The organism is Vibrio sp. 10N.261.52.C11, from assembly GCF_041471405.1.
Lineage (GTDB): Bacteria > Pseudomonadota > Gammaproteobacteria > Enterobacterales > Vibrionaceae > Vibrio > Vibrio crassostreae_C.
This window is the reverse complement of sequence record NZ_JBFROI010000027.1, coordinates 1-50,729: the sequence shown is the minus strand read 5'-3', so window position 1 is coordinate 50,729 and position 50,729 is coordinate 1. Positions and strand designations below refer to the sequence as shown.

Here is a 50,729-nt window from a genome sequence, read left to right as displayed (position 1 = left end):
GATTTATATAATAATAAAATTATTTTGACTGATTTGTTGTTTTTGGTGTTGATGAATCTATGGATTAAAAAAAACGATTGCGGGTAATTCTTCACATAGTTATTCACAGAAAAGGTGAATAAATGTGGTCTATGTCTCACTATTGTGTGGGTAACTAGAATTTGAGCAAAACTTATCCATATTCCTAGTTATTATTCATAAATATAGCGCTTATCACGTCACTAAGTTTGCTCCGATTGGGGATATGTGGAAAAATCAGAGTAATTAAAAATTTAGATAGAGGTTGGCCAGTGATAGATGGCGATGGTTACCGATTAAATGTTGGTATTGTAATCTGTAACAACCATGGTCAGGTCTTCTGGGCTAAACGATACGGGCAACATTCATGGCAATTCCCTCAAGGGGGAATAGATGAAGGTGAGACTCCGGAACAGGCAATGTACCGCGAGTTGTATGAAGAGGTTGGCCTTACTAAAAAGGATGTAAAGATCGTCGCGACAAGTCGTCATTGGTTACGCTACAAGCTACCCAAACGACTGGTTCGGTGGGATTCTAAACCTGTCTGTATTGGACAAAAACAGAAGTGGTTCCTTTTGCGCTTAGATTGCGATGAATCGCATATCAATATGCAGCGTGGAAGTACACCTGAGTTTGATGGTTGGCGTTGGGTGAGTTACTGGTACCCAGTTCGACAAGTTGTTTCTTTCAAGCGAGATGTTTACCGTCGAGCGATGAAAGAGTTCGCATCTTTAGCAATGCCGTTTAAAGAGCGAAAAATAAAAGGAAAGCGCAAATTGCGTAGAGGTTAAGCATGCTCAGTCAACTAAGGGAAATAGTTGAACACGTATCAAGAGTTGAAGATGTGTCGACGGCTCTTGATATTTTGGTTAAAGAGACATGCAGTGCGATGCAGACGGAATGTTGCACCGTGTATTTGGCAAATAATGATATGCAGCGCCTTGAGTTGATGGCAACTCAAGGCCTGATCTTCAAAGGCAATAGCATTCACATTGGTTTTGACGAAGGTCTGGTTGGCCTTGTTAAAAGAAGTGCTGAACCTATCAACCTTGCACAAGCGTCTGCTCACCCTGCTTATAAGTTTTTTCCAGAGCTTGGAGAAAACGTCTATCACTCTTTTCTCGGTACTCCGATTATCCACCGCAAGCAAGTGCTCGGTGTATTGGTCATTCAACAGAAGACCCCACGTTTATTTAGTGAGATGGAAGAATCCTTCCTTGTCACGCTCTCTGCACAACTTGCCGTTATTGTGGCGCACGCCCAAACTCAAGGCCATTGGCTGTTAGAGCAACAGAAGCTACCGGCTACTAAAGGTATTGCAGCTTCATCGGGCGTGGCGATTGGTGACTTATGGTGGGACAACACTCAGCCTGAACTCACCGATGTTTATCCTGCTTCGACGCTCAATATAGAGAGAGAGCATGAGTTGTTGGCGGTAGCGGTTGAAAACGCCCTCAATGACTTTAAGCGCATGCGAAAGCGCTTAGATAGCGAAATCAATAAAGATGCGTTGGCGATCTTTGACCTGTTTACTCACTTACTCAACGATCCTATGCTGCGTAAGGATCTAAAAAGCCAAATCCAGAAAGGCGATAAAGCCGATTGGGCACTAAGACAGGTTGTAGAGAGTTATTCTAATCGCTTTGCTCGTATGTCGGACGTGTATCTTCGTGAGAGAGCACAAGACATCCGAGAGCTCGGACAAAGGCTGCTCTATTTCCTCCACAACTCTGAACATGAACTTCGCACGTTAGATAAGCCGATTATCCTAGTGGTTCGTGAGTTAACCGCTTCGGTATTAGCGTCTATTCCCAAAGAAAAGCTCTTAGCGGTGATTTCCTTGGAAGGGGCGGCGAACTCGCACGCAGCGATTTTATCTCGAGCGCTTGGCATACCTTCCGTCATGGGGGTAAACCTCAACCTAGCTCAAGCTAATGGCAAGCGAGCGATTGTTGATGGGTATAGCGGTGAGATCTTTATTGAGCCGACTAAAAGCCTGCTCAAAGAGTATCGAGGGCTGATTCTAGAAGAGAGTGAGCTCTCCTCTATGGTCAATCGCGAGCTGTACCTACCGGCAAAAACGCAAGACAACAAGCAAGTCGAGATTCTGCTTAATGCGGGTTTAAGTGCAGACACTAACATCGCTATCAACCAAGGCGTTGATGGCGTAGGGCTGTATCGAACTGAAATTTCTTTCTTGTTGCAGCAAAGATTCCCGTCAGAGGATGAACAATTCAAGCAGTATCGTTCTGTACTGGCAAGCTACCCAGAGAAACAAGTGGTGATGCGTACACTCGATATCGGTGGTGATAAGGCCTTACCGTATTTTCCTATCGAAGAGGACAATCCATTCCTTGGTTGGCGTGGTATTCGGTTTACGCTCGATCATCCTGACATCTTTATTATTCAGTTACGTGCCATGCTACGTGCGAGCTGTGAAAGCCATAACTTGAGTATTTTGCTGCCGATGATCTCTGGTGCACAGGAGTTGGATGACGCGCTACAGTTGATTGAACAAGCGTATGATGAAGTGCATGAGCTTGATAACCGAGTGCGTATGCCTCGCGTTGGTATCATGATTGAAGTGCCATCCATGCTGTACATACTGCCGCTGATTGCGCATAAGGTCGACTTTGTTTCAGTCGGTACCAACGACTTAACCCAATATTTATTAGCGGTTGATCGGAACAATTCACGAGTATCCGATGTCTATGAATCAATGCACCCTGCGGTGATCATGGCATTAAAACAAATTCATGATACTTGTAAGCAATATCAATTACCTGTTTGTATTTGTGGCGAGTTAGCCGGTGACCCGATGGGCGCGCTGCTATTGATTGGATTGGGGTATGAGACGTTAAGTATGAATACCTCGAATGTCGCAAGAACCAAATATTTGATTCGTCAATCGAACTTGGCTGAATTACAGGATTTGGCAAATAAGGCACTTTCAAAACCGTATGGTAGTGACATCTATAGTATGATGCTGAACTATTTCGAAGAGCGTGAATTTACAGGCTTCATTCGAGCAGGTAAAAAATAGGATTTAACGTGTCATATGAACTGATAGGCTTGTTAGCGGGCCTTGGTGCTATTGTTGGTGTTTTAGCAGGCTTGCTAGGCATTGGTGGTGGTTTGCTGGTTGTTCCTGCCTTACTGTTTTTGCTTCCTAAAGCGGGTATCCCCCAAGAGTTTGCGATGCAAATGGCATTGGCTACTTCGCTATCAACCATCATCGTTACGTCGGGATCGTCTGCGATTAACCATCTAAAATTGGGTAACGTAGAGATGTTTGTCGTTAAATGGTTGATGCCAGGTGTGGTGATAGGTGGCTTCCTCGGCTCTTTCGTGGCCGATGTAATTCCAGCTCAATACTTACCAAAAGTCTTTGGTGTGATTGTTTTGGTGTTGGCGTTGCAAATGCTATTGTCGATTCGCTCCAAGAGCCAAAAATCGATGCCGGGTTCAGCTAAAACCGTGTTGTGTGGCGGCGGGATTGGTTTGGTATCAAGCTTAGCGGGCATTGGCGGTGGGTCTTTATCGGTACCTTTCCTTAACCATCACGGTGTGGAAATGCGTAAAGCCGTCGGCTCATCTTCGGTATGCGGTTGTGTTATCGCGATTTCGGGAATGCTAGGTTTCATTTGGCATGGATCTTCTGTCGATGATCTTCCTGCGTATAGCTTGGGTTATGTTTATCTACCGGCTTTGATCGCGATATCTTGTACCTCAGTTTTGACCACTCGAGTGGGTGCGAAACTGGCCACTCAATTGCCAACCCCTGTGCTGAAGAAATTCTTTGCGGTATTTTTAATGTTTATAGCAGCCACAATGCTGCTGTAGTGTCTTTTCTGTTAGTCATTGAGCTAACCGTTAATCAATTTAGATAGAGAGCCAAGTATGTCTCAGGGTTTTATCGAATTCCCAAATATCGATCCTGTTCTTATTGAACTAGGACCAATCTCAGTTCGTTGGTACGGCCTAATGTACCTTGTCGGTTTTATGTTTGCTCTTTGGTTAGCAAATCGCCGAGCTGATCAACCGGGTAGTGGTTGGACTCGAGAGCAAGTATCAGACTTACTGTTTGCTGGCTTTCTAGGTGTGGTGTTGGGTGGTCGTATTGGCTACGTACTTTTCTACAACTTTGACCTTTTCCTAGCAGACCCACTGTACCTATTTAAGGTATGGACTGGCGGTATGTCTTTCCACGGTGGCTTGCTTGGTGTTATTACTGCCATGTTTTGGTATGCCAAAAAGAACGGTCGAACCTTCTTTGGTGTGGCAGACATGATTGCACCATTGGTGCCATTTGGTTTAGGTATGGGACGCTTAGGTAACTTCATGAACAGCGAGCTTTGGGGCCGTGTGACTGATGTGCCATGGGCGATTGTGTTCCCTAACGGTGGTCCACTTCCTCGTCACCCATCTCAACTTTACGAGATGGCGCTTGAAGGTATCGTGCTGTTCTTCATCTTGAACTGGTTTATCAAAAAGCCGCGTCCTCTTGGTTCTGTATCAGGGTTATTCCTAGCTGGATATGGTACATTCCGCTTCTTAGTAGAATACGTACGTGAACCTGATGCTCACCTAGGTTTGTTCGGTGGATTTATCTCTATGGGACAAATTTTGTCACTGCCAATGGTTATCATCGGTGTGCTGATGATGGTGTGGGCATACAAGCGTGGTCACTACAAAGACGAATTACCACAACAAACGAAGTAAGGAATTGGTGTGAAACAGTATTTAGATCTCTGTCAGCGTATCGTTGATGACGGTACTTGGATTGAAAATGAACGCACGGGCAAGCGTTGCCTAACCGTGATCAATGCTGACCTTGAATATGATGTTGGTAATAACCAATTCCCACTGGTAACAACGCGTAAGAGTTTTTGGAAAGCCGCAGTTGCTGAGCTGCTTGGCTATATCCGTGGTTACGACAATGCTGAAGATTTTCGTAAGCTAGGGACTAAAACTTGGGATGCGAATTCTAACCTGAATGAAGCATGGCTGAATAACCCTTACCGCAAGGGTGAAGATGACATGGGCCGTGTTTATGGCGTTCAAGGACGTGCATGGGCAAAACCTGACGGCGGTCATATCGACCAACTGAAGAAGATTGTTGATGATCTAACTAACGGTATTGATGACCGCGGCGAGATCTTAAACTTCTACAACCCAGGTGAGTTCCACATGGGATGTTTGCGTCCGTGTATGTACAGCCATCACTTCTCACTACTTGGTGATACTCTGTACCTAAACAGCACTCAGCGCTCTTGCGATGTACCCCTAGGCCTGAACTTCAACATGGTTCAAGTGTATGTCTTCCTAGCTATCATGGCGCAAATCACGGGTAAGAAAGCTGGCGTGGCTTACCATAAGCTAGTAAATGCTCATATTTACGAAGATCAACTTGCACCTATGCGTGATATCCAGTTAAAGCGTGAGCCGTTAGCTGGCCCAACATTCCATATCAATCCTCAGATTAAGTCTCTAGAAGATTTGGAAACATGGGTAACGATGGATGACTTCTGGGTTGAAGGTTACGAATGCCACGAAGCGATTAAGTACCCATTCTCGGTTTAATCTCACTCGCTTTGTTTGATTGAAAGGCTGCCTCTGTGCAGCCTTTTTTGTATCTAAGTTACAGTGACGAGTAATCGAGATTCGAAGAGCAGAGAAATCATATGCTGTGTGATGCTTTATGTTACTCGTATACTCTCAACGCGCATTGGCTCTTTCTCTTCGATACTCGCTTACACGCATCTCGAATCTTTTTTCGATTCATCATTCCCTAGACTGACGAAGGAAGGAGTTGGGAGTCTCTTTCGTGGTGTGTTTGTGGGATTCCCTATCACGCTCGTTCCTCGCTGTAGGGAATGACGGAAATATATAGATGCGGGTAAACGAGATGCGGGATACGAAGAGCTAGAACGGACTTCTTTGGTGAGTAATGCTTACCTTACCGATTTACTCTTATATCGTATCAGTTTCAGCTCTTGTCACAAGCTTACTCATATCTCGAATTTGATTTTAGCTCTTCGTTACTCGTTTACCCGAATCCCGTATCTGCTCTTAAAAAGAAAAAGCCCGCAACCTAGGAGGTAGCGGGCTTTGCTATAAGCGATGTTTATTTTGCTATTAAGCGGTAAGAGCTAACACGCTACCAGGCAGTACAAGGAATACCGCAACAAGGTAACCAGCCACTACAGCTTTGTTCTTCACAGCCATGTCTGAAATCATGTCTGCCGCTTTAACTGGAAGTTCACGTAGGAACGGGATACCGAAGATGAATACCGTTGACATGATGTTGAACACCAAGTGTACTAGAGCAATTTGTAGTGCGAATACTGCGAACTCACCAGACACTGCTGTAGCTGCAAGTAGAGCCGTAATACATGTACCGATGTTTGCACCCAGAGTGAATGGGTAAACGTCACGTACTTTAAGAACACCTGAACCTACTAGTGGAACCATCAAGCTTGTTGTCGTAGAAGAAGACTGAACAAGGATAGTCACGATAGAGCCAGAAGCGATACCGTGGATTGGACCACGACCGATTGCGTTCTTTAGAATCTCACGAGCACGACCAACCATTAGGCTCTTCATCAGCTTACCCATTACAGTAATAGCTACGAAGATAGTTGCGATACCTAGAGCGATAAGCATGATGCCGCCAACAGTGTCGCCAAACGTTGATAGTGGTTCTTTAATCGCACTTACAACAGGCTTAGTGATTGGCTTGATGAAGTTAAGACCACCCATGCTCATATCACCTGTTGCTAGCATCGGTGATACTAACCAGTGAGAAATTTTCTCTAGAATTCCAAACGCCATCTCTAGTGGTAGGAAGATAGCAACGGCTAATAGGTTAAAGAAATCGTGGATTGTCGCACTTGCGAATGCACGTTTGAACTCTTCTTTACAACGAACGTGACCAAGGCTAACTAGAGTATTGGTTACCGTAGTACCAATGTTAGCACCCATGATCATAGGAATTGCTAGCTCAACAGGTAAACCACCTGCCACAAGGCCAACGATAATTGAAGTAACTGTACTTGATGATTGAATAAGCGCTGTTGCTACTAAACCAATCATTAAGCCTGCAACTGGGTGTGAAGCAAATTCGAAAAGAACCTTTGCTTGCTCGCCTGTTGCCCATTTGAAGCCTGTACCAACCATTGAAACTGAAAGTAATAGTAGGTAAAGCATGAATGCCAAGTTAGCCCAGCGTAGCCAACGAGTAGTGCTCGAGATAGGCGCTGCTGCAGTAGTAGCTTGGTTCATAATGTTTTCTCCATTGGACCGTTTAAGTCTGTGTTTGGTCTGTTTGTTTAATCTGAGCGTGATGTTAGAGGGGAAATATTTCAGTAATATTACATTTTGGTTTAGGTGCGACTTTTTTGTGATGATTTACTCTTTAAATATTCCAATTGCTAATGTGGTTGTTTTAAGTTGTTGTTTTAAATTGTTTTTTAATGGAAATTCTATAGGTGATATAGATCTTAAAAGTTAGAAAAAAATTGAAAATAATCGATGAAATATTACATTATGAAATCAGACACTTCGAAAAAATAAGTGGTAAATCTATGTTTGGTTAGGTTTTTCCGAGTTTGTTGAGTGGCGGTGTCATATTTGATATAAAAGGGTATCTACTCTTTTATTACGGCACATCTATGTCGCATCTCAACTACAACCATCTGTATTACTTCTGGATGGTTTGCAAGCAAGGCTCTGTTACTAAAGCTGCAGAAGCCCTATTCCTAACACCACAAACGGTAACGGGGCAGATAAAAGCCTTAGAAGAACGCATGGATGGCAAGTTGACCAAGCGTAATGGCCGAAGTGTTGAGCCTACAGAGCTTGGGCAACTGGTCTTTAAATATGCCGATCGTATGTTTGGCCTGAGTTACGAGATGCTGGACATCGTGAATTACAGCCAACACTCCAATATTCTGTTTGATGTTGGCGTCGCGGATGCGCTCTCTAAAAGACTCGTCAGTAAGATACTGATGTCGACCATCCCTCCAGATAACAGCATTCACTTGCGCTGTTTTGAATCGACCCATGAAATGCTACTTGAGCAACTCTCTCAACATAAGCTCGATATGATTTTGTCTGACTGTCCGGTGGACTCTAGTCAAAGCCCGGGCCTGTTCAGTAAAAAGCTGGGTGAGAGTGGAATGAGCTTTTTTAGTTCAGGTCAGGTTGAAGGGGTTAATTTCCCTGCTGTATTGGAGCAAAGAAAGCTTTTGATCCCTGGCAGCCGAACCTCAATGGGTCGTAAAGTGCTGCAATGGTTTGATAGACAAGGGCTTAAGCCTGATATTTTAGGTGAGTTTGATGATGCCGCATTGATGAAGGCTTTTGCTCGTTACCATCATGACGTAATATTTTTAGCACCGACGATTTATATGTCTGAAGTGGAAGACGACACATCACTGCAACTATTAGGCGGTATTGAAGAGTTAAAAGAGGAGTACTACGTCATATTTGCTGAGAGGATGATCCAACACCCAGCAGTAAAAAACGTATGTGACGCAGATTTTAGCAAATTGTTCGAGTGAGATAGTTTGTTAATGAATTGATATCGATTATCATAACTCCGCAATATGCCGGAAATACTGATAGCCCGTAGTTGGCGTAAAGGTTGTAGGGAGCCAAACTATGAACTTAAAAGAGATGGAGAAGAACTCAGCACAAGCTGTGATTCTACTCAAAGCCATGGCTAACGAGCGTCGCTTACAGATTTTGTGCCTATTACATGGCACTGAACTGTCGGTTGGGGAGTTGTGTGGCAAGTTGGAACTGAGTCAGTCTGCTTTATCTCAACATCTTGCTTGGTTGAGAAGAGATGGTTTGGTCGAAACTCGCAAAGAAGCTCAAACTGTGTATTACACATTGAGTAGTGAAGAAGTAAAAGCGATGATTAACCTACTGCATGGTATTTACTGCAAGTAGCTTATTGCTGGTGGGAGGGGGATTTCTTATCAGCGATAGAATGACACAAGGAAGTGTTAGCATTTCACATTGAACGTTAGTGTTTACCTATCTATCTACGTACCAATTTGCTTCTCTATTTATTTTTCTGATTGTTTGTTTTATCTATCTGCTTAAATTGTTTATCGGTCAGAAAAACGGCTGTTAGCACGTAAAATAAAAGCGTTACTCAAAATTTAGATATAAAAAAACCGGCCTAGGCCGGTTTTTTTCGTTTTGCGTTGTAATCAAATTTCTATTAAAGAGCTTTGATTGCAGCAGCGAAACGAGACTTATGACGTGCAGCTTTATTCTTATGAATAAGGCCTTTAGTCGCCATACGGTCAAGAAGTGGTGTAACTTCTACAAGAGCAGCAGTTGCAGCTTCTTTATCACCAGCTGCGATAGCTGCGATAGTCTTTTTCATGTAAGTGCGCATCATAGAACGACGGCTAGCATTGTGCTGGCGACGTTTCTCAGCTTGGATAGCGCGCTTCTTAGCAGATTTACTGTTTGCCAAGGGTCTAACTCCCAAAAACTTAGTTCGGTGACAATTTAAGGGCGAGGACTATCCCTCATTAGCGCTTAATTGTCAAATGATTTGTGCAAAAACCAATCGTAGCCAAACAAACTTTGGTATGGAAAGGTCATCGCGGTTAAGATGGCGGGGATTCTAACAGCATTTTTAGACCAATGCTAATAAATATGCTTCTTAGGACAGGATAGTATTTATCCTCGCTTGAAAGTAATCAACCAGTGTCAGAGGTTTCTGTGAGTAAACGACTATTAAAGTCAGGCCTGATTGTCAGCGCAATGACTTTTGTTTCCCGTGTATTGGGGCTAGTACGTGATGTAGTAGTAGCAAATTTGATGGGGGCAGGAGCGAGTGCCGACGTATTTTTCTTCGCTAATAAAATTCCTAATTTCTTACGTCGACTTTTTGCAGAAGGTGCGTTTTCTCAAGCGTTTGTTCCTGTATTAACGGAATATCACGCCGCAGGTGATAAAGATAAGACACGAGATTTAATTGCTAAGGTGTCGGGGACGCTCGGGGTTTTAGTTTCTATTGTCACCGTCATCGGGGTATTGGGCTCTGGCGTGATCACCGCGATGTTTGGTGCGGGTTGGTTTATCGACTGGCTAAATGATGGCCCATCAGCACCCAAATTTGAGCTAGCGAGCTTTATGCTCAAGATTACCTTTCCTTATTTATGGTTTATCACCTTCGTCGCTTTATCTGGTGCCATTCTTAATACATTAGGTAAATTTGCGGTCTCTTCTTTTACTCCTGTGTTCTTGAACGTGATGATCATAGGCGCTGCATGGTTTATCTCACCTAATTTAGAACAACCAGAAATTGGTTTGGCTATTGGTGTGTTTCTTGGTGGCTTAGTCCAATTCCTTTTCCAAATGCCTTTCTTGATCAAAGCGGGTGTGTTGGTTAAGCCGAAGTGGGGATGGAGAGACCCGGGTGTGGTTAAGATCCGCACATTAATGATCCCTGCTCTGTTCGGTGTATCGGTCAGCCAAATCAACTTATTGTTTGATACCTTTATTGCCAGCTTCCTCGCAACAGGCTCTATCAGTTGGTTGTACTACTCAGACCGACTGCTTGAATTTCCTCTCGGTTTATTCGGTATCGCGATTGCGACTGTGATTCTTCCTGCTTTGTCTCGTAAACACGTAGATGCTCAAGGGGAAGGGTTCGCGCATACCATGGATTGGGGCGTGCGCATGGTGTTGCTGCTTGGTATTCCTGCGATGTTAGGTCTTATCGTTTTAGCTAAACCCATGTTGATGGTGCTATTTATGCGTGGTGAGTTCTCTCCACACGATGTACAGCAAGCATCGATGTCATTGGTAGCTTACGCATCAGGCTTGCTTAATTTCATGCTGATTAAAGTTTTAGCTCCGGGCTATTACTCTCGCCAAGATACCAAAACACCGGTTAAGTACGGCATTATCGCTATGGTGACCAATATGGTGTTTAACGCGATCTTTGCTTATTTTTATGGCTATGTGGGTTTGGCGATTGCGACGGCACTGTCTGCCTTTGTGAATATGGCCTTGTTATATCGAGGATTGCACCTTGCGGGTGTGTATCAATTAACTAAGACAACCTTGTTGTTCAGTGCCAAATTAATTATCTCAGGTGTGGTGATGGTAGCGGCTATTTTATGGCAGCTGGATAATATGCAACATTGGCTTGAATGGAGCTTTAGCCAGAGAGCGCTGACATTAACTGGCTTGATTGGACTTGGTGGCTTTGTTTATATTGTTTCGGTACTGATTTTAGGTATCCGAGTAAAACATTTAAAAGCAGCGACAGATTAATACTGATTAGTATATAATCCGTCGGTTTCACACAATAAATGATGCAAATAACAGGTTTTAGCTGATCATAATGGAACTGATCCGAGGTATACACAATATTAAAGCGCAGCATCATGGCTGTGTATTAACCATAGGTAACTTCGATGGTGTTCATTTAGGACATCAAGAGGTTTTGAGTCAGGTTTCTAAACAAGCTGCAGCATTAGGGCTACCTTCTGTTGTTATGACGTTTGAACCGCAGCCTATGGAGCTGTTTGCCCGAGATAGAGCGCCAGCACGTTTAACTCGTTTACGAGACAAATACGTGCAACTGAGTAAGCTAGATATCAGTCGCTTATTGTGTGTTAATTTTAATCAGTATTTTGCAAGTTTATCCGCGGAAGCATTCATTAAGGATCTTTTGGTTGATAAGCTTGGTGTGAAGTTCTTGGTGGTTGGTGACGATTTTTGCTTTGGTAAAGGTCGTACCGGTAATTTCGCTATGCTCAAAGAGGCGGGCGAGAAGTACGGTTTTGAGGTGGTCAGCACCCAAAGCTATTGCTTAAACCAATTACGAGTAAGCAGTACTGAGATACGAAATGCATTAGCGGTCGATGACTTGGCTGCAAGTGCTACCATGTTAGGACGTGATTACAGTATTAGTGGTCGAGTGTCCCATGGTCGAAAACTAGGGAGAACTATCGGTTTCCCTACCGCTAATATTCCATTAAAGCGTTGTGTTTCTCCTGTATCGGGAGTGTATGTTGTTGAAGCTTTGGATATCGACGGTGTTCCTGTCGGTGGCGTTGCTAATATTGGACAACGACCAACAGTTAATGGGGTAAGGCAGCAATTGGAAGTGCATTTTTTTGACTTTAAAGCCAATTTATATGGTAAACAGTTAGAAGTACGACTTTTGCACAAACTGCGCGACGAGATAAAATTTGAATCGTTCGACGCACTAAAGAATCAAATAGAATTGGATGCTGAAGCCGCAAGGGTGTGGCTGCTTCAGCTAAAGAATTAATCGGATGATTCCACCGATTAACATAATGTCTAACTTCGCCCAATATAACGGAATTAAGAATCGATGAGTGATTATAAAGATACCCTGAACTTACCAGAAACAGGGTTCCCAATGCGCGGCAATCTGGCAAATCGTGAGCCAGAAATGCTGAAGCGTTGGTACAAAGAAGATCTTTACGGCGAAATCCGTAAGGCAAAGAAAGGTAAAAAATCTTTCGTACTGCATGATGGCCCTCCATACGCGAACGGCGATATTCACATTGGCCACGCGCTGAATAAGATTCTTAAAGACATTATTATCAAATCTAAGACCCTTTCTGGTTTTGATGCACCGTACATCCCTGGTTGGGACTGTCACGGTCTTCCAATCGAGCTAATGGTTGAGAAGAAGAAAGGTAAGCCTGGTCAGAAGATTTCGGCGGCTGAATTCCGCGAAGAGTGTCGAAAGTACGCTGCGGGTCAAGTTGAAGGTCAGAAAGAGAGCTTCAAACGTCTTGGCATCATGGGCGAGTGGGACAAACCTTATCGCACTATGGATTTTGGCACAGAAGCGAACATCATTCGTTCTCTTGGCAAAATCGCAGACAAAGGTCACCTTCTTAAAGGTTTCAAACCCGTTCACTGGTGTACTGATTGTGGTTCTGCTCTGGCTGAAGCTGAAGTTGAATACAAAGATAAAGTTTCTCCATCTATCGATGTGAAATTTACAGCAGCTGACGAAGCGGCGCTTCTAGAGAAATTTACTCTAGCTGAAGGTCATGCGGGTCAAGGCGAAATTTCTATCGTTATCTGGACAACAACACCATGGACTCTGCCTGCTAACCGCGCAGTATGTCTACGTGATGATCTTGAATACGTGCTTATCCAAGTTGAAGCGAATGGCGACCAGCCTGCTCAACGTATCGTTGTTGCTTCTGAACTAGCAAAAGACGTAATGGATCGTGCAGGTATCGAGCACTTCCACAACCTTGGTTTTGCTACAGGTGCTGATCTTGAGCTTTCTCAGTTCAACCACCCGTTCTACGACTTTACTGTTCCTGCAGTTCTTGGCGATCACGTAACAACAGATTCAGGTACTGGTGTGGTTCACACTGCGCCTGGTCACGGTCAAGAAGATTTCGTGGTTGGTAAAAAGTACAACCTAGAAATCGCTAACCCAGTTGGTTCTAACGGCGTTTACCTGCCAGATACAGAGCTATTTGCTGGTCAGCACGTATTCAAAGCGAACGACTCTGTTTTAGAAGTTCTAAAAGAGAAAGGTGCACTTCTGCATCACCACGCTTACGAGCACAGCTACCCACACTGTTGGAGACACAAAACTCCAATCATCTTCCGCGCAACACCACAATGGTTCATCTCTATGGATCAAGCTGGCCTACGTGCTAAAGCACTAGAGTCAATCAAGAGTGTTGAGTGGTTGCCTGAATGGGGTCAAAGCCGTATCGAAGGCATGGTTGAAGGTCGTCCTGAGTGGTGTATCTCTCGTCAACGTACTTGGGGTGTGCCAATTGCTTTGTTTGTTCATAAAGAAACAGCAGAACTTCACCCAGAAAGCCCAGCGCTTATTGAAAAAGTTGCGAAGCTAGTTGAAGAGAAAGGCATTCAAGCTTGGTGGGATGTAGACGCTGCTGAACTTATGGGCGCAGAAGACGCTGATAAGTACGAAAAAGTAATGGATACGCTAGACGTATGGTTCGACTCAGGTGTTACGCACTTCTCTGTTGTTGATTCTCGTGAAGAGTACAACTTCCCGAACGAAGAGCGCACTCACAGTGCTGATCTTTACCTTGAAGGTTCAGACCAACACCGTGGTTGGTTCCAGTCTTCTCTAATTTCATCTATCGCGATGAAAGACGAAGCACCGTACAAGCAAGTACTAACGCACGGTTTCGTAGTGGATGGTAACGGCCGTAAGATGTCTAAATCTATCGGTAACGTTGTTGCTCCTAAAGACGTAACCAACAAGCTAGGTGCAGATATCCTGCGTCTATGGGTTGCTTCTACAGACTACACGGGTGAAGTTGCGGTTTCTGATGAAATCCTGAAGCGTTCAGCGGATGCTTACCGTCGTATTCGTAACACGGCTCGTTTCTTCCTAGCGAACTTGAACGGTTTCAACCCTGAAACTGACCTAGTTCCTGCTGAAGAGATGGTTGCACTTGATCGCTGGGCTGTTGGCCGTGCTCAAGCTGCACAAGAAGAGATTGTTAAAGCATACGGCGAGTACAACACTCACGGTGTGACTCAACGTCTAATGCAGTTCTGTTCTATCGAAATGGGTTCTTTCTACCTAGACGTAATCAAAGACCGTCAGTACACAGCGAAGCAGGGCAGCCATGCTCAACGTAGCTGTCAAACGGCGCTTTACTACATCGTAGAAGCTCTAGTTCGTTGGATGGCACCTATCATGTCGTTCACTGCAGATGAAATTTGGAACGAAATGCCAAGCTCTTTACCAACTGGAGAGCAGCGCGACACGTTCGTATTCACAGGTGAGTGGTTCGAAGGTCTATTTGGTCTTGCAGAAGGCGAAGAGCTAAGCAACGAATTCTGGACTGAAATCCAGTCTGTTCGTGGCGCAGTGAACAAGCTTCTTGAAGATGCTCGTAAAGAGAAAACGATCGGTGGTGCACTGCAAGCTGAAGTTACTCTATACGCTGACGATGCACTAGCGGCTAAAATCAACAAGCTAGAAGATGAGCTACGTTTCGTACTTATCACCTCTGCAGCTGTTGTTAAGCCACTGAGCGAGAAGTCTGATGCAGCGCAAGCGACAGACGTTGCTGGTCTATTCGTTGAAGTTGCGGCTACTGAAGCTGAGAAGTGTGACCGTTGCTGGCACCACACTCCAGATGTAGGCACTATCGAAGGTCACGAGAAAGTTTGTGGTCGTTGTGTGTCGAACATCGACGGTGAAGGCGAAGTGCGTAAGTTCGCATAACGACTCAGAGAAAGACTGAACTTTTTGTAAAAATCATAGCCCCAGTATCAACTGGGGTTATTTTTAGTTATAGGAAATGTGTTTAACCAAGTTGGTAATCAAGGTCACGTAAGGTGACTAACAATGAATACCAACTTCGTAAATACTAGGAATAGAAATGAGTGAAGTTTCGTTAAAACAATCTGGTGTACGTTGGTTATGGCTGGCTCTATTGGTCTTCTTGGCTGATATCGGCATTAAACTCTTTGTCATGGACAATATGGGTTATGGTTGGGCAAACCGTATTGAGGTGCTGCCATTCTTTAACTTTTTGTACGTGCATAACTACGGTGCAGCGTTTAGCTTCTTGAGTGATCAAAGTGGTTGGCAGCGTTGGTTATTTACGGGTATCGCATTTGCGGTAACAGGTATGCTGACGTACTGGATGAGCAAACTACCAGCAACAGAGAAGTGGAATAACATTGCTTATGCGATCATCATTGGTGGTGCAGTAGGTAATGTGTTTGACCGAGTCGTACATGGCTTTGTTGTCGATTACTTAGACTTCTACTGGGGCACTTACCACTGGCCTGCATTTAACTTAGCGGATATGGGAATCTGTATCGGTGCTGCGATGATCATCTTAGATGGTTTCCGTAAGAAAGACGAAAGCAAATAGCTTGCTTCAAAGTCAGTCTATGACTCACAGAATAGAATAGCCCTAAGCGCTGTCGGTTGATTCCGACGGCGCTTTTTTTTATGCTTCAGTCAACAAGGAAGCAAAGCACAGCGCATCCTCAAATAATAAAGAAGTCTAAGGAAAGTAACGTGGCAGCAATTAAAAATGATTCAGCAGTAACTCTACATTTTACGATTAAAATGAAGGATGGTTCAGTTGCCGATAGTACGGAGAACATGGGCAAACCAGCGAAGTTCGTCATGGGTGATGGCAGCCTAAGTGAGAACTTTGAAGCGTGCTTACTTGGACTTGAAGCCGGCACTGAAAAGTCTATCGAACTGAAGGCGGAAGACGCGTTTGGTATGCCAAACCCAGATCATATTCACTATATGGATCGTGCTAAGTTTGTTGGCGACTCTGAAGTTGAAGTGGGCACTATCATGGCATTTTCAGGTCCTGACGGTATGGAAATTCCAGGTATTATTACTGAGATCGCAGGTGATTCAGTGACGGTTGATTTTAATCACCCACTCGCTGGTCAAGACGTTAGCTTTGACGTCAATATCTTAACGGTAGAATAACTCTCTTAACGTTAGAATAGCTGTCTTCACGCTAGAATAAGATAGCCTTACAGCTGTGATCTCACCCAGAGCTTCACTGTCTAGACGCTTCACTGTAGAATGCGAACCTCGCTGACGGCGAACTCTATAGAAGCAACCTTAGTACCGCGGTAAATGATGAGCAATGAAATGAAAATAATGTTAGCTAACCCTCGTGGCTTTTGTGCCGGTGTCGATCGTGCGATCAGCATCGTAGAGCGTGCACTCGAAATGTATCAGCCACCGATCTATGTTCGCCATGAAGTGGTACACAACCGCTTTGTTGTTGAGGGGCTCAAGCAGCGTGGTGCTATTTTTGTCGAAGAACTGAGTGAGGTGCCAGACGACAACATCGTGATCTTTTCGGCTCACGGTGTTTCTCAAGCGGTTCGTAAAGAAGCGAAAGAGCGTGAGTTAACGGTATTTGATGCGACGTGTCCTTTGGTGACTAAAGTTCATATGGAGGTTGCTCGTGCGAGCCGCAAACATATGGAAGTGGTACTGATTGGCCACGCAGGTCACCCTGAAGTGGAAGGCACTATGGGTCAGTACGCGAGCCAAACTGGTGGTATGTACTTGGTTGAAAGACCAGAGGACGTACAGAACCTCGTGGTGAATGATCCAAGTAACCTGCACTATGTTAGCCAAACTACGCTATCAGTAGATGAAACTGCAGATGTGATTGAAGAGCTACGTCGAGTGTTCCCTGAGATTCAAGGCCCACGTAAAGACGACATCTGTTACGCGACTCAAAACCGTCAAGACGCTGTGCGTGAGATGGCGAATGACGTTGATGTGGTGATAGTGGTTGGTTCTAAGAACTCATCGAATTCAACTCGTCTAAAAGAGCTAGCTGAGAAACTAGGCACACCAGGCTACCTAACTGACTGTCCTGAAGACATTCAAACCGAGTGGGTTGAAGGGAAAAAGAAAATCGGTGTAACAGCCGGTGCTTCTGCTCCTGAAGAGCTGGTAAACCAAATTCTAGATCGTATTCGTGAGCTAGGTGCGACTGACGTTGAAGAGATTCAAGGTCGTGAAGAGAACATGTTCTTTGAAGTACCAAAAGAGCTACAGATTAAGCAAGTCGACTAATCTCTATTGATTGGTGACAAGATCGATGCGTAACACTATCGATTTGCAAACACTATTGATTTGTAAACAGCAGGAAGCCAACGTTGATACGTTGGCTTTTTTGATCGTGCTTTGGAACAAGGCGTCTAATTCTAACGCGTTACTGGAGACCGAGTTGCTCTTTTAAAGTCTTTAAATAACGACGACTCACCGGGACTTCAAAGCCAGTCAGGGTAATGATCTCTGCTAATCCATTTTCTAGCAGTTTGATCTCTTGGATCGATTTTATGTTGATCAAATACTGTCGATGACAGCGGATCAAATCGGTCTTTTCTTCCAAGATCTTTAGTGTTAACTGTGAGGTTGCGGTTTGCGATGAGCTACGAACATGCACACCACTGATATCGGAATAGGCGCACTCTACCGTTTGGCTTGCCATGATCACAATGCGGTTATGACCAATACATGGGATTTGCTCTAAGTGACAGGGAGCAATCGCTGAGATGTTCTGTTCTGGTGCTTTCTGATTTTGTTTGATGACCTTATTCAGGCGACAAACGCTCTTGTTTAATCGACAAGGCTCGACTGGCTTAAGTAGGTAATCAAAAGCGTTATCTTCAAAGGCTTGAATCGCATATTGGTCGTAGGCGGTGACGAATACCACGTAGGGCATGGTATCTGGGTCAAGCATGCTTAACAGCTCAATCCCAGTAACCTGCGGCATTTGGATATCCAAATACACGACATCAGGCTTGAGTAGGTTGATCTGTTTCAGTCCTTCGATCGCGTTACTCGCTTGGCCTATGATTTCCACTTCTCCGGTTTCGGTCAGCAGCTCAATCAGCTCTTCGCGAGCAAAAAGCTCATCATCGATAACTAGTGCCTTTAACATCCTACAATCTTCATCTTGGTTCTATCCCTGCTTGGTTCACGCTTATCTTTTAAATGTCTGCTTCTAAATGTTTCAACTCGGAGCGATCCGTCTCCGAAAATACCATTATTTGAGTATAGGTATGATAAAGCTCATTCGAGTAAATTGCTGTGGTTGAGATTCTATTTTTAGTGCTGAATCTTGTCCAAAGAAATTAGTGAGTCGTTTATCAACAATTTCCATCCCTAATCCTACATGATCTTGAGATGGCTTCTGATAATTACCTGCATTGTCTTCAACGGTTAACTTGAACCCACCCTCGAAAGCCTCGCTAGAGATCTTTACTTTACCGCCTTCCAACATATTAGATATCCCATGTTTGATGGCGTTTTCTACCAGCGGTTGCAGGGTAAAGCTCGGCAATTGAGATTCATATAACTGCGGGTCGATATCCCATTCCACTTCTAGTCGATCGGTAAAGCGTGCTTTCTCTATGGTCAGGTAAGCGTTGACGTGTGCCAGTTCGTCTTTGAGCTTCACGGTGTTGATGTTCTGCTTTAGGTTGCTTCTAAAGAAGTGAGACAGGTGTTGAATCAACTCTCGAGCTTTATCTGGGTCACGACGTGTTACTGCGCTGATAGTATTAAGCGCATTGAACAAGAAGTGCGGGTTCACTTGAGCGTGCAGCAGTTTGATTTCTGCTTGTGTCAGTAGCGTTTGCTGCTGCTGGTAGTTGCTAAATAGGATCTGGCTCGATAATAGTTGAGCGATACCTTCACCCATCGACATATTGATAGTTGAGAATAGTTTCAGCTTTGGCTCATAGAGCTTGATGGTGCCGACCACTTCGTTACCCGCGCGCAATGGAATAATCAACGCAGAACCCAATTTACAATCCTGCGACAAGGAGCATTGGTATGGGTTCTCTTTGCCATCAAGGTAGATGATGTCGTTCTGTTCCATCGAAGTGAGCGTGCTTTGCGATGAAATCGGGGTGTTCGGAATATGGTGTTCATCACCAATACCAACGAACGCGAGGATTTTCTCTCGGTCGGTAATCGCTACCGCCCCTACGTTGGTCTCTTCATAAACGATACGTACGATTTTTTGTGCGTTATCGGAATTGAACCCACCATGCAAAATACCCACCGAACGTTCGGCAATGGTCAGTGCGCGGCGTGAGAAGGTAGCCGAGTACTTTTCGAAGATGGTTTTTCTGTCTTGGATGATGCTCATGAACAGTGCTGCACCGACCGAGTTAGCGATGATCATTGGCGCCGCAATATCGGAGACCAGAGCATAGGATTGTTCGAAGGGTTTTGCGACCGCCAGCAGAATCAGCATCTGAATGATCTCTGCAAACAGGGTTACCGAGAAAACCACTAACGGATTAAACAGTTGGCTGGCTTTGTTCTTTCTCACGAGATAAACGTGTAACAGGCCGCCAATCAAGCCTTCTGCTGTGGTTGAAATCGCACAAGCCAAGTCTGTGAAGCCGCCTAATGAGTAACGGTGAATTCCACCAGTAAAGCCGACGGCAAAGCCAACGACAGGGCCGCCAAACAGACCTCCCATTACCGCACCCATCGCACGCGTGTTGGCGATGGCATCATTGATCTGCAGTCCGAAATAGGTACCCATAATGCAGAACAGGGAGAACAGAACGTAGCAGCTGATCTTATGGCCTAAGCGTGAAGAGATGCTCAACAAAGGGAGAATCAGTGGGGTTTTACTCAGCATGTAAGCAATCACTAAGTAGACGCAGGTTTGTTGCAGCAGAGAGAGAATGAGTTCCATATTTTCACCTATTGAGACGCTTGTTAAGTGTAAAGCTCATTGCTTGGTAACGGTAGCTTTGCTTGTGTTTTCGTAGGTTATATTCGCTTCCCAGAGTCGAAAGCACTAACGCCTGAAAACACTAAAGCCCATCACAGTGGACGGGCTTTAGTCTTAGATTCCACGAATCACTGAGTGATTACGGGAGCAAGCGAAGTTGTGTTTGGCTGTTCTTTTGTCTCTTTCTCTGAAGATTGGTCTCTTGTTCCCAAGAGCCTTAAAGAACTAGGCTGTTTTGGTAACGCCTTTTGCTTCTTTCTCTTCTTCATCAGCTAGGTCGATATCGCCTTTGCCTTTTGAAATTTTAATAACGTAAGCCGCAACACCTAGCGCACTCACCACACCAATGATGGTTGAGATTTGCATTGGTAGACCGAAGCCCAGTTGGCTGTTGTTCAGGATGAATGTGATACACACAGACGTCATGAAGATAGCTGGAACTGTTGTTACCCAGTGCAGTTTGTTGTGGCGAAGTAGGTAAGCTGAAGCTGTCCACAGCATCATTACGGCTGTTGATTGGTTAGCAAAACCGAAGTAGCGCCAGATGATACCGAAATCAACTTGAGTCAGGATGCCACCGATAACGAACAGTGGTAACGCCATTAGTAGACGGTTACGCAGTGTTTTCTGTTCCATGTTGAAGTATTCAGCAAGGATAAGACGGCTTGAACGGAACGCTGTGTCACCAGAAGTGATTGGTAGGATAACCACGCCAAGGAAAGCAAGGATACCGCCAAATACACCCAGTAGACCAAATGAAGCGCTGTATACTACGTTACCTGGGCCGCCGTTTGCAATTGCGTCAGACAGAGACTCAACCGAACCGAAGAAAGACAGAGCAAGTGCACACCAGATTAGAGCGATGATGCCTTCACCAATCATTGCGCCGTAGAATACGAAGCGACCGTTCTTCTCGTTTTCCATACAACGCGCCATCAGAGGAGACTGAGTGGCGTGGAAGCCAGAGATAGCACCACATGCGATAGTGATGAAGAGAGCAGGCCAAAGTGGTAGGTCATTCGGGTTCATGTTGGTGAACATGTCGCTGATCTCAAAGCCCCCCATGATTTGGTGTTCGTCAGATAGACCAATCGCAGTGATTAGGCCAACAGACATAAAGATAAGCAGTGCACCGAACAGTGGGTAGAAGCGACCAATGATTTTATCGACAGGGACAATCGTTGCGATGATGTAGTAAGCAAAGATGATAATAACCATCGTAGTTGCAGACATCGCGAAATCAGTTTGGTCGTTCACTAGGTTAGTGATCATACCTGCTGGAGCAGATACGAATACCACACCAACAAGAAGCAGTAGAACAATGGCAAAGATGTTCATAAAGTGTTTTGCGCCATTGCCTAGGTAACGTCCAGTGATGGTTGGAACCGAAGCTCCGCCATTACGGATAGATAACATACCTGAGAAGTAGTCGTGTACTGCACCTGCGAAGATACAACCTAGAACGATCCAAAGCATTGCTGCTGGACCATAAAGGGCACCCATGATAGGGCCGAAGATTGGACCTACACCTGCGATGTTAAGCAGCTGAACTAGGTAAACCTTTGGTGTCGACATTGGAACGTAGTCCACGCCATCTTGCTTAGTGTGAGCAGGTGTTTGGCGTTTTTCATTGATACCGAAAATCTTCTCGATAAAGGTACCGTAAATAAAGTAGCCACCAATGAGTGCTGCGACACAGGTAAGAAACCACATCATAATTTGTTATCCCTGAATGTATTAATTAAGTCAGGGTGTATATTAAAGGAGTCGATGAGAAGAAACTTCCGCTACGAGAGTGAGTGGTCGAATAGCCAATTTAGCGGTGTTATAACTGATTTAGTGGTTTGTTCACTGTGCTGAGTGGCCGATATTTCTATCGAGAGGCCTATTAGCTCTATAGAGAGGTTGTTTGAGTTGGCTGAACGGCGACTATTGATTCTGAGTGGTCGGAATGAACCTAAAGTGGCGAACATTAGACAATAAGTGGACATCGATAGGCGTTCAGCGGAGAATCACCACAAAGGCAGCGCTTCGTCAGAAAGTGGTGAAGTAACAATATAAAGGATTGAAATGAAAAAAATAATCGTACTATTCGCCGTGGCATTTAGCCTTGCAGGATGCAGCGCCAATGTTCAAGATTTAGCAGCTGAAGGCAATTGGCAAGAGATTGGCTATCGTGATGGTATCAAAGGCCACACTCAGCGTTCGTATTCAGAGATGACTGAGCTTGGCGCAGTCGATCAAGCGAGTTACACAGAAGGTTATCACCTAGGTGTGACTGAATATTGTAATCCGAACCATGCTTATCAGATTGGTTTATCTGGTCAGGTGTATGAAGGCGTGTGTTCTGGTACGGAAGACGCTCAACGTTTCCGTATGGAATGGCAACGCGGCTGGGACGAGTTCTCAAACGACTATTAAGCCCAAGCTAGCCATAAAAAATTAAAACTAAAAAAAGACCAGTACCGCGTGTGTGCTGGTCTTTTTGTATGTCGTTGAAGTAGCTGTCTAAATGAGAAGCTACAAGCCAAATTAAGATTACTGATTATTCTCGACGGCTTTTCTCAAGAAGCCATTTTGCTTATCAAGCTGAGCCTTGGCTAACTCTAAATCTAGCCCTGTTAGAATCATCAAAATAGATAACTTCACATCGTAATCAGTCGCTTTAAGTGTCGACACCGCCAGTGCTTTATCGCACTCTGTTGCTTGGATAACGATACGAGCGGCGCGGGCAACCAACTTTTCATTGGTCGCTTTTACGTCGACCATAAGGTTTTGGTAGCTCTTACCAATGCGAATCATGCTGGCAGTGGTCAGCATATTAAGCACCAGCTTTTGTGCTGTACCTGATTTGAGTCGTGTTGAACCAGTCAATGCTTCTGGGCCAACCACCGGGCTAATTGCGATTTGAGCGATTTCAGCAATTGGAGAGTCAGGGTTACAAGATAATGCAACCGTTACTGCCCCAAGCTGATTGGCATAGTTGAGTGCACCAATCACGTAAGGTGTGCGACCGCTCGCAGCAATACCTACCACGACATCATTTTCTGAAAACTGAATCGCTTTCAGATCTTCAATGCCGAGAGTTAGCGAGTCTTCTGCACCTTCTTTGGCTTTTAAAATCGCCTCTGGTCCGCCTGCAATTAAGCCGATAACCATTTTGTCCGAAACACCGAAAGTCGGTGGGCATTCTGAGGCGTCTAACACACCTAATCGACCACTGGTGCCTGCGCCCATATAAATCAGTCGACCACCGTTTTGAAAGGCATGAGCAATTTTATCGACCGCTTTCGCGATCTGTGGCAGTTCCGCTTCAATCGCCAGTGGGACTTGTTTGTCTTGTTGGTTAATCTTTTCAACCACTTCGAGAGAGGTGAGCAGATCAATATCCATAGTGTCAGGGTTTCTCCCCTCCGAAACGAGGTGCGAGAGCGCTGATATGAGAGCGTCGTTACTCATAATGATCCTTAAATGGTGATTCTAAAATTATGGTTCTAAAGTTGTTTAGTCAGCTCGATAGAGAACGCCTAGAGAGGCCGCTCTGCTTGCGCCAGTCACTTCTGGTAAATTGCTTGGCAGTTTATGAACATGACGCTGAGCAAGCCACGCAAAGGCCATTGCTTCCATGTAATCGGCATCCACGCCTTTACTGGTGGTTGAGTCAACCTCCCAACTTGGAAGCAATTCAGACAGTCTCTTCATCAACAATGGGTTTCTTGTACCACCGCCACACACATACAGTGCAGGCTGGTTACCCAAGCGATAAGTCTCCACTTCATTGGCTATCGTCAATGCGGTGTATTCACAAAGCGTGCGCTGAACATCTTCTACTGCAAGATCTTTAAATTCTGTTAATTGTTGCTCTAGCCAAGGTAGGTTGAATAGTTCTCTACCAGTACTTTTCGGTGGCATTTGAGATAGATAAGACTCATTTAACAACTGTTCGAGTAAAGCTTGATTGAGTTGACCTTTAAGCGCAAATTGCGCATCACGGTCAAACTTCTCACCCGTGTGTTTATCAACCCAAGCGTCCATCAATATATTGCCCGGACCTGTATCATAACCAAGCGTTGGCTGATTAGGGCGCAGCACTGAAATATTCGAGATACCACCAATATTCAACACCACAACCGAGCTGTCTTGCGGGTGGAAAATCGTATGGTGGAAGGCGGGGACTAATGGCGCACCTTGTCCGCCTAATGCCATGTCTTTACGCCTGAAATCGGCAACCGTTTGAATCTGTGTTTTAGCGGCAATGATGTTGGCATCACCCAACTGCATGGTAAATGGAGATTCGCCGCTTGGCTGGTGGAATACCGTTTGACCATGATTACCAATCGCAGTCACAGAAGATGCAGGTGTACCTGACTTTTCGAGAAGTTGCAAAACCGCATCGCCAAACAGATGGCCAAGCTGGTGGTCGAGTTCTCCAATGGCAATTAAATCGGTTTTCTGACCAATACAAACTTCAAGCAGACGCACTTTGAGGTCGTCAGGCATTGGGAACTCATCATGAGCGAGTAATGTGATCCGGTTGTCTTCTATCGACACCAGTGCCGTATCAACGCCGTCCATACTCGTCCCCGACATCACGCCAATGTATAACTCTGATTTCATTGTTCACTTCCTAAATTAAGCTGCCGGATCTTTTGGCTTGCGATGACTTCTGCGCCATCCAGAGCATTACCTTGAATATTTAAGGTACGAACTTGGAGTTCTTGGGAAAGCCTAGGGTGATAGAACTGCCCTAAACTGCCTAAGAAAATAATCGGTAATGAGTTATAGTCTGAGCATACTCGTGTGAGCTTCTCTATTTCTTCAATACCTTGTTTTAATATGGCACTTGCCGTTGAGCAGCGCTGCTCTATATCAACGATCTCTCGTGCAAATTGGGCGTAATCGGTCGCGTTAGCTTCGCCAATCCACCGTAGAATTTGGCTGCGTTCGTTGCCTGTTTTTCGCATTACAAGTTGATTCGTTAAAGAAGTGCGCTTGTTATCTAATTCAACGAGAGTTTGTTGAACAGCTCGAAAACCAAGCCAAGCGCCACCACCTTGGTCACCAATTGGGAAACCCCAACCACCAACTTGATGAGTCTTTTGTTGTGTGTCCAATTGAATCGCAACGGAACCTGTGCCAATCGCAATACAGTTAACACCTTGTCCTGAATTAGCACCAAATACTGACGCTTCTGCATCAGTTGTTACATACAGGTGCGGGCAATGGGTTAACGCCGATTGCAGTTTGGCTTTTAAATCTAAGTTTCCTACGCCCGCAACGCCAACCACAATATAGCACTGTTGTGATTTTATCTGATTCACACTCAACATTTCATCAATATAATGAGTAAGTTGAGTGATCGCAGATCCACCATATAAGGTCAATGATGTCGCAGGTAAAATACACTCTTCGATGACACTTAGTGTTGGTAATATTCGCTTCAGTCTAATGGCGGTTTTAGTGCCACCGCCATCGACTGCCAAAGTATGGGTAATCATTGGCTAAACCGTTTGTAGTTTATTAACTTCTTGAGTTTGCTTCTTACCTGCAAGGCACACAATTAATGATACAAACGTGCCCACACAGAGTTGATACGGGAAGGCTAATCGAATACCCACCCAATCCGCGTTAATCACGCCCATCACACTGTCCCACACATAAGCTTGCATCAGTAATGTTGTTAAGAAGCCTGCCACTAGAGCTAAAGCGACAGAAGTCTCGTTGCCGCGCTCAGTGAAAATGGCCGTGAAGTAGACACCCAATAACCCGGTATAAGCAAACACCATCACACTCAAAGCGAACGATAATAACGGCATGTCGGTGTATTGCTGCCAGTAGTAACACAAGATACCCATGCTACCTAAGGCCAGCGCAGCAGCGGCCATACCGAAGCGGCCTGCTTTTACATAATGGAAGTCATCTTGTTCTCCCTTACGAGCTTCTAACCAAGGCTTGTAAATGTCTTGTACCGCAACTGAAGACATCGAGTTTAAGCCAGAGTTTAGTGTCGATAGCGCTGCAGCAACAACACCAACTGTCACTAAGCCACGAAGACCAGCAGGCATTTCATTTAGCACGTAGTACATGAAGATCGTGACGTTTTCGCCATTGAAGTTTTGAACAACTTCTTTACCTTCAACACCCATCAGTTCTGGTCTTTGGTAGAAGACATACAAGAGTAGGCCAATTGACATAAATACAAGCACAACTGGGATAGAGAAGATGATTGAGTTAATCATCGCCTTTGAACCTTGCTTAGCATCTTTACAAGTCAAAACACGTTGAGTCATGTCCTGATCAAGGCCAAATGCACCAATGTTTAATAGCACGAATCCTGTGATACATGCCCAAAAGCTGAAGGTGCCAGCAGGGCTAAAGTCGAGGTTAAAATCTAATAAGGTCAGTTTCGAAGCTTGGCCTTCACCAGGGTTAGCCAGTACCTGAGCAATTTGGTTGAAATCAGCTGGAATTTGTCCCAATAAATAGATGATCACAGCAATGGCTGCACCGACATAAACCACAAGCTGAATTAGGTCGCTCCAGATAACGGAACGAATGCCACCCATGTAGGTATAAGCAAGGCCAACAGCAACGAGAATAACCACTGAAGTAACTACGCTGCTTGGGTCAATGTTGGTAAATAGAATCATGGAGACTGCGATAGCGGCCATGTATAGGCGAGCACCTGAAGCAAATACACGACCGACTAAGTACATTACACCTGCGCGCTGTTTTGTTTTCTCGCCAAAACGAACTTTCAGCAGTTCGTACACGGTAGAGACTTTGTTTTTGTAGAAGCGAGGTATCAGTACTAATGCGACAAAGACAGCACCAATAATTCCACCGATGTTGGTCGCTAGGTAAGTGAGATCGCCACGGTAGCTAGATTCTGGTCCGCCTAAGAACGTCGCTGCTGATTGCGAGGTCGCCAATACCGAGATGGCAACAACCCACATTGGCATCGAGTTACCGCCTAAGAAATAGTCTTTGGTGCTCGTGATTTTGGTTCGGCTGAAGTGCCAGCCTGTAAAAGCGATAACAGCGAAGTAAACCGCAAATACCGCCCAGTCCAGCAAAGTAAATAGTGAATTCATAGCAGCTCCGTAGCATGAATAGGGTAGAGGGTGTTTATTATTATTTTTTCAGAATGTCAGTTTGAATAATGAGTTTCAAAATCTATTCCTTGGTGGAATAGTGACCAATGGTTTTCTTTGATAATGATCCCAGAAGGTTGTGGCAGCTATTCCAAACAGCAGAATATGAAGGAATAATTATTCCAATGAAAATACAAAACTCGTTATGATAACGAGGTACGGTCAGAGGGAAGGGGAAGGACGCTTAATGAAAGGCATTGCGAAAGTTAAAGCATTATTACCAAAACTCTCTCCATCGGATTCGCTGGTGGCTCGTTACGTCTTGGATCACCCACAACAAGTTAAGCAACTCTCCTCTCCTGAGTTGGCTAAAGCGGTAGGTGTAAGCCAATCGACGATCGTAAAGTTTAGTCAGAAACTCGGCTACAAAGGGTTTTCTGAGATGAAGATGAAGCTCTATCAGAGTGATATGACTTATCAGCCTGTATCCCAGCGCGGGATCCATGGGACCATCACCAGAAAAGATCCGCCAGATACGGTGATGGACAAACTTCTTGCAAGTAAAACACAATCGCTTGAGCGTACCGTGTTATTAAATGAAGGCGAACAGTTAAGCAATGCTGCTGATTTGCTGCATCTTGCTAATAAAGTACAGATTTCTGGGGTGGGAGCATCGTCTCTGGTTGCGAAAGATTTCGCTTATAAGCTGATGAAAATAGGTCATGCTGTTAATGCAGAGCAGGATGCTCACATTCAGATTGCTAATGCTGCGTCTCTTTCTGAAAATGATGTGTTGGTTGCAATTTCCTATTCAGGAAACACCAGAGAAGTGGTGAAGGTTGCCCAGTTAGCTAGATCGAAAAAGGCCAAGGTGATTGTAGTAAGCCAGCTATCCCCTTCTGCTTTAGATAAATACGCTGATATCAAACTCATCTCGGCGGCAGACGAAAATCATATTCGAAGCTCATCTATCACCGCGCGTGATAGCCAACTTTTTATTACTGACTTGTTGTTCATTGCGTTAACTCAGCAGGAAGAGCAGGCCGACCAATTAATTGAACAAAGTAAATCTGCAGTAGCGGAATTTAAGCAATAGAAGGAAATTTTATGGGACCGTTGTGGGTTGATGTTGCAGGCTACGAGCTGACAGCTGAAGACAGAGAAATTTTAGAGCACCCAACTGTTGGTGGTCTCATCTTATTTGCTCGAAACTACCACGATAGCAAACAGTTATCGGCGTTAAACAAAGAAATTCGTAAGGTAGCGAAACGTCCTATTTTGATTGGTGTTGACCAAGAAGGTGGTCGAGTTCAGCGCTTCCGCGATGGCTTTTCAATTATCCCAGCTGCTCAAGAATTCGCGACTAAGAATAACGGTGAACATTTAGCAGAACAGGCTGGCTGGCTGATGGCGGCAGAATTGATTGCCCACGATATCGATCTGAGCTTTGCGCCAGTATTAGACAAAGGCCATGACTGTAAAGCGATTGGTAGCCGAGCGTTTGGCGAAGATATTGATACTATTGTTCGTCATAGCAGCGCTTTCATCAAAGGCATGAAGTCGGTTGGCATGGCGACGACAGGCAAGCACTTCCCTGGACACGGTGGCGTGATTGCTGACTCACACTTAGAGACGCCATATGACCCTAGAGACGACATCTTTGAAACAGACATGGCAATCTTCAAGGCGCAAATTGAAGCTGGAATATTGGATGCCATGATGCCAGCTCACGTGGTTTTCTCTCACTATGATGATCAACCTGCGAGTGGTTCACAGTATTGGCTACAGAAAGTATTGAAGCAGCAGCTTGGGTTTAAAGGCTTGGTATTCTCTGACGATTTAACGATGGAAGGCGCTGCCATTATGGGCGGACCAGCCGACAGAGCGAAAGCGGCCTTGAATGCAGGTTGTGACATGGTGTTGATGTGTAATAAACGAGATGCACAAATTGAAGCTCTGGATCACTTAGCGATTCAAGAGGTGCCTTTAGCCAACTCATTGCTTAAAAAACACAGCTTTGATTTGTCGACACTTCACTCGGATGCTAGGTGGAAAAAGACCTCAGAGACGATTAAGCGAATGCTAGGCAGTGAGTGATAAATAAACACATTATAATTTTAGATAAGGCGATATGATAAATATCGCCTTTTTTGTATGTGTGATCCGTGGTTTAAACCTATTTATCTCTTAGAGTGAGTTAAATTTAATATGTAAAATAAAATTTACACCCAATGTTTTTTATTGTTTACACTTGCAATCGATTTTTTAGCTGTTATTGTGTTTTTAAAGATTGTTAACCCAAACGGAAATGTTGGGTGTAAAAATAAATATACAGGTTGAGTTATGCAGAAAAGTGAATTAAGCAATGTCAATATCATCGACGAACAGGTACTGATTACTCCTGAGGAGTTAAAAGCAAAACTGCCTTTGAGTGATAATGCTCGTCGTTTCATTCAAGAGTCTCGTCAAACTATCGCAAACATCATTCATAAGAAAGATCATCGCATGCTTGTTGTATGTGGCCCATGTTCTATCCATGACATTGAAGCTGCGAAAGAGTACGCGAAACGCCTTAAAGCCTTATCTGAGCAACTTAGCGATCAACTGTATATTGTTATGCGTGTTTACTTTGAGAAACCTCGTACCACTGTAGGTTGGAAAGGTTTGATCAATGACCCGCATCTAGACGGCACTTTCGATATTGAGCATGGTCTGCATGTGGGTCGTGAGCTACTTGTTGAACTCGCTGAGATGGAAATTCCATTGGCGACTGAAGCATTAGATCCAATCAGCCCGCAATACCTAGCAGATACCTTCAGCTGGGCGGCAATTGGCGCACGTACGACTGAATCTCAAACTCACCGTGAGATGGCAAGTGGTCTTTCAATGCCAATCGGTTTTAAAAACGGTACCGATGGCAACCTAGGCACTGCAATCAATGCAATGCAGGCGGCTTCTTCTAGCCACCGTTTCATGGGTATCAGCCGCGAAGGTCAAGTTGCACTACTAACAACGCAAGGTAACCCAAATGGTCACGTGATTTTACGTGGCGGTAAGCAGACGAACTACGATTCAGTATCGGTACACGAATGTGAGCAAGAGCTGGGTAAATCTGGCTTAGAGGCCGCGCTAATGGTCGACTGTAGCCACGCGAACTCTCGTAAAGATTTCCGTCGCCAACCTTTAGTTGCAGAAGATGTGATTCACCAAATTCGTGAAGGCAACAAGTCGATTATCGGCCTGATGATTGAAAGCCATATTAACGAAGGAAATCAATCTTCGGATATACCTCTCAATGAGATGAAATACGGCGTTTCTATTACCGACGCGTGTATCAATTGGGATTCAACTGAGGCACTATTGAAACATGCACATACGGAATTAGTCCCGTTCTTAGAGAACCGCTTGAAAGGTTAGTCAGAGTTTAAATTTAAGTGCCTCATCTAATGGGGCATTTTAAGATCTGTTGCTAGCGAACCTACGTGATTGTGGGATGATAGATTGGCACGGGCTTATAGATTAGTAAGGAATAAAATGGCCGTTGAACTGAACGAATTACGCGACCAAATCGATGCTGTCGATAAACAAATGTTGGATTTACTGGCTCAACGCCTTGCTCTAGTAGAGAAAGTAGGCGAAGTAAAAAGTGAACATGGTTTACCTATTTATGTACCAGAACGTGAAGCTGCGATGCTGGCATCTCGTCGTCAAGAAGCCGAGAAAATAGGGGTTCCACCACAGTTAATCGAAGATATTTTGCGTCGTACTATGCGTGAGTCTTATGCCAGTGAGAAAGATTCTGGCTTTAAGTGTCTTAACCCAGAGTTACGTTCAGTGGTGATCGTTGGTGGTAATGGTCAACTTGGTGGCTTGTTTGGTCGTATGTTCAAACTGTCTGGCTACGAAGTGAAAGTCCTTGGCAGCCAAGATTGGGATACAGCCGATGAAATCTTGGATAATGCAGGACTTGTGGTTGTGACTGTTCCAATTCACTTAACTGAAGGTGTGATTGCGAAGCTAGGTAATCTACCAAGTGATTGTATTCTATGTGATTTGACGTCAATTAAATCTAAACCGCTGCAAGCAATGATGAACATGCACCAAGGCCCAGTGGTTGGATTGCACCCAATGTTTGGTCCTGATGTTCCAAGCCTTGCTAAGCAGGTGATTGTTTACAGTGATGGTCGTGGTTCTGAGAGCTACCAATGGCTACTGAATCAATTTGGTATTTGGGGCGCGAGCCTTTGCCAGATGGATGCAGCTGAACACGATCACGGCATGACCTTGATTCAAGCACTTCGTCACTTCACCTCTTTTGCTTACGGCTTACACCTGAGTAAAGAGAACCCGAATATTGATCAGCTTCTGAAGCTAAGCTCACCAATCTACCGACTTGAGATTGCGATGGTTGGTCGTCTATTTGCTCAAGACCCGAACTTGTACGGTGATATCATTCTGTCTTCGGATGAGAATATAGAGATGATTCGACGCTTCCATAGCTGTTTCGGAGAAGCGTTAGAAATCCTAGATGGCAAAGATAAGGCTAAGTTTGTTGAGAGCTTCAACCAAGTGAGTGATTGGTTTGGTGACTACTCACAACAATTCTTGCAAGAGAGCCAAAGTCTTCTAAAACAAGCACATGACTCGATTCATCGTGGTTAATACTGATTTGAAATCATAAAAAAGAGCGACCATCTGGTCGCTCTTTTTGTTTGTGCTGAACGCTATGAAAGCATTTTGCCTACAGTAGACTAAAAGCAATTAGACCATCATAGGCCAAATCAACAGGTCTTAGCTATTAACAACTAGTTAGTCGTGATAGGTTTTTTGCTATCTTCACTCGATACGGTGTCGATGGTCGAGCTAATGTAAGGCACGTTAGTCAGGTTGATCTGCAAGCGAACCACATTATCAATCAGCTGAACTAGTGGGCCCCACTTAACCTTTTTCTCTTTCTCGAACACGTAGTTGAAGTTTTCCGGTGTCCAATCCATCAAGTATTGAGGGTTCAATGAACGACCAAGGAAGCGTACTTCATAATGCAAGTGTGGGCCGGTTGAGTTACCTGAGTTACCACAGCTCGCAATCACATCGCCTTTACTCACAAACTGACCGCTACGTACCTTGAACTTCTGTAGGTGCGCATAAGAACTCATGAAACCAAACGAGTGACGCATAGTAATAAAGTTGCCGAAGCCTTTTTTACTTGGGCGTACCGTTTCAATGACTCCATCTGCGGGCGCGACAATATCTTCACCACGCTTACACGTTAGATCGATACCAGTATGTACATGGCGTTTCCCTGAAATAGGGTTAGTGCGGCTACCATAAGAAGAAGATATACGTTGATAAGCCATCGGACTGTCGTTTGGAATCAAGCGGAACATTGTGGCTCTTACTGCTGAATCGACTGCAGCCGCATCAATGCGATCTTCTAAAGAAATATCATCGGTAAGCAGATCTTCATCAGCAAGACCCAGTACTGATTCCACATCGAATACACGCTTACCAAGTAGCTGAATCGTGCCTTCTTTCTCGGTCAGTGTTTGCGATAGCGAATGGTTGGTTTCTACTTGCTCAGCATAAAGAAATTCTGTTTGTTCTTTTTCAACAATCAGTGTTTCAATCAACTGTTGGGCATCACCCGCTTGCAGTGCGAGTTCTTGTTTACTCTCGAAGTGCATGTACGCCGCTCCGCCAATCAATAGCGGTACTGAAAAAATGGCAGTAGTGCAAATGAGCACGGCTTTACGGCCGAAGTAAAACGTCTGTTCCCCCTGACTGGAGGGAATAGTAATGGATAGTTTTTTAGACATGGTTCTGTATTAACTAAATGCTTCTAATAGAAAAAGGGTAATGGAGATGTCACTTACTACCTAAGTCGGTAAGGTGTTCAATCTCTCTATAAAGCAGTTCATCGTCGCCAACATTAAGCTCCACAAGTCGCTTAAGGTGGCTGATACTATCAATATCTAAATGCTCTATGCGTAAACGCATTGAGGTATTGATGGTAGAGACTATCGTTGCTTCTAACTGAATATTGATATCACTGTTTTCGAGCTTAAAGCTCACTTGAACAGGGACATCATGGCTAAGTTGTTTTGATTCATTGCATTGAATGAGTAAACCATGGAGTGATAAGTCTTGCACTGAGCCTGATATATTTACTTGTCCTTGTGAGACCTCAGTAGGGACTTGATAAATAACTCGTGAAAATTGACGTCTTTCAACCATAAGTAATCTCTCTATATCGATGCATTACACGTAAGCCAGATATATCAAAGGCCGCTATTATCGCGGCCTTTGTTCAAAATACAAGCTTATTTACTTAGCTATACGCTTGTACTTGATACGGTGCGGCTCTGCCGCTTGTGCGCCTAGAGTCTGCTTAAGCCACTCAGTGTACTCAGTATAGTTACCTTCGTAGAAGTTAACTTGACCTTCATCACGGTAGTCTAAGATATGGGTCGCAATACGGTCAAGGAACCAACGGTCATGCGAGATAACCATTGCACAGCCCGGGAATTCAAGCAGTGCTTCTTCAAGAGCACGTAGCGTTTCAACGTCAAGGTCGTTGGTAGGCTCATCGAGTAGCAGTACGTTACCGCCCGCTTTTAGCAGTTTCGCTAAGTGAACACGGTTACGTTCACCACCAGAAAGCTCACCGATGATCTTCTGTTGGTCGTTGCCTTTAAAGTTGAAACGAGAACAGTAAGCACGCGCAGGGATTTCGAAGTTGTTGATCTTAATGATATCAGCGCCTTCAGAGATCTCTTGGAATACTGTCTTAGTGTCGTCCATGCTGTCACGGAACTGATCAACAGAAGCAAGCTTAACGGTTTCGCCTAGTTCAACTGTACCTGAATCTGGCTGTTCTGCACCGCTTAGCATCTTGAATAGTGTTGATTTACCTGCACCGTTGGCACCAACGATACCGACGATTGCGCCCTTAGGCATGCTGAACGATAGGTCGTCGATAAGAACGCGATCACCAAACGATTTAGTCAGGTTGTTCACTTCAAGAACTTTATCACCTAGACGCTCACCTGGCGGGATGAACAGTTCGTTGGTTTCGTTACGCTTCTGGTATTGGCCAGTTGTCAATTCTTCAAAACGAGCCATACGAGCTTTAGACTTAGCTTGACGGCCTTTAGGGTTTTGACGAACCCATTCAAGTTCTTTCTCGATTGTCTTTTGACGTGCGCTTTCGCCCGCTTTTTCTTGCTTAAGACGCTCGTCTTTTTGCTCTAGCCAAGACGTGTAGTTACCTTCCCATGGGATACCTTCACCACGGTCAAGTTCTAGAATCCAGCCAGCTGCGTTGTCTAGGAAGTAACGGTCGTGGGTAATCGCCACAACAGTACCACTGTAATCAACAAGGAAGTGCTCAAGCCATGCTACTGATTCTGCATCCAAGTGGTTGGTTGGTTCATCAAGAAGCAGCATGTCTGGCTTTTCAAGAAGTAGACGACAGATAGCAACACGACGACGCTCACCACCTGATAGGAATTCAATTTTCGCATCCCACTCAGGAAGACGAAGTGCATCAGCAGCACGCTCTAGAGCAGTCTCTAAGTTGTGACCGTCTTTTGCTTGAATCAGAGCTTCTAGTTCGCCTTGCTCTTTTGCCAGTGCATCGAAGTCTGCATCTGGTTCTGCGTAAGCTGCGTAAACCGCATCAATACGCTTAAGTGCGTCAGCAACGTCAGAAACCGCTTCTTCTACGATTTCACGAACAGTTTTTGATTCGTCTAGCACAGGCTCTTGTGGTAGATAACCTACTTTAAGGCCTTGTTGTGCACGTGCTTCACCATCAATATCAGTATCAATACCAGCCATGATACGTAGTAGGGTAGATTTACCTGAACCATTTAGACCCAAAACACCGATTTTAGCGCCAGGAAAAAAGCTAAGAGAAATGTCTTTAAGAATTTGACGCTTAGGTGGAACAGTTTTGCTCACCCGAGACATGGTATATACGTATTCAGCCATTGCCGATCGATCCTAATTATTGTTCAAAATTGTCTGCTATTTTATACCAATATCCTCAAAGATGTTACTCCTAGGGCAGAAAAGCCACTCTTGAACAAATCCTTACCTATTATTGTCACATTGGTCATTAAAACTATATTTAATGGGCTTCTGAGGCGAAGTGTTAAATATTAATAATATTTACACTCAAATCCTTTACATTTGATGTGATGTCGGGCGTAAATAGACTTCACGTATTCATACACGCACTAAGGAAAGAGCGAATGTTTTTCCGCATTGGTAATACGAAAATTGCTGTGGCTGCATCGGCAATTTTGTCTTCGGTTTCACTGGCTCCGGTCGCTATGGCTAGCAATGCATCCGAGCTTGAAATGCAGCGTGACGTTTATGACAAAGCGCAAGAGGTTTTAGACAGCCGTGATCTAAAAGCTTACTCCGCGCTGCGTAACAAAATTCAAACATACCCTTTAACACCTTACACCGATTATCGGGCCTTTCTGATTGGCTTAGGTGATCGCACACCTGCTGAGGTCGATGCTTTCATTGAAGAGAACAAGGCATTGCCTTTATCCAATCGAATGCGCGCACCTTATTTGGACTCATTGGCTTCTCAAAAACAGTGGAAGACGATCCTTGAGTTTCAAACCAAAGAGCCTGTCAGTGAAAAATACCAATGTATTTATTATCGAGCGCATTACGAGCAAGGTAACCAAGAGCTTGCCTTTAAAGGAGCTAAACAACTTTGGTTGAGTGGTAGTGGTGTTGATGACGCTTGTGACCCTTTATTTAAAAGCTGGGATCAAGCTGGGCTAAGAACTGATGAGCTGATTCTGGATAGAATGCTGCTAGCGTTCGAGGGCCGTAACGGTAAGTTAATGAGCTATCTGATTAAGCAATTGGATCATGATGAGTCAATTGCTCAAGCGAAGCAGATGAAGGCGTTGTACAACAAGCCTGAAAATGTACTCGCGTTTGCTAAAAAACATCCAGCGAATGAACTCTACCAAGCTCAAACCGAGTTTGCTTTCGAGAAGCTAGCAAGGAAATCATCAAGCAGTGCTCAAAAGGTGTTTGATGATGTTATCAAGGCTCAGAAGTTTTCGAAAGAGAAATCTCAAGAGCTCGCTGATTACCTAACGTTTCGTCTGATCAACACTGACTCTGAAGAGTTAATGGTGTGGCGCGACAAAATGCTCGCGAGTTCATCAAAGCAAGTTCTGCTGGAACGACGTGCTCGCTTAGCAATTCAACATGCCGATTGGACGGGTTTGAAAGAGTGGATAGCGCGCTTGGATGATAAACATCAGGCTTCGCTTCGTTGGCAATATTGGCAGGGCAGAGCTGAAATCGCGACGGGCGATACTGACAAAGGCAATAAGCGACTGTCAGATATCTTGGGTCAGCGTAATTTCTACAGTGTGGCTGCGGCTAAGCAGTTAGGTAAGCCAGTTCAATATCCAACATCGACACTTAAATACAATGCTGAAACAGTGAAGCCATTCGACACCTCTTTGGTGCGTATTGGTGAACTGATTGACCGAGACAAAATTGCGGCAGCGAAAAGTGAATGGCGCTGGTTACTGACCAATGCAGATAAAGAGCAAAAAGAGATGCTTGCCGCTTACGCTGCGACACAGCGTTGGAATCACTTTACCGTAACAGCGAGTATCTCTGCGAAGATGTGGGATAACATTGCGCTGCGCTTCCCTGTAGCTCATAAGTGGTGGTTTAACTTCTACGCTGAAAAGCACGATCTCGATCCAATCACTTTGATGTCTTTAGCAAGACAAGAGAGTGCGATGGATTCAGAAGCTCGCTCTCCAGTTGGCGCGCGTGGCATTATGCAAATTATGCCCAAGACGGCGCAATACACAGCGAACAAACATAAGATTAAGTATCAGGGCAGCGATGATCTTTATGATGTCGGCAAAAACATTGAGATTGGCAGTCACTACTTAGATGGTTTACTCGCTCAATATGATGACAACCGTATCTTTGCGTTTGCGGCTTATAATGCTGGACCTAGCCGTGTGAAACAGTGGCGTTCACGCAGCGATGAAAAGCTCGATGCCTTTGCATTTATCGAAATGATCCCATTCAAAGAGACACGTGGCTACGTTCAGAATATCTTGATGTTTGAGACCTACTATCGAGATATCTTGGGTGAGAAAGGGACGTTTTTAGCGCCCCATGAGGCAAAAACGAAATACTAAGCCTTCGGCATTTGGCCCGAAACTGAGTAAGAATAAAGGCAGTGAGTGCTAACCATTTCCACTTACTGCCTTTTTACATTGGATCGCATCAAGTGTTTCGGTATAAAGTGTTAAACGCTTTCAATCGTTAAGCGACTCTTTAAAGTCAGAATTTAAAAGTAAGTGTAGAGATATGGCATCACAACCTGAATATGATAATTGGCAACAACTGATGGACTTGGTAAAGACGGCTGTCGAAAAAGATCAGCACGAGCTGTTGTTGACTATGATGATGACACCAGACGAGCGAGATGCTCTGGTTGCTCGAATTAATATCTTCTGTGAGCTGATGAAAGGCGATATGTCTCAACGACAGGTGAGTCAAATGCTGGGCGTAGGCGTAGCGACGATAACCAGAGGCTCAAATGAGCTAAAGGCCAAATCTGAGCAAGAGAAAGTCGTGATCGCCGACCTATTGCTAAAGTAATAATGGAATTAAGCTATCACGCGATAGTATGAATACGAATTCGATAAAAAACGCTAACTGGATGTTAGCGTTTTTTGTTTCTGAAGATTGTTCTTGGAATCTTTTGAAGTTTAAGGAAGCCTCAAATACTAAATAGGAAAGTGTTCAGGATTCACAAATGGGATCAGAGCCAAAATTAAAGCTTGATGATAGACCGAACTGCGTGACAATTGGTTATGTGTCAGTAGGCCAATGGCACCACCTTTCTGTTTGATATTGTCGGTACCAAACACTTCATCCATCACATCCCCTAACTCGTTTGCATGCTCTAGTTTCTCAAGCACGGCTGGTGGCAGCATCAGACTTGCTGAACGAGACTCGCCACGTTGGCCATTCGTTTCGATCACCATCCAGGCAAAGGTGACGTTTGTTTCTATTCCCGCTTCTAGACCAACATAGAAGTCTGCATCAGGCTGAGCTTGAGTTGCGTTGTGAACTCGATTCACGGCACCTTGATAGGTTTCATCATTGCTCATCGGTTGATCGGCGACACCACTAGGGACGCTGATGCCTTTGAAATCAAATTCAGTATCAGGAAAAGCAGATAAGAACGCACTTTTAACGGCGTTTATTTTAGCTGGGTTCAGCGATGCGATGATTACAGATTTCATGTGTCGGATTCTTTTTGTTGTCGATTAGATTGAGTTGATGTTGTCGGTACCAGTCACTCAACTCTTCTAGTGGCATGGGTTTACCAAAGTAATAGCCTTGCAGCATATCGCACTGTGCATCCTGTAACCACTGGTGCATGTCTTGAGTTTCAATCCCTTCGGCGGTGACCTTTTTCCCCTGAGCATGACACAACCCGATAACTGGTTTTACGATGTTCTGGTTATCGGTTTCAATTAAGGTATCCAAAAACGCTTTATCCAATTTAATTTTCTGAGTTGGATACTGCACCAGTTGAGTGATAGAGGTGTAACCGGAACCAAAGTCATCAATCGCCAGTCGATACCCCATGCATGACAGCTCATTCAGCAATGGGAAGCCTTCTGAGTTTGAGTAAAAGGTTTCAGTGATTTCAAAATCGATTAGGCTTGGTGGAATTCGATTTAACTCCGCGTGTTCTTTAATGAAACCCGCAAGGTGAGTGGTTTCAATGCCAGCAGAAGATAAGTTGATCGACAATTGAATCGAGTGATCAAATTGAGCCTGAAGTCGATGGAATGAAGCAAACGCATTCTGTATTACCCAGCGGTCAACATGTTCAAACAGCCCGGTTTGTTCGGCTATTGGAATGAACTCATCTGGTGGAACCAAACCAAGTTGCTTTGAATTCCAACGCAATAACACCTCAACGCCAATAACATCAGTCCCGGTGGAATCCATGTAGGGCATGTAAACGAGCCTGAATTCATCATCAAAATTCTTACCTCTAAGCGCACGTTCAATATCTGCTTGGCGCTGAATGGCTTTGTCTAAATCCCGTGAATAGTCAGCAAATTGGTTTTTACCGGCACGCTTGGCTTGGTACATCGCGGTATCCGCGTTGGACAGAAGCTTCTCGATTGAGTTGCCATCATTAGGGTAGGTCGCAATACCAATACTGACCGTGATCGGAAAGCTGCCTGATTCGGTGACAAAGCCTTTTTGCAGTGGAGTGAGCAAATCGTTCGAGAATCGATGCGCGACATTTCCTCGGTGACTAGGAGCGTTAATGTAGACAACGAACTCGTCTCCAGAAAGTCGGGCTGGCATACAATGAGCGTCGAATTCCTCTTTATAATGACGACAAATATCTGAAATACGCTGAGCAAAAGAAACCAGAATCGAGTCGCCGATTTGATGCCCGTATTTGTCGTTCACAAACTTGAAGTTGTCCAAGTCAAAATAGAGAACCCAGGTTTCGGTATTCGAACTCGGTTTTGGCAACGATTGCTGAACGAAGGTTTGAAACTGATGCCTATTGGCTATTTGGGTTAACTGATCATTTTCGGCCAAGAGCTTGGTTTGCTGGTAGGTGTTGTCTAGCTCTTGGTACATGTCATAAAAACGCTGTGATAAGCGGCCAAGTTCATCACGAGTGCCTAAGCGTTCAATGTTCTTACGTTGTTTTTTTTCGACTTGCTGTAGCTGTCGATCGAGCCGTGTTATTGGAGTAATCACAGTGCGAGACAGAAGCATGAGTAGCAGAGCGACAGTCACAAACGCAGACAGTGCAAACGACAAACTCAGCTTGTTCCAAATCGAATCGAGCTTGTTTTCCAACAGGAATTGCGCCGGGTCGACCGTGGCGTACAGTTCTGGTGCAAGCTTGACTGAGTGGGTGACATCATTTTCCAAAGAAACCGCTATGGATGTGAAGAACAAGCTGGTTTGGTAGTCGAACTCTATCTGTTTTCTCAGCGCATTAAATTTGTCGAGAGAGACAGAGACAACAACAAAGAACACATCGTCGGGTTGATTGTTAACGGTTGGGAAAATCGCTTTTCTATCTACCTTGTCATAGTGAACCAACATCCCTTCGCCTTGGGAGTTTTGAATATAGTTGGTACTCGATGTTGCTAAGGTGTCTTGATAGTGCAGGTCAACATACTCCAATATCTTACTGTCAATCTGAGTGCGTGAGTCATTGCTATTATCCGCGTAATAACGCAGTTTTCGATCACCATTAAGAAGCGCTAAACCTGTATAGCTTTCATCGTCATCTTGCAGGAAATGAATGGCTTCTCGAAGATTACTGACCAGTTCAAGATCGCGAGATAGATTTTGATCAGTGAGAAAATAACGCTTCACCATATCACTCTGGGTCAAGGTGTAAGAGTAGCTATTGAGGAACGAACGAGATTGGCGAAAGTATCCGGCTAGTTTTTCCATGTTCAGTTGAAGTGCGTTGTCTTCGCGTTTGATGAAACTGCTTTTTTGCGTCGAATAAATAATATAGCTAGAAGCCGCGGTACTGATCAGTATCACAGGGGCTATTAGTAGTAAGATTTTAGTACTTAGCTTCATAGTTAATGACAACACTATTTATAAATTAAGCGCATAAGTTTATGTTACTTAATGCTTACTCGCTATTAATTATACGTAGTTCGATGATTTCCTGTGAAGGGGGTAAGGTTTTGTCTTTATTGATAAAAAAAGCCACTAATGAGTTTTTGTTAGAAAGGCTCAAGTAGTGGAGAGAGTAAGCGTGCCGAATGTGCGAAACAAGTGAATTGTGTTTCAGGCATGCTAGGGTGAGTTTTCTTAGCGAGAATAGTACTCGACTAGAGGGTGATTTAAGTATTTGGCCTGCTGTAGGCCAAATACTTATGTTAGCTAAAAGCTGATACTCACTTTCAGCTATGACAACTTAACTTGAGTCGCTTTGATGTTCTCACTTGGGTAGCAACCCAACACCTTAAGGTGGCGAGTAATGGCTGTTAGTTCCGTTATCGCTTGTTGCATATTATCTGAATCCAGATGCGCCTCTAAATCGACATAGAACATCTCTTCCCAAGGGTTACCCATGATAGGACGAGATTCTAGCTTAGTCATGTTGATGCCTAAGCGTTGCAGGATCAGTAGTGTTTCTACCAAAGAACCCGCCTCTTGAGATGTCGACATGATGAGCGTTGTTTTCGCTGGTATTTGAGTCGATACTTCAACAGGCTTACGCGCCACAACGATGAAACGAGTGTGGTTCTCTGTTTGGTTTGCAATATTGCTCTGGATTGGCTGTAGTCCATAAAGCTTACCGCTCGATGCATTACCAATAGCAGCTACGTCATTACCACCCAATTCTTTAACTTTTTTCATTGCATCAGCGGTGCTTGCGCAAGACTCAAGGTTGACACCCTTAAGGCGGCTCAAGAACTCACTGCATTGTTGATGAGGTTGTGGGTGCGAGTAGAGTGTTTTGATGTCTTCTAAACGGATATCACTTTTAGCAACAAGGCAGTGCTCAATCGGTTGAGAAAGTTCGCCAACAATGTATAGAGTCGTATGCTGTAACAGGTCGTAGACCTCGTTAATTGACCCTGAACTGGTGTTCTCAATCGGCAGGACACCGTAGTCGGCATGGCCAGACTCTACTGTTGATGCGACTTCTTTGAAGTGATTACAGTTCAGCTCAATCAATTCCATATTCTTGCGGCTGAAGTATTCGCGGCTCGCAAGGTGAGAATACGATCCCTTAGAACCTAAGAATGCAACGCGAGCCAATGGTTTACGGCTTTGCGGGTTCGCTAGGTTTTGTAAGTATGACTGTTGTAGTAAAACGGAATCTTCGATGATGGTGTGAAACAGCTTGGTAATGTACTGCGCATCAAGTTCGTATTTATCTTTGCCGTTGTTGATCAGCTTAACTAATAGTTGTTGTTCTCGTACTGCATCACGAACTGGTTTTGATGTCTCTACTTTGCTTTTAGCGACTTCGATACTTAGCTTGCGACGCTCTGAAAGTAACTTCAGGAGTTCGTCGTCTAAATCATTAAGACGAAGGCGGATATCATCCAGTGAAATTGAGCGGTCAGTCATAAATGTGTCCTTATAAAAAAGCCTCCCTAGTGTGGGAGGCTTCTTGTTCGTTTTTGACTTGTTTTTCTAAAACGACTTAGCCTCCGATTTACGGAAGAAAAAAGAAGTCAAAAATAAACAAAGATTGAGTGTGCATAAAAAGTGATTGTTTTATGAATGTTTAAACACAATAAGCAAGCGAGCTACGAGCGTCAAGCAAAAAAATAGCGCCCTGAGGCGCTATTTTTTAATCTGTTCTCTTTCCTTATTCTACTTCAGCTTCTAGCTCTTCGATTTCAGGCTTTTCAGCGCGGCGCGCTTCTGGTTTATGGCGTAGCTTGTTGAGTTGACGCTCTAGTTTTTGTTCTACTTCGTTGATCGCTACGTAGAGGTCGTCATGGATTGATGAAGCAACAAGTTGGCCTTTTGGTACGGTTAGTACCGCTTCAAATTTCTTCTTCTTGTTTGGTTCTTCGCTAAAGCTCGCTTGGCAGCCAATGATGTCTACTTGCCATTTATCTAGCTTTTTAAATTTGCTTTCTATGTGATCACGGATTGCAGAGGTAATGTCGATGTTTTTACCAGTGATGTTCATTTTCATAGAAGTTTTCCTCTGTTGTATCCCTCATGGGTTAACTTCAGATTACGACTTTTAGGAATAAAGAATGTGATCTAGATCTTGTTTTGGTTGGGTGGGATAAGCATTAAAATCAAATGTGATCTTACGCAAGTCTTAGTATCTTTTTGGCGAAAAATGCTTGTTATCCTTATGAAAAACGATAACTTGGAGGCAAGGCTTCGCTAAAAATTAAATCAGTTTTTAGGGGCGTCCTACAGCCTATGGAAAGTGCTTGATTGAAATTTACTCAATAGTGTTTTGTGATATAGGTCTTGTAATATAGGTCGCTACATAAGCTTCTTCAGAATTAGATAAACAAAAGCCGCATAAGTATTCTTATGCGGCTTTTGTGTTTTTTAGCTTTACCTAATACCTTTGGCTCCCCAGCTCTGGGATGGAGGCGATCCTAGTCGTTAGTGTTCAGTAATCTCGCTGTGCCGTCCTCTCGGATAGCATTGATAGCTTGTAATTGTTTATAGATTACGAAGTAACGATTGATGTTGGCAACATAGGTTACGGGTTCTTTACTCACGTATTTGCGAGTGATGATTTCTACGTTTTTAAACCAGATGTTTGGGTTGTAACCTTTCTGCTTGGCAATGCTCCTCATCTTTCTGATCTTAGCAGGACCAGCGTTGTAAGAAGCCAAGGTAAAGTAGATTTGATTGTCGGGTGATATTGCCGGGTCGTCAAAATATCGGTCTTTGATAAAGCGCATATACTTCACACCCGCATGGATGTTGTTATCCACCTTATGGATGTTCTTGATGTTGACGTTTTTATCTTTGGCGGTACTCGGTAATACCTGCATCACACCAATAGCCCCGCGATGAGAAATCCGGCTCTGATCCAGTCCTGATTCTTGGAAACCTTGAGCTGACATCATTAAAGGATCAAATTCATACTTGCTCGAATACTTTTCAAAGACATCTGAGAGTTTAGCTACTCGGTCTACTTTATTGGGGTTGAGTGCTCGGCCTAACCAGCGAGTATTGTCGATGTATTTCTGGTAGATGACATTCCCAAGCAGGGTGCCTGTTCGTGCGGTCTTGACGTATTTGTTTATCTCTTTCTTCAGTTGAGGGCTGTCTTTTCTTAAAGCCCAAGCAATACGACCATTTTCTCGTAAAGGTAAGTCGTTATGGACTTGAATGTTTTCCATTACATCGATCCAGAGCTTGGCTTTATGGTTATCCAGAATTGTGCCTTGTATATAACCTTGGTTAACCAGTTCTATCAGCTCGTAGTCTTGTAATGACTCCTCGATAAAGTGGACATGCAGTGGTGGTAAACCTAGCTCGTTAAGCTCCTTATTAACTCTTTGTACACTCTCGAAGTAACTCGAGCTTGCTCGTATCCACACCTCTTTGCCACTCAATTGCTTGATTTCGATGATAGGTTCGGCCTTTTTCCCTGTGATAATGAGTTCTTTACCATCTTTAATCATCGGATCCGAAAAATCGATGGTTCGTAATCGTTTATCGGTGATCGTTAGGTTAGCGACAGCGACATCACCATAGCCAGACTCTAAAGAGGGAAGTAGATCATCTCGTTGCACGGGGATGATTTGAACATTGAGATAGGGATGTTTCTTACGAAGGCTTTTCTCAAAGTGGTAGAGCATTTCTGCCACGATGCCTTTTGGCTTGCCATCCTCGATGTAATAGAAACCAAGATCGGCAGACACTAGCACTCTAACCGTTCCTTTGGTTTTGAGCACATCCAAGTCACCCATGTAAGGCTTATTGCTTAATGGAGACAGTTCTAATGCGTAGGATAAGTGGCTAAATAGCGATATCCAGATAAATAATAACAACCTACTCACATCCACACTCCATGTTGATGTTTTGTTAAAAGTTATCTTTTGAAGATACCGTGTATTATGCGATCCATCAAGTTTGCGATATGTAGATGAAAAAAAGCGCGCTAGTAAATTAGCGCGCTTTTAGGATTGAGATGTAAGAGGTTTGATTAAGGTAGTGGGTTTAACTCAATCAACTTTTCTGTTCTTAACACAGCGTCATCTAGGCCGAGTTGTTGATAAGCTTTTAGCTGGATATCTAAAGACTTACGCGCAGCAATGGTGTCTGGGTAAGTTTTTTGCAGCTCTTGCGTTCTGTTGATCGCAGCAATCCAAGCTTCGCGGCGTAGGTAGAAATCAGCGGTTGCTAAGTCATACTCTGCTAGGCGGTTCTTAAGTGCGAACATGCGTTTTTGTGCATCTTCAGCATAAGGGCTACTAGGGAAACGTTCGAGTAGTCGCTTGAAGTCAGCAAACGCAAGTTTCACTGGTTCAGGATCTCGGTCACTACGGTCGATATTAAAAATATCGTGCATGAAGTTTCGGTCTTGCGCCATGTGCGTTAAGCCGCGCATGTAAAGAACCCAGTCTTGTTTCTCATGCGTTGGGTTCAAACGTAGGAAACGTGAAATGGTAGCGAGGCCAAGTGCCAAGTCATCATTTTTGTAGTAAGCGTAAATCAGATCGAGCTGTACTTGCTCAGAATAGGCGCCGAATGGGTAACGTGAGTCTAGGGCTTCTAGCTTTTCTATTGCTGAAAGCCAGCTACCGCTCTGCAGTGATTCTTGAGCGTCAGAGTAGAGAACCGATGGTGGTACATCTGGCACTATCTCTTCACTACTTGAACAACCAACCAAGAGTGATACGGCTAATAGACCCGATAAAGTAAGGTGTTTCATGTCAGGCGTCGATTCCTTGAATTAAATATTTCGTAAGCTTCCGTTACTTTCTAACCAGTAACAGATACAATGATGCAATTATTCTATTTTATCCATACTAATGGGTATTAGTCTCACGGTTTTTAAAAAAGTTCGATATGGCTCAGCAGATCACATTAACAGACACAGTAAAAAGCAGCCAGTTAGGTCAACGTTTAGACCAAGCTGTCGCTGAACTATTTACCGATTTTTCTCGCTCTCGCATTAAAGAGTGGCTTCTTGACGGCAAAATCCAAGTGGATGGCGAAGTTATTACAAAGCCGCGCGTTAAGGTTTTGGGCGGTGAAGAGATCATCTTGCAAGCTGAACTTGCAGATGAAGAGCGCTGGGAAGCACAAGATATTCCTCTAAACATTGTCTACGAAGATGATGACTTATTGGTTATCAATAAGCCTCGCGATCTGGTTGTACACCCAGGCGCCGGCACACCGGATGGAACCATACTAAACGCATTGCTTTTCCATTACCCACAGATTGCAGAAGTGCCTCGTGCAGGTATTGTGCACCGTCTTGATAAAGACACAACAGGTCTTATGGTTGTGGCTAAAACGGTTCCAGCTCAAACTCGTCTTGTGCGTGCTCTTGCTAAGCGTCGTATTACTCGTGAATATGAAGCAATTGCAATTGGCAAAATGACCGCTGGTGGTGTGGTAGAGAAAGGCATTAGCCGTCATGCAACTAAGCGTACCTTGATGGATGTAAATGAATTAGGAAAGCCAGCGGTAACTCACTACCGTGTTGCTGAGCACTTCCGCGAGCATACTCGTATTCGTCTACGCCTAGAAACGGGTCGTACTCACCAAATTCGTGTTCACATGTCATACCTTCAGCATCCGCTGCTAGGTGACGTTGCATACGGTGGTCGTGCTCGTATTCCAAAAGGTGCATCTGAAGAACTAACAACAATGATTCGTTCTTTTGATCGCCAAGCACTGCACGCCGTTATGCTTAAATTTGTTCACCCAATTACAGGTGAAGAAGTTGAGTTCCACGCTCCTGTGCCAAATGACATGGTCGTGATGGCTGAAGCGTTACGTGTTGATGCGCGCGAAAACTTGGAAGACGACATTTAATCATGTCGATGATCATCCCTAACTGGAATGCACCAAAAAACGTGAAAGCATTTGCTTCGACACGTTTTGATGGTTTTTCTACTGGTGCGTATCAAGGATTAAACCTAGGTACGCATGTTGGGGATGATGCTTCGCTTGTTGAAAACAACAGAGCCTGGCTCAAGCAACACGCTAATATGCCTGCCGCTCCGGTATGGCTACATCAAACTCACTCAACAGATGTCGTTACGGTTTTACACCCTACGGCAGATATTCTTGATGCTGACGGTGCATTTACCACAGCTAAAGATGTTGTTTGTTCTGCGATGACAGCCGATTGCTTACCTGTAATCCTTACTGATACCAAAGGCACTCAAGTTGCTGCAGTTCATGCTGGTTGGCGTGGTCTTGCTGGTGGCATTCTTGAAAATGCCGTCGCAAAGTTTTCAAACTTAGGTTCAGAGAATAAGATCATTGCTTGGCTTGGTCCTGCAATAGGCAAACAAGCTTTTGAAGTAGGCGATGATGTGTTGGAAGCTTTCGTTAGTTTTGACTCTCAAGCTAAGCTCGCATTTGAAGCCAAAGCTGAACCAGGCAAATGGCTAGCGAATATGTCTCAGCTTGCAACGCAACGACTGAACAAAGTTGGTGTAACTTCTGTGACAGACTCTAATCTATGTACCTTCGCTGATGCCGATGCGTTCTATTCTTATCGTCGTGATGGTATTACTGGACGCCAAGCTACTTTTATTTGGTTAGAGTAACCTTTAACTAGTGCAACCAGTCATCCAGCTCATTTATATTTTTATAACAGCTCTATTCTTCATTCTTATCCCTTGAAAATCCGCGTTACCGTATCCATCTTCTAACCATAAGATAAACATATCTAAGAGTAGGAAGGTTGGCATGCGTCTCGATCGATTCACTAGTAAATTCCAAATTGCGATATCTGATGCTCAGTCGCTCGCATTAGGTCGTGATCACCAATATATAGAGCCTGTGCACCTAATGGTGTCTTTGCTTAATCAAGATGGTAGTGCAATTCGTCCATTGCTCACCATGCTGAATATTGATGTGGTTCAATTGCGTTCAAAGCTAAGCGAAATATTAGACCGTGTACCGAAAGTAAGTGGTATCGGTGGTGATGTTCAACTGTCGAATGCAATGGGTACTTTGTTCAACCTATGTGACAAGGTCGCACAAAAGCGTCAAGACACATACATTTCTTCGGAAGTCTTCCTACTTGCCGCAATTGAAGATAAAGGCCCTTTAGGTAACCTGCTTAAAGAGCTAGGTCTTACTGAGCAAAAATTATCTCAAGCTATCGAGCAGGTTCGTGGCGGTCAAAAAGTTGATGACCCAAATGCCGAAGACCGACGCCAAGCGTTAGAGAAGTTCACCATCGATCTGACTGAAAGAGCGGAGCAAGGCAAGCTGGATCCGGTAATTGGCCGAGATGACGAAATCCGCCGTACTATCCAAGTACTTCAGCGTCGTACTAAGAACAACCCAGTCATTATCGGTGAACCTGGTGTTGGTAAGACAGCTATCGTTGAAGGTTTGGCTCAGCGCATTATTAACAATGAAGTGCCAGAAGGTTTAAGAGGCCGACGCGTACTTTCATTAGACATGGGTGCTTTGGTAGCTGGCGCTAAATATCGTGGTGAGTTTGAAGAGCGTTTGAAGTCAGTCCTCAATGAATTGTCTAAAGAAGAGGGCAATATCATTCTCTTCATCGATGAAATTCATACTATGGTCGGCGCTGGTAAAGGTGAAGGCTCTATGGATGCCGGTAACATGCTAAAACCAGCGTTGGCTCGTGGTGAACTCCACTGTGTTGGCGCAACGACTCTTGATGAATACCGTCAATACATAGAGAAAGATCCAGCGTTAGAGCGCCGCTTCCAAAAAGTGCTTGTCGATGAACCAACGGTTGAAGACACGGTGGCGATTCTTCGTGGTTTGAAAGAGCGCTATGAACTTCATCATCATGTAGAAATTACCGACCCAGCAATCGTGGCTGCAGCAACACTATCTCATCGATACGTTTCTGATCGTCAACTGCCGGATAAAGCGATTGATCTGATTGATGAAGCGGCTTCGAGTATCCGTATGCAGATCGACTCAAAACCTGAGTCGCTAGATAAGCTCGAGCGTAAAATCATTCAATTGAAGATCGAGCAGCAAGCTCTTACCAATGAAAATGATGAAGCCAGTGAAAAACGCCTTCGAACATTACAAGAAGAGCTTTCTGACAAAGAACGAGATTTCGCAGAGCTTGAAGAAGTGTGGAATGCAGAGAAAGCCGCGCTTTCTGGCACGCAACACATCAAGTCAGAGCTAGAACAAGCTCGTATGGATATGGATTTTGCGAGACGTGCTGGTGATCTTAACCGAATGTCTGAATTGCAATACGGTCGAATCCCAGAATTAGAGAAGCAGTTAGATCTTGCGACTCAAGCTGAAATGCAAGAAATGACGCTGCTGCGTAATAAGGTCACTGATGCAGAAATTGCAGACGTGCTATCGAAGCAAACAGGCATACCTGTTTCTAAAATGCTAGAAGCCGAGAAAGAGAAGCTTCTTAACATGGAAGGTGTTCTACATAAGCGAGTTATTGGCCAAGCGGAAGCAGTCGAAGTGGTATCGAATGCGATTCGTCGTAGCCGTGCAGGTTTATCTGATCCAAACAAGCCGATTGGATCTTTCTTATTCCTTGGTCCAACTGGCGTTGGTAAAACGGAGTTGTGTAAAACACTCGCGAACTTCATGTTTGATAGTGACGATGCAATGGTGCGTATCGACATGTCTGAGTTTATGGAGAAACACTCTGTTGCTCGTTTGGTTGGTGCTCCTCCGGGTTACGTTGGATATGAAGAAGGTGGTTACTTAACAGAAGCAGTGCGTCGCAAGCCTTATTCAGTGATTTTGCTAGATGAAGTAGAGAAAGCGCATCCTGATGTTTTCAATATCTTATTGCAGGTGCTTGATGATGGACGCTTAACTGATGGACAAGGTCGTACAGTCGATTTTAGAAACACGGTAGTGATCATGACATCCAACCTTGGCTCTTCGAGAATTCAAGAGAACTTCAATACGCTCGACTACCAAGGAATAAAGAATGAAGTGATGGAAGTGGTAGGTAAACATTTCCGTCCTGAGTTTTTGAACCGAGTTGATGAAAGCGTGGTGTTCCATCCATTGGGTCAAGAGCACATTCAGTCGATAGCCGCTATTCAGCTTGAGCACCTTAAGAAGAGAATGGAAGACAATGGTTATGAGCTTGAAGTTTCGGATAAAGCACTCAAGTTAATTTCTCAAGTTGGTTTTGATCCAGTATATGGTGCACGACCTTTGAAAAGAGCGATTCAACAAAGTGTCGAGAACCCGTTAGCGAAAGCGATACTGGCAGGAAAAATTAATCCAGATAAGAAAGTGCAGCTATTAGTAAACAACGACCGCATTATTGCTCACCAATAGTTGAAGTAAGAACGGTAGGTACGATTGGCCGAAATTAAGGCTTAATCGTACCTATTTTAAACGCTTTGTGTGAATAGTGTTCGAACGGACGCCGGTGGCGGCTTTTTTTCGTTTTTAGCCTTGTACAAAGGATTATTCTCTCTATAATGCGCCTCCGTTGCCAAGGATAACCAAGCGGTTTGAACTGAGTAACAAGACGGTGATAAGCATTTAAGATGCTTTGAAAAATTAGCTGGAAAAAGTGTTTGACACTGGAATCTAATCCGCTAGAATGGCCGTCCAC

At 44.3% G+C, this 50,729-nt stretch carries 42 protein-coding genes and 1 other annotated feature; of the genes, 23 read left to right on the top strand and 19 right to left on the bottom strand.

The annotated features are described in order from the left end of the window. Nucleotides 1–290 precede the first annotated feature (290 nt). The 5 genes from rppH to AB4323_RS11455 are packed head-to-tail and all read left to right on the top strand — an operon-like array spanning nt 291 to nt 5,601. A complete protein-coding gene (gene rppH / locus AB4323_RS11475; protein ID WP_017059335.1) occupies nt 291–809 on the top strand; it encodes an RNA pyrophosphohydrolase in 519 nt (172 codons plus the stop codon). 2 nt (nt 810–811) lie between these two features. Then, on the top strand, nt 812–3,061 hold the full coding sequence (ptsP, locus tag AB4323_RS11470; RefSeq protein WP_017059336.1) for a phosphoenolpyruvate--protein phosphotransferase: 2,250 nt from the start codon (nt 812–814) through the stop codon (nt 3,059–3,061). An 8-nt stretch (nt 3,062–3,069) separates the two neighbouring features. Beyond that, nucleotides 3,070–3,861 (top strand): sulfite exporter TauE/SafE family protein, encoded by a 792-nt coding sequence (locus tag AB4323_RS11465; protein ID WP_017059337.1) that lies wholly within the window; start codon nt 3,070–3,072, stop codon nt 3,859–3,861. A 57-nt stretch (nt 3,862–3,918) separates the two neighbouring features. Beyond that, complete coding sequence (gene lgt, locus AB4323_RS11460) at nt 3,919–4,740, top strand: prolipoprotein diacylglyceryl transferase (RefSeq protein ID WP_017059338.1); 822 nt, start codon at nt 3,919–3,921, stop codon at nt 4,738–4,740. 9 nt (nt 4,741–4,749) lie between these two features. Beyond that, the gene (locus tag AB4323_RS11455; protein ID WP_017059339.1) at nt 4,750–5,601 is read left to right on the top strand and encodes a thymidylate synthase; all 852 of its coding nucleotides are present in this window, start codon (nt 4,750–4,752) and stop codon (nt 5,599–5,601) included. A 555-nt stretch (nt 5,602–6,156) separates the two neighbouring features. Here AB4323_RS11455 and AB4323_RS11450 read toward each other — a convergent pair. Then, entirely contained in the window at nt 6,157–7,302 is a 1,146-nt protein-coding gene (locus AB4323_RS11450; RefSeq protein ID WP_017059340.1) for a Na/Pi symporter, read from the bottom strand. A 389-nt stretch (nt 7,303–7,691) separates the two neighbouring features. Here AB4323_RS11450 and nhaR point away from each other — a divergent pair, with 389 nt between their 5' ends. Beyond that, complete coding sequence (gene nhaR / locus AB4323_RS11445) at nt 7,692–8,582, top strand: transcriptional activator NhaR (protein ID WP_017059341.1); 891 nt, start codon at nt 7,692–7,694, stop codon at nt 8,580–8,582. A gap of 100 nt (nt 8,583–8,682) precedes the next feature. Beyond that, the gene (locus AB4323_RS11440; RefSeq protein ID WP_004735028.1) at nt 8,683–8,976 is read left to right on the top strand and encodes a metalloregulator ArsR/SmtB family transcription factor; all 294 of its coding nucleotides are present in this window, start codon (nt 8,683–8,685) and stop codon (nt 8,974–8,976) included. A 277-nt stretch (nt 8,977–9,253) separates the two neighbouring features. Here AB4323_RS11440 and rpsT read toward each other — a convergent pair whose 3' ends face one another. Continuing rightward, a complete protein-coding gene (gene rpsT / locus AB4323_RS11435; RefSeq protein WP_004739529.1) occupies nt 9,254–9,514 on the bottom strand; it encodes a 30S ribosomal protein S20 in 261 nt (86 codons plus the stop codon). Between the two features lie 251 nt (nt 9,515–9,765). Here rpsT and murJ point away from each other — a divergent pair, with 251 nt between their 5' ends. The 6 genes from murJ (at nt 9,766) to ispH (ending at nt 17,626) form a co-directional block, all read left to right on the top strand. Beyond that, nucleotides 9,766–11,328: a murein biosynthesis integral membrane protein MurJ gene (gene murJ, locus AB4323_RS11430; RefSeq protein WP_032545655.1), complete on the top strand. Its 1,563-nt coding sequence runs from the start codon at nt 9,766–9,768 to the stop codon at nt 11,326–11,328. A gap of 70 nt (nt 11,329–11,398) precedes the next feature. After that, nucleotides 11,399–12,334 carry a bifunctional riboflavin kinase/FAD synthetase gene (ribF, locus tag AB4323_RS11425; protein WP_017062867.1) on the top strand — a complete coding sequence of 312 codons (936 nt, stop codon included), beginning with the start codon at nt 11,399–11,401 and terminating at the stop codon, nt 12,332–12,334. Nucleotides 12,335–12,397: 63 nt separating this feature from the next. Next, nucleotides 12,398–15,274: an isoleucine--tRNA ligase gene (gene ileS, locus AB4323_RS11420; RefSeq protein ID WP_017059344.1), complete on the top strand. Its 2,877-nt coding sequence runs from the start codon at nt 12,398–12,400 to the stop codon at nt 15,272–15,274. A 157-nt stretch (nt 15,275–15,431) separates the two neighbouring features. Beyond that, entirely contained in the window at nt 15,432–15,932 is a 501-nt protein-coding gene (gene lspA, locus AB4323_RS11415) for a signal peptidase II (protein WP_004739521.1), read from the top strand. A gap of 149 nt (nt 15,933–16,081) precedes the next feature. Further along, nucleotides 16,082–16,513, top strand: a complete 432-nt coding sequence (fkpB, locus tag AB4323_RS11410; protein WP_017059345.1) for an FKBP-type peptidyl-prolyl cis-trans isomerase — start codon at nt 16,082–16,084, stop codon at nt 16,511–16,513. A 156-nt stretch (nt 16,514–16,669) separates the two neighbouring features. Continuing rightward, complete coding sequence (ispH, locus tag AB4323_RS11405; protein WP_029235087.1) at nt 16,670–17,626, top strand: 4-hydroxy-3-methylbut-2-enyl diphosphate reductase; 957 nt, start codon at nt 16,670–16,672, stop codon at nt 17,624–17,626. 139 nt (nt 17,627–17,765) lie between these two features. Here ispH and btsR read toward each other — a convergent pair whose 3' ends face one another. The 3 genes from btsR to AB4323_RS11390 all read right to left on the bottom strand — a co-directional run bounded on the left by btsR (nt 17,766) and on the right by AB4323_RS11390 (nt 22,028). Continuing rightward, a complete protein-coding gene (gene btsR, locus AB4323_RS11400; RefSeq protein WP_017070063.1) occupies nt 17,766–18,497 on the bottom strand; it encodes a two-component system response regulator BtsR in 732 nt (243 codons plus the stop codon). A 105-nt stretch (nt 18,498–18,602) separates the two neighbouring features. Continuing rightward, complete coding sequence (locus tag AB4323_RS11395; RefSeq protein WP_371724419.1) at nt 18,603–20,273, bottom strand: LytS/YhcK type 5TM receptor domain-containing protein; 1,671 nt, start codon at nt 20,271–20,273, stop codon at nt 18,603–18,605. Between the two features lie 264 nt (nt 20,274–20,537). Beyond that, on the bottom strand, nt 20,538–22,028 hold the full coding sequence (locus AB4323_RS11390) for a carbon starvation protein A (protein WP_372152502.1): 1,491 nt from the start codon (nt 22,026–22,028) through the stop codon (nt 20,538–20,540). Nucleotides 22,029–22,382: 354 nt separating this feature from the next. Between AB4323_RS11390 and AB4323_RS11385 the strand changes: the two genes are divergently transcribed. Next, the gene (locus AB4323_RS11385) at nt 22,383–22,733 is read left to right on the top strand and encodes a DUF2799 domain-containing protein (protein WP_017059350.1); all 351 of its coding nucleotides are present in this window, start codon (nt 22,383–22,385) and stop codon (nt 22,731–22,733) included. Nucleotides 22,734–22,850: 117 nt separating this feature from the next. On the opposite strand, the gene murQ is transcribed toward AB4323_RS11385, so the two are convergent. From murQ to AB4323_RS11365, 4 genes are read right to left on the bottom strand one after another with little or no spacing between them, the layout of a single operon-like run. Next, nucleotides 22,851–23,771, bottom strand: a complete 921-nt coding sequence (murQ, locus tag AB4323_RS11380; RefSeq protein WP_050651903.1) for an N-acetylmuramic acid 6-phosphate etherase — start codon at nt 23,769–23,771, stop codon at nt 22,851–22,853. Nucleotides 23,772–23,816: 45 nt separating this feature from the next. After that, nucleotides 23,817–24,929 carry an anhydro-N-acetylmuramic acid kinase gene (locus AB4323_RS11375; RefSeq protein WP_372152500.1) on the bottom strand — a complete coding sequence of 371 codons (1,113 nt, stop codon included), beginning with the start codon at nt 24,927–24,929 and terminating at the stop codon, nt 23,817–23,819. Then, nucleotides 24,926–25,810 carry a BadF/BadG/BcrA/BcrD ATPase family protein gene (locus tag AB4323_RS11370; RefSeq protein ID WP_229647449.1) on the bottom strand — a complete coding sequence of 295 codons (885 nt, stop codon included), beginning with the start codon at nt 25,808–25,810 and terminating at the stop codon, nt 24,926–24,928. Before AB4323_RS11370 ends, AB4323_RS11375 begins: the two co-directional genes overlap by 4 nt. Nucleotides 25,811–25,813: 3 nt before the next feature. Further along, a complete protein-coding gene (locus tag AB4323_RS11365) occupies nt 25,814–27,406 on the bottom strand; it encodes a sodium:solute symporter (protein WP_229647448.1) in 1,593 nt (530 codons plus the stop codon). Nucleotides 27,407–27,653: 247 nt separating this feature from the next. Between AB4323_RS11365 and AB4323_RS11360 the strand changes: the two genes are divergently transcribed. The 4 genes from AB4323_RS11360 to tyrA all read left to right on the top strand — a co-directional run bounded on the left by AB4323_RS11360 (nt 27,654) and on the right by tyrA (nt 32,068). After that, the gene (locus AB4323_RS11360; RefSeq protein WP_229647447.1) at nt 27,654–28,502 is read left to right on the top strand and encodes a MurR/RpiR family transcriptional regulator; all 849 of its coding nucleotides are present in this window, start codon (nt 27,654–27,656) and stop codon (nt 28,500–28,502) included. An 11-nt stretch (nt 28,503–28,513) separates the two neighbouring features. Then, on the top strand, nt 28,514–29,503 hold the full coding sequence (nagZ, locus tag AB4323_RS11355) for a beta-N-acetylhexosaminidase (RefSeq protein WP_102332785.1): 990 nt from the start codon (nt 28,514–28,516) through the stop codon (nt 29,501–29,503). A gap of 246 nt (nt 29,504–29,749) precedes the next feature. Beyond that, on the top strand, nt 29,750–30,823 hold the full coding sequence (locus AB4323_RS11350) for a 3-deoxy-7-phosphoheptulonate synthase (RefSeq protein WP_017059354.1): 1,074 nt from the start codon (nt 29,750–29,752) through the stop codon (nt 30,821–30,823). Between the two features lie 117 nt (nt 30,824–30,940). After that, the gene (gene tyrA, locus AB4323_RS11345; RefSeq protein WP_017062859.1) at nt 30,941–32,068 is read left to right on the top strand and encodes a bifunctional chorismate mutase/prephenate dehydrogenase; all 1,128 of its coding nucleotides are present in this window, start codon (nt 30,941–30,943) and stop codon (nt 32,066–32,068) included. A gap of 143 nt (nt 32,069–32,211) precedes the next feature. Here tyrA and AB4323_RS11340 read toward each other — a convergent pair whose 3' ends face one another. The 3 genes from AB4323_RS11340 to ettA all read right to left on the bottom strand — a co-directional run bounded on the left by AB4323_RS11340 (nt 32,212) and on the right by ettA (nt 35,398). After that, nucleotides 32,212–33,222 carry a M23 family metallopeptidase gene (locus AB4323_RS11340; protein ID WP_029235086.1) on the bottom strand — a complete coding sequence of 337 codons (1,011 nt, stop codon included), beginning with the start codon at nt 33,220–33,222 and terminating at the stop codon, nt 32,212–32,214. Nucleotides 33,223–33,271: 49 nt separating this feature from the next. Then, entirely contained in the window at nt 33,272–33,640 is a 369-nt protein-coding gene (locus AB4323_RS11335) for a PilZ domain-containing protein (RefSeq protein WP_102332786.1), read from the bottom strand. A gap of 90 nt (nt 33,641–33,730) precedes the next feature. Continuing rightward, nucleotides 33,731–35,398 (bottom strand): energy-dependent translational throttle protein EttA, encoded by a 1,668-nt coding sequence (gene ettA / locus AB4323_RS11330; protein WP_017056147.1) that lies wholly within the window; start codon nt 35,396–35,398, stop codon nt 33,731–33,733. A 263-nt stretch (nt 35,399–35,661) separates the two neighbouring features. Here ettA and sltY point away from each other — a divergent pair, with 263 nt between their 5' ends. Both sltY and trpR read left to right on the top strand, forming a co-directional pair. Then, nucleotides 35,662–37,611: a murein transglycosylase gene (gene sltY, locus AB4323_RS11325; protein ID WP_102332787.1), complete on the top strand. Its 1,950-nt coding sequence runs from the start codon at nt 35,662–35,664 to the stop codon at nt 37,609–37,611. Nucleotides 37,612–37,783: 172 nt separating this feature from the next. Beyond that, a complete protein-coding gene (gene trpR / locus AB4323_RS11320; RefSeq protein ID WP_017059358.1) occupies nt 37,784–38,077 on the top strand; it encodes a trp operon repressor in 294 nt (97 codons plus the stop codon). A gap of 128 nt (nt 38,078–38,205) precedes the next feature. Here the strand turns inward: trpR and yjjX are convergent, their stop codons facing one another. The 6 genes from yjjX to AB4323_RS11290 all read right to left on the bottom strand — a co-directional run bounded on the left by yjjX (nt 38,206) and on the right by AB4323_RS11290 (nt 45,875). Further along, nucleotides 38,206–38,727 carry an inosine/xanthosine triphosphatase gene (gene yjjX / locus AB4323_RS11315; protein WP_017059359.1) on the bottom strand — a complete coding sequence of 174 codons (522 nt, stop codon included), beginning with the start codon at nt 38,725–38,727 and terminating at the stop codon, nt 38,206–38,208. Then, nucleotides 38,690–41,068 carry a putative bifunctional diguanylate cyclase/phosphodiesterase gene (locus AB4323_RS11310; RefSeq protein ID WP_372152497.1) on the bottom strand — a complete coding sequence of 793 codons (2,379 nt, stop codon included), beginning with the start codon at nt 41,066–41,068 and terminating at the stop codon, nt 38,690–38,692. Before AB4323_RS11310 ends, yjjX begins: the two co-directional genes overlap by 38 nt. 333 nt (nt 41,069–41,401) lie before the next feature. Further along, nucleotides 41,402–42,577: a prephenate dehydratase gene (pheA, locus tag AB4323_RS11305; RefSeq protein WP_017059361.1), complete on the bottom strand. Its 1,176-nt coding sequence runs from the start codon at nt 42,575–42,577 to the stop codon at nt 41,402–41,404. Between the two features lie 12 nt (nt 42,578–42,589). Then, nucleotides 42,590–42,711: a sequence feature (Phe leader region), on the bottom strand. Nucleotides 42,712–42,821: 110 nt separating this feature from the next. Next, entirely contained in the window at nt 42,822–43,157 is a 336-nt protein-coding gene (gene hpf / locus AB4323_RS11300; RefSeq protein ID WP_004735034.1) for a ribosome hibernation-promoting factor, HPF/YfiA family, read from the bottom strand. A gap of 424 nt (nt 43,158–43,581) precedes the next feature. After that, a complete protein-coding gene (locus tag AB4323_RS11295; RefSeq protein WP_372152495.1) occupies nt 43,582–45,006 on the bottom strand; it encodes a transporter substrate-binding domain-containing protein in 1,425 nt (474 codons plus the stop codon). Nucleotides 45,007–45,146: 140 nt separating this feature from the next. Beyond that, nucleotides 45,147–45,875 (bottom strand): outer membrane protein assembly factor BamD, encoded by a 729-nt coding sequence (locus tag AB4323_RS11290; protein ID WP_017059363.1) that lies wholly within the window; start codon nt 45,873–45,875, stop codon nt 45,147–45,149. Nucleotides 45,876–46,012: 137 nt separating this feature from the next. Between AB4323_RS11290 and rluD the strand changes: the two genes are divergently transcribed. The 3 genes from rluD to clpB all read left to right on the top strand — a co-directional run bounded on the left by rluD (nt 46,013) and on the right by clpB (nt 50,446). Beyond that, nucleotides 46,013–46,987 carry a 23S rRNA pseudouridine(1911/1915/1917) synthase RluD gene (gene rluD, locus AB4323_RS11285; protein WP_017059364.1) on the top strand — a complete coding sequence of 325 codons (975 nt, stop codon included), beginning with the start codon at nt 46,013–46,015 and terminating at the stop codon, nt 46,985–46,987. A gap of 2 nt (nt 46,988–46,989) precedes the next feature. Next, nucleotides 46,990–47,730 carry a peptidoglycan editing factor PgeF gene (gene pgeF, locus AB4323_RS11280; protein ID WP_065584732.1) on the top strand — a complete coding sequence of 247 codons (741 nt, stop codon included), beginning with the start codon at nt 46,990–46,992 and terminating at the stop codon, nt 47,728–47,730. Between the two features lie 142 nt (nt 47,731–47,872). Beyond that, nucleotides 47,873–50,446 carry an ATP-dependent chaperone ClpB gene (clpB, locus tag AB4323_RS11275; protein ID WP_017062851.1) on the top strand — a complete coding sequence of 858 codons (2,574 nt, stop codon included), beginning with the start codon at nt 47,873–47,875 and terminating at the stop codon, nt 50,444–50,446. A gap of 34 nt (nt 50,447–50,480) precedes the next feature. Here the strand turns inward: clpB and AB4323_RS11270 are convergent. Continuing rightward, on the bottom strand, nt 50,481–50,729 hold a 249-nt coding region (locus AB4323_RS11270; RefSeq protein WP_372152492.1), incomplete at its 5' end, for a hypothetical protein.

What these genes read in the sequence shown, in the direction of transcription:
- ptsP (WP_017059336.1), top strand. Translation starts at nt 812, where the DNA reads ATGCTCAGTCAACTAAGGGAAATAGTTGAACACGTATCAAGAGTTGAA.
- lgt (WP_017059338.1), top strand. Translation starts at nt 3,919, where the DNA reads ATGTCTCAGGGTTTTATCGAATTCCCAAATATCGATCCTGTTCTTATT.
- AB4323_RS11450 (WP_017059340.1), bottom strand. Translation starts at nt 7,302, where the DNA reads ATGAACCAAGCTACTACTGCAGCAGCGCCTATCTCGAGCACTACTCGT.
- nhaR (WP_017059341.1), top strand. Translation starts at nt 7,692, where the DNA reads ATGTCGCATCTCAACTACAACCATCTGTATTACTTCTGGATGGTTTGC.
- AB4323_RS11440 (WP_004735028.1), top strand. Translation starts at nt 8,683, where the DNA reads ATGAACTTAAAAGAGATGGAGAAGAACTCAGCACAAGCTGTGATTCTA.
- ribF (WP_017062867.1), top strand. Translation starts at nt 11,399, where the DNA reads ATGGAACTGATCCGAGGTATACACAATATTAAAGCGCAGCATCATGGC.
- ileS (WP_017059344.1), top strand. Translation starts at nt 12,398, where the DNA reads ATGAGTGATTATAAAGATACCCTGAACTTACCAGAAACAGGGTTCCCA.
- lspA (WP_004739521.1), top strand. Translation starts at nt 15,432, where the DNA reads ATGAGTGAAGTTTCGTTAAAACAATCTGGTGTACGTTGGTTATGGCTG.
- ispH (WP_029235087.1), top strand. Translation starts at nt 16,670, where the DNA reads ATGAGCAATGAAATGAAAATAATGTTAGCTAACCCTCGTGGCTTTTGT.
- btsR (WP_017070063.1), bottom strand. Translation starts at nt 18,497, where the DNA reads ATGTTAAAGGCACTAGTTATCGATGATGAGCTTTTTGCTCGCGAAGAG.
- AB4323_RS11395 (WP_371724419.1), bottom strand. Translation starts at nt 20,273, where the DNA reads ATGGAACTCATTCTCTCTCTGCTGCAACAAACCTGCGTCTACTTAGTG.
- AB4323_RS11390 (WP_372152502.1), bottom strand. Translation starts at nt 22,028, where the DNA reads ATGATGTGGTTTCTTACCTGTGTCGCAGCACTCATTGGTGGCTACTTT.
- AB4323_RS11385 (WP_017059350.1), top strand. Translation starts at nt 22,383, where the DNA reads ATGAAAAAAATAATCGTACTATTCGCCGTGGCATTTAGCCTTGCAGGA.
- murQ (WP_050651903.1), bottom strand. Translation starts at nt 23,771, where the DNA reads ATGAGTAACGACGCTCTCATATCAGCGCTCTCGCACCTCGTTTCGGAG.
- AB4323_RS11375 (WP_372152500.1), bottom strand. Translation starts at nt 24,929, where the DNA reads ATGAAATCAGAGTTATACATTGGCGTGATGTCGGGGACGAGTATGGAC.
- AB4323_RS11370 (WP_229647449.1), bottom strand. Translation starts at nt 25,810, where the DNA reads ATGATTACCCATACTTTGGCAGTCGATGGCGGTGGCACTAAAACCGCC.
- AB4323_RS11365 (WP_229647448.1), bottom strand. Translation starts at nt 27,406, where the DNA reads ATGAATTCACTATTTACTTTGCTGGACTGGGCGGTATTTGCGGTTTAC.
- AB4323_RS11360 (WP_229647447.1), top strand. Translation starts at nt 27,654, where the DNA reads ATGAAAGGCATTGCGAAAGTTAAAGCATTATTACCAAAACTCTCTCCA.
- nagZ (WP_102332785.1), top strand. Translation starts at nt 28,514, where the DNA reads ATGGGACCGTTGTGGGTTGATGTTGCAGGCTACGAGCTGACAGCTGAA.
- AB4323_RS11350 (WP_017059354.1), top strand. Translation starts at nt 29,750, where the DNA reads ATGCAGAAAAGTGAATTAAGCAATGTCAATATCATCGACGAACAGGTA.
- tyrA (WP_017062859.1), top strand. Translation starts at nt 30,941, where the DNA reads ATGGCCGTTGAACTGAACGAATTACGCGACCAAATCGATGCTGTCGAT.
- AB4323_RS11340 (WP_029235086.1), bottom strand. Translation starts at nt 33,222, where the DNA reads ATGTCTAAAAAACTATCCATTACTATTCCCTCCAGTCAGGGGGAACAG.
- AB4323_RS11335 (WP_102332786.1), bottom strand. Translation starts at nt 33,640, where the DNA reads ATGGTTGAAAGACGTCAATTTTCACGAGTTATTTATCAAGTCCCTACT.
- ettA (WP_017056147.1), bottom strand. Translation starts at nt 35,398, where the DNA reads ATGGCTGAATACGTATATACCATGTCTCGGGTGAGCAAAACTGTTCCA.
- sltY (WP_102332787.1), top strand. Translation starts at nt 35,662, where the DNA reads ATGTTTTTCCGCATTGGTAATACGAAAATTGCTGTGGCTGCATCGGCA.
- trpR (WP_017059358.1), top strand. Translation starts at nt 37,784, where the DNA reads ATGGCATCACAACCTGAATATGATAATTGGCAACAACTGATGGACTTG.
- yjjX (WP_017059359.1), bottom strand. Translation starts at nt 38,727, where the DNA reads ATGAAATCTGTAATCATCGCATCGCTGAACCCAGCTAAAATAAACGCC.
- AB4323_RS11310 (WP_372152497.1), bottom strand. Translation starts at nt 41,068, where the DNA reads ATGAAGCTAAGTACTAAAATCTTACTACTAATAGCCCCTGTGATACTG.
- pheA (WP_017059361.1), bottom strand. Translation starts at nt 42,577, where the DNA reads ATGACTGACCGCTCAATTTCACTGGATGATATCCGCCTTCGTCTTAAT.
- hpf (WP_004735034.1), bottom strand. Translation starts at nt 43,157, where the DNA reads ATGAAAATGAACATCACTGGTAAAAACATCGACATTACCTCTGCAATC.
- AB4323_RS11290 (WP_017059363.1), bottom strand. Translation starts at nt 45,875, where the DNA reads ATGAAACACCTTACTTTATCGGGTCTATTAGCCGTATCACTCTTGGTT.
- rluD (WP_017059364.1), top strand. Translation starts at nt 46,013, where the DNA reads ATGGCTCAGCAGATCACATTAACAGACACAGTAAAAAGCAGCCAGTTA.
- pgeF (WP_065584732.1), top strand. Translation starts at nt 46,990, where the DNA reads ATGTCGATGATCATCCCTAACTGGAATGCACCAAAAAACGTGAAAGCA.
- clpB (WP_017062851.1), top strand. Translation starts at nt 47,873, where the DNA reads ATGCGTCTCGATCGATTCACTAGTAAATTCCAAATTGCGATATCTGAT.